At 72.0% G+C, this 53,147-nt stretch carries 46 protein-coding genes, 4 pseudogenes and 1 riboswitch; of the genes and pseudogenes, 28 read left to right on the forward strand and 22 right to left on the reverse strand.

The window, feature by feature from the left end; all coding sequences use genetic code 11:
- Positions 1-123 precede the first annotated feature (123 nt).
- The gene (locus KBZ10_RS26420) at positions 124-792 is read right to left on the reverse strand and encodes a helix-turn-helix transcriptional regulator (RefSeq protein ID WP_210990252.1); all 669 of its coding nucleotides are present in this window, start codon (positions 790-792) and stop codon (positions 124-126) included.
- Between the two features lie 344 nt (positions 793-1,136).
- On the opposite strand from KBZ10_RS26420, the gene KBZ10_RS26425 reads away from it, so the two are divergent.
- A complete protein-coding gene (locus KBZ10_RS26425; RefSeq protein WP_210990253.1) occupies positions 1,137-1,721 on the forward strand; it encodes a GNAT family N-acetyltransferase in 585 nt (194 codons plus the stop codon).
- A 216-nt stretch (positions 1,722-1,937) separates the two neighbouring features.
- On the opposite strand, the gene cpt is transcribed toward KBZ10_RS26425, so the two are convergent.
- Positions 1,938-2,459 carry a chloramphenicol phosphotransferase CPT gene (gene cpt / locus KBZ10_RS26430; RefSeq protein ID WP_210990294.1) on the reverse strand — a complete coding sequence of 174 codons (522 nt, stop codon included), beginning with the start codon at positions 2,457-2,459 and terminating at the stop codon, positions 1,938-1,940.
- A 387-nt stretch (positions 2,460-2,846) separates the two neighbouring features.
- Between cpt and KBZ10_RS26435 the strand changes: the two genes are divergently transcribed.
- Positions 2,847-3,974 carry a PP2C family protein-serine/threonine phosphatase gene (locus tag KBZ10_RS26435; RefSeq protein ID WP_247703029.1) on the forward strand — a complete coding sequence of 376 codons (1,128 nt, stop codon included), beginning with the start codon at positions 2,847-2,849 and terminating at the stop codon, positions 3,972-3,974.
- A 41-nt stretch (positions 3,975-4,015) separates the two neighbouring features.
- Here KBZ10_RS26435 and KBZ10_RS26440 read toward each other — a convergent pair whose 3' ends face one another.
- Together KBZ10_RS26440 and KBZ10_RS26445 are read right to left on the reverse strand one after the other, a co-directional pair.
- Entirely contained in the window at positions 4,016-4,942 is a 927-nt protein-coding gene (locus KBZ10_RS26440; RefSeq protein WP_210990255.1) for a transporter substrate-binding domain-containing protein, read from the reverse strand.
- A gap of 15 nt (positions 4,943-4,957) precedes the next feature.
- Complete coding sequence (locus KBZ10_RS26445) at positions 4,958-5,584, reverse strand: hypothetical protein (RefSeq protein ID WP_210990256.1); 627 nt, start codon at positions 5,582-5,584, stop codon at positions 4,958-4,960.
- 658 nt (positions 5,585-6,242) lie between these two features.
- On the opposite strand from KBZ10_RS26445, the gene KBZ10_RS26450 reads away from it, so the two are divergent.
- The 5 genes from KBZ10_RS26450 (at position 6,243) to KBZ10_RS26470 (ending at position 12,081) form a co-directional block, all read left to right on the forward strand.
- A complete protein-coding gene (locus tag KBZ10_RS26450) occupies positions 6,243-6,884 on the forward strand; it encodes a DUF4956 domain-containing protein (RefSeq protein WP_210990257.1) in 642 nt (213 codons plus the stop codon).
- Positions 6,881-7,714, forward strand: a complete 834-nt coding sequence (locus tag KBZ10_RS26455) for a polyphosphate polymerase domain-containing protein (protein WP_210990258.1) — start codon at positions 6,881-6,883, stop codon at positions 7,712-7,714. The genes KBZ10_RS26450 and KBZ10_RS26455 overlap by 4 nt, the downstream gene beginning before the upstream one ends.
- Positions 7,715-7,959: 245 nt before the next feature.
- Positions 7,960-9,795: a CotH kinase family protein gene (locus KBZ10_RS26460; protein WP_210990259.1), complete on the forward strand. Its 1,836-nt coding sequence runs from the start codon at positions 7,960-7,962 to the stop codon at positions 9,793-9,795.
- A gap of 361 nt (positions 9,796-10,156) precedes the next feature.
- A complete protein-coding gene (locus KBZ10_RS26465; protein ID WP_210990260.1) occupies positions 10,157-11,281 on the forward strand; it encodes a glycoside hydrolase family 43 protein in 1,125 nt (374 codons plus the stop codon).
- 236 nt (positions 11,282-11,517) lie between these two features.
- Positions 11,518-12,081 carry a peptidoglycan-binding protein gene (locus tag KBZ10_RS26470; protein WP_210990261.1) on the forward strand — a complete coding sequence of 188 codons (564 nt, stop codon included), beginning with the start codon at positions 11,518-11,520 and terminating at the stop codon, positions 12,079-12,081.
- Between the two features lie 121 nt (positions 12,082-12,202).
- On the opposite strand, the gene KBZ10_RS26475 is transcribed toward KBZ10_RS26470, so the two are convergent.
- The 7 genes from KBZ10_RS26475 to KBZ10_RS26510 form a co-directional block, all read right to left on the reverse strand.
- Positions 12,203-13,627, reverse strand: coding sequence for a HAMP domain-containing sensor histidine kinase (locus KBZ10_RS26475; RefSeq protein ID WP_210990262.1), 1,425 nt, complete (start codon positions 13,625-13,627; stop codon positions 12,203-12,205).
- Between the two features lie 10 nt (positions 13,628-13,637).
- On the reverse strand, positions 13,638-14,315 hold the full coding sequence (locus KBZ10_RS26480) for a response regulator transcription factor (RefSeq protein WP_210990263.1): 678 nt from the start codon (positions 14,313-14,315) through the stop codon (positions 13,638-13,640).
- 19 nt (positions 14,316-14,334) lie between these two features.
- The gene (locus KBZ10_RS26485) at positions 14,335-14,595 is read right to left on the reverse strand and encodes a hypothetical protein (protein WP_210990264.1); all 261 of its coding nucleotides are present in this window, start codon (positions 14,593-14,595) and stop codon (positions 14,335-14,337) included.
- Positions 14,596-15,177: 582 nt separating this feature from the next.
- Positions 15,178-17,397, reverse strand: coding sequence for an NADP-dependent isocitrate dehydrogenase (locus tag KBZ10_RS26490; protein ID WP_210990265.1), 2,220 nt, complete (start codon positions 17,395-17,397; stop codon positions 15,178-15,180).
- 259 nt (positions 17,398-17,656) lie between these two features.
- On the reverse strand, positions 17,657-17,923 hold the full coding sequence (locus tag KBZ10_RS26495) for a hypothetical protein (RefSeq protein ID WP_307847613.1): 267 nt from the start codon (positions 17,921-17,923) through the stop codon (positions 17,657-17,659).
- Complete coding sequence (locus tag KBZ10_RS26500) at positions 17,920-18,327, reverse strand: DUF6247 family protein (RefSeq protein ID WP_210990266.1); 408 nt, start codon at positions 18,325-18,327, stop codon at positions 17,920-17,922. Before KBZ10_RS26500 ends, KBZ10_RS26495 begins: the two co-directional genes overlap by 4 nt.
- A gap of 594 nt (positions 18,328-18,921) precedes the next feature.
- Complete coding sequence (locus KBZ10_RS26510) at positions 18,922-19,233, reverse strand: Rho termination factor N-terminal domain-containing protein (protein ID WP_210990267.1); 312 nt, start codon at positions 19,231-19,233, stop codon at positions 18,922-18,924.
- A 200-nt stretch (positions 19,234-19,433) separates the two neighbouring features.
- On the opposite strand from KBZ10_RS26510, the gene KBZ10_RS26515 reads away from it, so the two are divergent.
- The 3 genes from KBZ10_RS26515 (at position 19,434) to KBZ10_RS26525 (ending at position 21,582) form a co-directional block, all read left to right on the forward strand.
- Positions 19,434-20,336 (forward strand): helix-turn-helix transcriptional regulator, encoded by a 903-nt coding sequence (locus KBZ10_RS26515; protein ID WP_247703030.1) that lies wholly within the window; start codon positions 19,434-19,436, stop codon positions 20,334-20,336.
- Entirely contained in the window at positions 20,333-20,539 is a 207-nt protein-coding gene (locus KBZ10_RS26520) for a DUF397 domain-containing protein (RefSeq protein WP_210990268.1), read from the forward strand. The genes KBZ10_RS26515 and KBZ10_RS26520 overlap by 4 nt, the downstream gene beginning before the upstream one ends.
- A gap of 284 nt (positions 20,540-20,823) precedes the next feature.
- Positions 20,824-21,582, forward strand: coding sequence for a class I SAM-dependent methyltransferase (locus KBZ10_RS26525; RefSeq protein WP_210990269.1), 759 nt, complete (start codon positions 20,824-20,826; stop codon positions 21,580-21,582).
- A 236-nt stretch (positions 21,583-21,818) separates the two neighbouring features.
- Here KBZ10_RS26525 and KBZ10_RS26530 read toward each other — a convergent pair whose 3' ends face one another.
- Positions 21,819-23,966, reverse strand: coding sequence for a trypsin-like serine protease (locus tag KBZ10_RS26530; RefSeq protein WP_374223423.1), 2,148 nt, complete (start codon positions 23,964-23,966; stop codon positions 21,819-21,821).
- Positions 23,967-23,974: 8 nt separating this feature from the next.
- Here KBZ10_RS26530 and KBZ10_RS30670 point away from each other — a divergent pair, with 8 nt between their 5' ends.
- Positions 23,975-24,034 (forward strand): hypothetical protein, encoded by a 60-nt coding sequence (locus tag KBZ10_RS30670; protein WP_374223424.1) that lies wholly within the window; start codon positions 23,975-23,977, stop codon positions 24,032-24,034.
- Between the two features lie 54 nt (positions 24,035-24,088).
- Here KBZ10_RS30670 and KBZ10_RS26535 read toward each other — a convergent pair whose 3' ends face one another.
- A complete protein-coding gene (locus tag KBZ10_RS26535; protein ID WP_210990271.1) occupies positions 24,089-24,637 on the reverse strand; it encodes a hypothetical protein in 549 nt (182 codons plus the stop codon).
- Positions 24,638-25,119: 482 nt separating this feature from the next.
- Here KBZ10_RS26535 and KBZ10_RS30170 point away from each other — a divergent pair, with 482 nt between their 5' ends.
- Positions 25,120-28,503 (forward strand): ALF repeat-containing protein, encoded by a 3,384-nt coding sequence (locus tag KBZ10_RS30170; protein ID WP_282107891.1) that lies wholly within the window; start codon positions 25,120-25,122, stop codon positions 28,501-28,503.
- A 243-nt stretch (positions 28,504-28,746) separates the two neighbouring features.
- On the forward strand, positions 28,747-29,124 hold the full coding sequence (locus KBZ10_RS26545) for a hypothetical protein (protein WP_210990273.1): 378 nt from the start codon (positions 28,747-28,749) through the stop codon (positions 29,122-29,124).
- A gap of 229 nt (positions 29,125-29,353) precedes the next feature.
- Here KBZ10_RS26545 and KBZ10_RS30395 read toward each other — a convergent pair whose 3' ends face one another.
- Positions 29,354-30,424: a transglycosylase family protein gene (locus KBZ10_RS30395; RefSeq protein ID WP_210990274.1), complete on the reverse strand. Its 1,071-nt coding sequence runs from the start codon at positions 30,422-30,424 to the stop codon at positions 29,354-29,356.
- 6 nt (positions 30,425-30,430) lie between these two features.
- Positions 30,431-30,641, reverse strand: a riboswitch (cyclic di-AMP (ydaO/yuaA leader).
- A 607-nt stretch (positions 30,642-31,248) separates the two neighbouring features.
- On the opposite strand from KBZ10_RS30395, the gene KBZ10_RS26555 reads away from it, so the two are divergent.
- Both KBZ10_RS26555 and KBZ10_RS26560 read left to right on the forward strand, forming a co-directional pair.
- Positions 31,249-32,472 (forward strand): PP2C family protein-serine/threonine phosphatase, encoded by a 1,224-nt coding sequence (locus tag KBZ10_RS26555; RefSeq protein WP_307847615.1) that lies wholly within the window; start codon positions 31,249-31,251, stop codon positions 32,470-32,472.
- A 238-nt stretch (positions 32,473-32,710) separates the two neighbouring features.
- Positions 32,711-33,595 (forward strand): F510_1955 family glycosylhydrolase, encoded by an 885-nt coding sequence (locus tag KBZ10_RS26560; RefSeq protein ID WP_307847616.1) that lies wholly within the window; start codon positions 32,711-32,713, stop codon positions 33,593-33,595.
- A gap of 130 nt (positions 33,596-33,725) precedes the next feature.
- Here the strand turns inward: KBZ10_RS26560 and KBZ10_RS26565 are convergent, their stop codons facing one another.
- A complete protein-coding gene (locus KBZ10_RS26565; protein ID WP_210990276.1) occupies positions 33,726-34,991 on the reverse strand; it encodes a cellulose-binding protein in 1,266 nt (421 codons plus the stop codon).
- Between the two features lie 515 nt (positions 34,992-35,506).
- On the opposite strand from KBZ10_RS26565, the gene KBZ10_RS26570 reads away from it, so the two are divergent.
- The 4 genes and pseudogenes from KBZ10_RS26570 (at position 35,507) to KBZ10_RS26585 (ending at position 39,887) form a co-directional block, all read left to right on the forward strand.
- Complete coding sequence (locus KBZ10_RS26570) at positions 35,507-35,980, forward strand: hypothetical protein (protein ID WP_210990277.1); 474 nt, start codon at positions 35,507-35,509, stop codon at positions 35,978-35,980.
- A 178-nt stretch (positions 35,981-36,158) separates the two neighbouring features.
- Positions 36,159-36,686: a hypothetical protein gene (locus KBZ10_RS26575; RefSeq protein WP_210990278.1), complete on the forward strand. Its 528-nt coding sequence runs from the start codon at positions 36,159-36,161 to the stop codon at positions 36,684-36,686.
- Between the two features lie 861 nt (positions 36,687-37,547).
- Positions 37,548-37,946 carry a hypothetical protein gene (locus KBZ10_RS26580; protein ID WP_210990279.1) on the forward strand — a complete coding sequence of 133 codons (399 nt, stop codon included), beginning with the start codon at positions 37,548-37,550 and terminating at the stop codon, positions 37,944-37,946.
- Positions 37,947-38,380: 434 nt separating this feature from the next.
- Positions 38,381-39,887: pseudogene (locus KBZ10_RS26585) on the forward strand (ISL3 family transposase).
- Positions 39,888-40,045: 158 nt separating this feature from the next.
- Here KBZ10_RS26585 and KBZ10_RS26590 read toward each other — a convergent pair.
- Positions 40,046-40,483 carry a DUF4259 domain-containing protein gene (locus KBZ10_RS26590; RefSeq protein ID WP_210990280.1) on the reverse strand — a complete coding sequence of 146 codons (438 nt, stop codon included), beginning with the start codon at positions 40,481-40,483 and terminating at the stop codon, positions 40,046-40,048.
- 759 nt (positions 40,484-41,242) lie between these two features.
- Here KBZ10_RS26590 and KBZ10_RS26595 point away from each other — a divergent pair.
- From KBZ10_RS26595 to KBZ10_RS26610, 4 genes and pseudogenes are all read left to right on the forward strand, one after another.
- Positions 41,243-41,722, forward strand: coding sequence for a hypothetical protein (locus tag KBZ10_RS26595; protein WP_247703031.1), 480 nt, complete (start codon positions 41,243-41,245; stop codon positions 41,720-41,722).
- Positions 41,719-42,072: a hypothetical protein gene (locus tag KBZ10_RS26600; protein ID WP_210990282.1), complete on the forward strand. Its 354-nt coding sequence runs from the start codon at positions 41,719-41,721 to the stop codon at positions 42,070-42,072. Before KBZ10_RS26595 ends, KBZ10_RS26600 begins: the two co-directional genes overlap by 4 nt.
- A 603-nt stretch (positions 42,073-42,675) precedes the next feature.
- Positions 42,676-43,377, forward strand: coding sequence for an IS3 family transposase (locus tag KBZ10_RS26605; protein ID WP_247703040.1), 702 nt, complete (start codon positions 42,676-42,678; stop codon positions 43,375-43,377).
- A 28-nt stretch (positions 43,378-43,405) separates the two neighbouring features.
- Positions 43,406-43,594: pseudogene (locus KBZ10_RS26610) on the forward strand (site-specific integrase); the annotation flags it as partial.
- A gap of 100 nt (positions 43,595-43,694) precedes the next feature.
- Here KBZ10_RS26610 and KBZ10_RS26615 read toward each other — a convergent pair.
- Together KBZ10_RS26615 and KBZ10_RS26620 are read right to left on the reverse strand one after the other, a co-directional pair.
- A complete protein-coding gene (locus tag KBZ10_RS26615) occupies positions 43,695-44,033 on the reverse strand; it encodes a hypothetical protein (protein WP_210990285.1) in 339 nt (112 codons plus the stop codon).
- A 253-nt stretch (positions 44,034-44,286) separates the two neighbouring features.
- Entirely contained in the window at positions 44,287-45,033 is a 747-nt protein-coding gene (locus KBZ10_RS26620; protein WP_210990286.1) for a hypothetical protein, read from the reverse strand.
- Positions 45,034-45,245: 212 nt separating this feature from the next.
- Here KBZ10_RS26620 and KBZ10_RS29870 point away from each other — a divergent pair.
- Positions 45,246-45,517, forward strand: a pseudogene (locus KBZ10_RS29870) (transposase); the annotation flags it as partial.
- Positions 45,509-46,190 (forward strand): annotated as a pseudogene (locus tag KBZ10_RS26625) (SDR family NAD(P)-dependent oxidoreductase); the annotation flags it as partial. The pseudogenes KBZ10_RS29870 and KBZ10_RS26625, both read left to right, overlap by 9 nt.
- A 234-nt stretch (positions 46,191-46,424) precedes the next feature.
- On the opposite strand, the gene KBZ10_RS26630 reads toward KBZ10_RS26625, so the two are convergent.
- The 3 genes from KBZ10_RS26630 to KBZ10_RS26640 form a co-directional block, all read right to left on the reverse strand.
- The gene (locus tag KBZ10_RS26630) at positions 46,425-47,183 is read right to left on the reverse strand and encodes an SDR family NAD(P)-dependent oxidoreductase (RefSeq protein ID WP_210990287.1); all 759 of its coding nucleotides are present in this window, start codon (positions 47,181-47,183) and stop codon (positions 46,425-46,427) included.
- On the reverse strand, positions 47,183-48,367 hold the full coding sequence (locus KBZ10_RS26635) for an acyl-CoA dehydrogenase family protein (protein ID WP_210990288.1): 1,185 nt from the start codon (positions 48,365-48,367) through the stop codon (positions 47,183-47,185). The genes KBZ10_RS26630 and KBZ10_RS26635 overlap by 1 nt, the downstream gene beginning before the upstream one ends.
- Positions 48,368-48,683: 316 nt before the next feature.
- On the reverse strand, positions 48,684-49,256 hold the full coding sequence (locus KBZ10_RS26640) for a TetR/AcrR family transcriptional regulator (protein ID WP_210990289.1): 573 nt from the start codon (positions 49,254-49,256) through the stop codon (positions 48,684-48,686).
- 453 nt (positions 49,257-49,709) lie between these two features.
- On the opposite strand from KBZ10_RS26640, the gene KBZ10_RS26645 reads away from it, so the two are divergent.
- The 3 genes from KBZ10_RS26645 (at position 49,710) to KBZ10_RS26655 (ending at position 52,328) form a co-directional block, all read left to right on the forward strand.
- Positions 49,710-50,696 carry a hypothetical protein gene (locus KBZ10_RS26645; protein WP_210990290.1) on the forward strand — a complete coding sequence of 329 codons (987 nt, stop codon included), beginning with the start codon at positions 49,710-49,712 and terminating at the stop codon, positions 50,694-50,696.
- A 335-nt stretch (positions 50,697-51,031) separates the two neighbouring features.
- The gene (locus tag KBZ10_RS26650) at positions 51,032-51,559 is read left to right on the forward strand and encodes a sigma-70 family RNA polymerase sigma factor (protein WP_210990291.1); all 528 of its coding nucleotides are present in this window, start codon (positions 51,032-51,034) and stop codon (positions 51,557-51,559) included.
- Complete coding sequence (locus tag KBZ10_RS26655; RefSeq protein WP_210990292.1) at positions 51,531-52,328, forward strand: GerMN domain-containing protein; 798 nt, start codon at positions 51,531-51,533, stop codon at positions 52,326-52,328. Before KBZ10_RS26650 ends, KBZ10_RS26655 begins: the two co-directional genes overlap by 29 nt.
- 206 nt (positions 52,329-52,534) lie before the next feature.
- Here KBZ10_RS26655 and KBZ10_RS26660 read toward each other — a convergent pair whose 3' ends face one another.
- Complete coding sequence (locus tag KBZ10_RS26660) at positions 52,535-53,014, reverse strand: hypothetical protein (protein ID WP_210990293.1); 480 nt, start codon at positions 53,012-53,014, stop codon at positions 52,535-52,537.
- Positions 53,015-53,147: the final 133 nt, after the last annotated feature.

Below are 53,147 nucleotides of genomic sequence, written 5' to 3' on the forward strand. Positions count from 1 at the left end.
GTCGCAGGTCTAGTGCGACAGAAAGGTGGGCTCAGGTGAACAGTGCAGATCCGTGCGCACAGTTGAGGTCAGAGCAGGGCTCAGAAGCCATTCCCCACCCCGCTAAAGCGGGGCGTCCCCTGGCTAGTGTCCTGATGGACCCGCCAGCCTGGAGTGTTCCTCGCACCTCGTCGGCATCACCTGCACAGTCACACTCCTCCTGTGGCCGACTTCAAGGATGTGTTCAAGCTGCCCACGCCAGACCGGGGTGCCTCCGATGGGCCGGAGCACAGCAGCCTCCTCGATGACGAAGCTCATCAGCGGCGTGGGGCGTCGGGAGAAGACCTCCTGTCGAGCCATACGAGCCGCGACGAGCTGGTCAATCTCCGCGTCCCCGAGCAACGGTCGCCCCATGGAGAAGATGCACCGGGCGTATTCCTCTGTCTGCAGCAGACCCGGAACAGCCTGAGTACCGAACACGTGCAACTCGACGGCCGCAGCCTCCTGCTTCGCCACATCTCGGAAGAACGCCGGAAACTGGGCCTTCTCCACCTCCTCCTTCATCTCCTGGAGCACACCGCCCGCGTCCAGAAGCTCATCCGCCTTGTCAATGAAGCGGGGCGGTGGGACGCGCCGGCCCTGTTCGAAGGACGCGATGGTCGACGCCGAGTATCCCGTCGCTGCGCCGAAGTCCGGCCGCTCGATGCCCGCCCGCACCCGGAACCGCTTCAGCTGGCGTCCGAACACGCACAGCGTCCCCGCGCCCTGCTCGCAGACCAACTCCGTACCCTCGTCCGGCTCTTGCTCGCTCATGCCGTTTACCTCCACAGCCGCCAACGCACCCCCGTACGCCCGGACACGCCTCACGGTGCGTACACCTCCCGGCGGGCGCGGACACATTCCGCGTGTAGGCGCCCACCGTGCCGTCACCGTAGAAACGAACTAACCGGTATGTCCTATGAACAGCGGAAATTCCCACCCGCGGGTGACCGCACAGGGCTCTCCCCCTTCAGCTCCGGGGAGGGCTGTGGCAGCAAGCCCGGCATCTCGGTCCCCTCCAGCCGTGGCCCAGCACGCAGTCCTTAACCCATTGGCGGCCCCCGTGACCAGGGCTCTAGCGTGGGGCCGACCGTCATCGCCACCTCCCGGGAGTCCGCGTGTCCACCGTCACCACGTCGATGTTCACCTTCCTCCTCGGGGACGACGCCGCCCTCATCCCCCGTACGCCCGCGATCACCGCCGCGTATCACGAGGTGTTCACGGCGAACTTCGAGCGGATCACCCGCTGGAACCCGAGCCCCGAAGGTCGGCCCACCCCGGAGGACACCCGGCGGAACCTCGCCGAGGCGGGGCGGGCCTGGGTGGACGGAACACGCCTGCCGCTGGCCATCGGGGTGAAGACGGAGGGCGGGTGGCGGCTGGTCGGCGGAGTGGGCCTGGAGATCAACGGCACCGCCGGGACGGGCGAGGCGGGTTACTGGCTCGACGCCTCCGCCGAAGGGCGCGGCCTGGCCACCCGGGCCATGTCGGCCCTGCTGGACGAGGCGTTCGGCCGTCTCGGCCTGCACCGGGTGGAGCTGCGCATCGCCCCCACCAACGAGCCGAGCCGGAAGATGGCCCGGCGCCTGGGCTTCACGGAGGAAGGCATGCTGCGCGAGGCCCTGGCCTTCCCCGACGGGCGGCAGGACGAGCTGGTCTACGGCCTGCTGGCGGAGGAGTGGCGCGGCGCCGCACGCGGCTGACGCGAGGGGTGGCGGCACTCCGTCCCCGCCGTTTCGTCCGCGACGGCCTCGGACGGACGGACGGCCCGTGACGTGCTTCGGGGCAAGGACGGGCAGGCCCACCGGGTACGGCTCCGGCTGAGACCGCACCGAGCACAGTGGCGTTCAGCGGTCCGAGGGACAGAGCGGCCGACGGGACCCGGGGCGGGTCCGGGCGGCGGGGGGCCGGTCCCGCGATCAGGTGACGCGGGCGGCGATGGTCCGGGCACAGGCCAGGGACTCGGTATGCGTCGTGTCCACTTCCACGTCGTAGACGACTCCGTCGTGGACCAGCTCCGCCTGTGCCGCGGCCATCCCCTGGACGCGGTCGCCCCGGGCGACCTCGCGGCCCGAGGCGACCGCGCTCTCGCACCTGACGCCGACCCACAGCACTGCCAGTCCGTCCGTGGCCTTCCGCCACCGCTGCTGGGACGCCGCGCCGCCGAGGAAGACGTCATCGACGATGATCCCGGCGCCCGCTCGGGCCATGGCCGCGATGCCCTCCGTCCAGGCCGCCTCCAGCGCCCGGAAGTCCGCCCCGACGCTCACCCCGCCGTCCGCCGCGAACGTGATCCCCTCGTCCGACGCCTGCGTCTTCGCGGGCACGGCGTCGATGAAGGAGTCGATCCCGAACGCCAGCCACGGGTCCGGCAGTACGGCCTGGAGACACCGTACGATCCCGGACTTCCCCGAGCTGGAACCACCGTTGAGAATGATCATCTGCGTCGTCACCGCGCCACGATAGGGCGCTTGTCCTCACGGCGCCGAACGAATATCGGCGCACCCGCTTCCGCTGTCGCCCCCCGGTACACCCGCGGGGCGGCCGTGGCCGCGTCGGGGACCGGCCGGCTCGCCCGCGTGGGTACTCCATGCGTGCGGCCCGCCGAATTCCCGGCCCGGCTCGCGCGGGCCGCCGGAACCGGCCGGGGCGGGCGCCGTCGTGGCGCCTCGGGCCCTCGGGAAGGGTCCGCTGGCGTGTCGTGGCGGCACGGCGGGATCTGCGGCACGCCTCCGCCGCATGGTAGGTGTCAGTCCTCTCAGGAGGTCTCAGACCCCGCCGGACGATCACCTCAGGGACACGGGATGCGCAAGGGCCGCACGAAAGCGATGGAAGCGACGGAGAGGCGCCGGCGGCTCCGGTGGCTGCCGGCCGCGGTGATCGCGGTCGCGCTCGTGGTCGACGTGGCCACCCCGGGGAGCATCAGTGTGTTCCCCCTGCTCGCGGCCGCGCCGAGCGTGGCCGCCCCGCTGCTCTCCCTGGGCGGGACGATCGCCACCGGCGTGGCGGCGACCCTCGTGGGGAGCGAACTGCTGTATCTGGCGGGGGAGCCGACCCAGGAAAGCCTCGTCGCGGTCATCAGCATGGTCGTTCTCACCGGGACCGCGGCGGTCCTCAACGTGCTGCTGACACGGGACCGGCGGCAGTTGCGGACGAGCCGCGAGGTAGCGGCGGCGGTGCAGCAGGCGGTGCTCGCGGATCCGCCGTCCCGGGTGGGACGGCTGGCCGTGGCCTCCCGGTACGAGGTCGCCCACGAGGAGGCCGCCATCGGCGGCGATCTCTTCGCGGTCAAGGAGACCCCCCACGGCGTCCGGATGCTCATCGCCGATGTGCGCGGCAAGGGGCTTGAGGCGGTCCGTACGGTCAACGCCCTGCTCGGCTCGTTCCACGAGGCCGCGGAACACCGCCCGGATCTGCCGGGTGTCGTCCGGCAGCTGGAGGACCGGATGCGGGACACCATCGGTCAGGCGAGCGGGGAGGAGGGCGAGTCGTTCGCCACGGCCGTCATCGCGGAGGTCTCCCCGGACAGCTCGGCGGTGCGGATCGCCAACCGGGGCCACCCCGCGCCGCTGCTGGTCCATGACGGCGGGGTGAGCCCGCTGGAACCGGCCACGCCGTCCCTGCCCCTGGGCCTGGGGGGCCTCGGCCGCGGCGACGTCCCGGTCGACCGGTTCGACCTGCCCGACAGGGCCACCCTGGTGCTGTTCACCGACGGCATCGACGAGGCCCGTGACGCGAACGGTGTGTTCTTCGATCCCGTTCCGGTGCTGTCACGGCCTTTTCCGCCCGATCCGGACGCGGTGCTCGACGCCCTCCTCTCCGCCGTCTTCCGGCACACCGGGGGCACCCTGCAGGACGACGCCGTGCTCCTCGCCGTCACCCCGGACGGGGACGGCGCCGTCGCCGGGGGCGGACAGCGGCACAACGCGGTGGCGCGCCCACGGCATGGCGGGTAGCCCGGTCCGCGCGTCCTTCCGGCCCGCCCGGCCCGCCGGGCTCAGTCGTCCGAGCACGAGTAGTCGTCGATGTCGTCCGAGGCCGGCTTGTAGTGCTGCTCGAAGTCCGGGTCCTCCTTGGCCAGCCGGGGGAAGTGGCTCCGGAAGGCGTTGCGCCAGTCCTGGTCCGTCCCGAGGAAGCGGCGCAGCGCGTCGGCGATCTTCCGGCAGTCGTGCTCCCGGCCCTCCTGGATGCCCACGCCGTAGCGCTGGGGTGAGCCGAGTTCCAGCTTCTCGACCACCTTGACGTCGTCGTACCGCTCCATGAACCCGTACAGCACCGCGCGGTCCGTCCAGACGGCGTCGAAGTTGCCGCGCCGCAGCTGGTCCACGCACTGGGAGTAGCTGTCGCGCAGGTCGATACGGGCCTTCGGCAGCAGCTGGGCGAGCTTCTTCCCGGAGCCGGGTGTCTCGGGTGCCGAGGTGGAGCCCGAGACGGTGCAGATCACCTTGCCCGCCGTGGTCTCCCGGGAAGTGATGTCCTCGTTGCCGGCGCGGACGAGGAGGCCCTGCCGCGTCTGGAAGTAGGGCCCGGCGAAGTCGACCTGCTCCTCGCGGTCCTCGGTGATGGAGTACGTGGCGATCACCAGGTGGGAGGTGCCGTTCTCGAGCACCTTCTCGCGGCGGTGGGACGGTTCGTCCTTGAGGTCCATGGTGAACCCCAGTTCGTGGCTCAAGTACTCCGCCAGGTCCTTCTCGAAGCCGGCGTAGGCGCGCGTCTCCTGGTCTTGGAAGTTGAAGCCGGGCTGGTCATACTTCACGGCGATGCGCACCGCGCCGTCGAAGAGGGAGTCCTCGGGTTCCTCCTCCGCCGGGGAAGGAGCGGGCTTCGGCCCCGGAGCGGGTTCCTCGCTCCCGCCTCCGCAGGCCGTCGCCAGAAGCAGGACGCCGCCCACCGCCGCAGCGGTGAGCCGGGTGATCGGGCTCATGGGGTCTCCCGCAGTTCAGTCGTTGTCGAGTACGGCCCGCGCCACGCGGAGCGTGAGTTCGCAGCCCGGGTCGGACACGAGTTCCGCCTCCAGGCGGACGGTGCGCTTCTCCCGGTCGAGGGCGATGGTCATCTCCTCACCGATCCGCGCCTCCGGCCGTCCTCCGTCGGCGCCTCCGGTGACCCGCAGGGAGCTCGACGGGACGCAGGGCGATCCAAATCCGAGGTCCTCGGCCTCGAAGGTGAGGCGGAGCCGGTCCCGGGGGGCGGGGGTTTTCAGCCGGATGACGGCCTTCTCGCCGTTCTCCAGGGAGGCCGCGCCCTTGCTGAGCTTCACGGATTCCGTCACGGGGAGGGAGCGCGACTCCTCGATGTACCGCCATGCGAACAGCCCGCTCACGACCACGACGAGCAGCAGGCAGAGGACCATCACCAACTGCCAGGCGGAGTAGGTGTCGTGGACGAGGCCGAAGAGGGCGAAGACGAGGAGCACGATGCTGCACACCGTGGCGAGCGCCGTCTGCGCGGTCGTGACGGTGTCCGGGAAGAGAGCGAAGGGGAGGACGGACAGCACGATCGCCAGCAGAATGATCAACACCACGGCCCAGGGCGCGCGCCGCCCGAGTTCGGCAACCTTCTTCATCCCGACCCCCCGTCGGCGGCACTGCCCCGTCAGTGCCTCTCCATGGTGCCGTACAACGCCTGTCGCGGTCAGCGGTTGCCGCCACTCCCGCACCGGAACCTCCGGCGGGCCTCCGGGGCAGCGGATCAGGCTTCCCGCCAGGCGCTCACGCCCCTGCGGTCACAGCGGCAGCCATCCGCCCCAACTCTTCACACGGTGCGCAATTCCGTTCCGGAAGCTTTCCGGTAATTGAACGGTACGCAGCCTTTCCGGTGAGCGCCCGGACCCCTCTTCTCAGCCAGGGCGGCGCCCTGAGCGAAGCGGCTGAGCTGCGCCGTCCAAGGGATGAGCGAGCGAAAGGAGGCCCCGTTTCCCGCCGGAAACTTTCCGGTAACCGCAGCGCGACCTACAGTTCCGGTCACCCGGGAACGTGATCCCCGCCACAGGTCTGTTCGTCCCACCGACCCACGGCCTGAGCTGCCGCGACGTCTCGCGGACGGGGAGCCGAACGGACCGGGCGCCCACCGGCATCCCAACCATGACCTGCGCGTTCACCGGATCATGATGGGCCGGAAGTGAATGGCGGCCGCGGTCGTACCACATTTACCGTTCTTGTCATCGCCAGGCCGGTGCTGGTTCACCGCGCGTACACCCCCCACATCACCGGAAGGTACCCGCCATGGCCCAACCTGTCCTGTTTCTCTGCGATATCGCCGCAGTGGCCCTCCTGGTGTTCGGCCTCTACTTCCCGCGCCACCGCCGCCGGGACCTGGTGGTGGCCTTCCTCGGTGTCAACGTCGGTGTGCTCGCGGTCGCCAGCTCCCTCGCCAACAGCGGCTCCAGTACCGGGCTCGGCCTGGGCATGGCCCTCTTCGGCGTCCTGTCGATCATCCGGCTCCGCTCCACCGAACTCGACCAGCACGAAGTCGCCTACTACTTCTCCGCCTTGGCCCTCGGCGTCCTCGGCGCCATGGCGACCACCAACCTCTGGCGGTCCGCCGGGCTGATGGCGCTGATCCTGGCCGTGCTCTACGTGGGTGACCACCCACGGCTGTTCCGCAGCTACAGACGTCAGGTGATGGTGCTGGACACGGCGCTGCCCGACCACACCGCGCTGGTGGCGCACCTGGAGAACACCCTCGGGACCCGGGTCCACTCGGCCACCGTGCAGCGGCTCGACCTGGTCAACGACACCACCGTGGTGGACGTCCGCTACCGCGGCGTCCCCGCGGGCCGCGGCGCCAAGGGCGAGACCACGGCCCGGACCGGGCCGGCACCCACCGCCGGCCCGGGCGCGTCCCCGCTGACGGTGCGGCCGTGAAGGCCCCCGCACCGCTCGGTGCCGCGCTCGGCGAGCTGCCGCCCATCGGACTGGACGAACTCCTCGCCTGCGCCATGCTGCAGACCCGCGTCGACCGCAAGTACGTGCTGCCGGCCGACGCGCTGACCACCCTGCTGACCCGGGTGCCCGCCGACACCAGGGTCCTGGAGATCGACGGTGACCGCCGCTTCGCCTACCGGTCGCTGTACTTCGACACTCCGGACCTCCTCAGCTACCGGCTGACCGCGCACCGCCGGCGCCGCCGGTTCAAGGTCCGCACCCGGGTCTACGAGCAGTCGGACGAGTGCTGGCTGGAGGTGAAGACCCGCGGCTCCCGCGACAACACCGTCAAGGCGCGCCTGCCCTACGCCCCGGACGACCACGACACGCTCGTCCCCGGGCGGCGGTTCGTCGACACCACCCTGGCCGGGAACCGCATCGACGGCAGCCACCGGTTCACGTTCGTGCCGACGCTCACCACCCGCTACCACCGGGCCACCCTCTACCTCCCGGGCACCAACAGCCGCGTCACCATCGACACCGGGCTGATGTGGCGGGACGGCGACCGCGAGCTGTGCCTGCCGCACATGGCGATCGTGGAGACCAAGACGGGCTCCACGGCCTCCCCCGTCGACCGGCTGCTGTGGCAGAACAAGTACCGGCCCAGCCGCATCTCCAAGTACGCCACCGGCCTCGCCGCGCTGCGCCCGTACCTGCCCGCCACACCCTGGCGCCGCACGCTGCGCCGGGACTTCCGGGAGGGGGCGTCCGGCGCCGACGACGCGTACCCGCCGGCGAGGGAGCTGTCGGGCGCCGGCGCGGTCGGCTGAGGTCCCGCCCGGGAACGCAGGCCGCCGTCAACTCCGGTGGCGCGGCCGGGGGTTCGGGGGCCGGGTGCCGGGTGCCCTACCCCGTCGCCCGGCGGCGCGTACCAGCACAGCACGTACCAGCACATACCAGCACGTGAAGCACTCACACGTACGCACACACGGATAGAGGAACGCGGGCCCGGCGGCAGCCAACGGCGTCTGCCGCCGGCACACCGTGCCCCTTCGCGAAGATGAGGTGTTGCTCTGTGCGCAGAACACGGATGGGCGCGGTGGGCCTGCTGGCCGCGGTGTCCCTCGTCATGACCGGCATGACCGGTCCCGCCGGCGCGGACGGTGATCCCGCGCCGCCCGACAGATCCTGGGCCCGGGAGGCCCGGAAAGCCGGGCTGGAGGACATCTCCGGCGGTGACGCCGCCAAGGTGCCCGCCCCCACCCGGGCCGACGTCGCCGCCGGCAAGCAGTCGGCGGAGGACCTCACCGGGGACATCACCTTCTCCACCCCCGGCGGCACCTTCCAGAACGAGGTGTCCGTCTCCCTGGGCACCACCATCGCGGGCGCCCAGATCCGCTACACCACCAACGGTCAGCTTCCCACCGCCTCGTCCACGGTGTACTCGGGCCCGCTGCGCCTCACGAGCACCACGCAGCTCCGCGCCCAGGCCTTCGTGAACGGCGCCGCGAGCGGCGAGCCCGGCACGGCCGTGTACGTCGCGCGCAGCGTCGACGCCAGCCACGATCTGCCGCTTCTCGTGCTGGACGCCTACGGCGGCGGCAAGCCGGACCGCGAGTGGGCGGACGTCGCCGCCATGGTCATGGAGCCGCAGGGCGGGTCCACCTCGCTCGGCGCGGCGCCGGCGGTGTCCACGCGGGCCGCCTTCCACCTGCGCGGGCAGTCCTCGGCGACCTTCGAGAAGGCCCCGTACCGGATCGAATTCCGCGACAACGACGACAAGGACGCCGACTACCCGGTGCTCGGCATGCCCGCCGAGTCCGACTGGGTGCTGCGCGGCCCGTTCCCGGACAAGACCCTGGTCCGCGACGCCTTCGCCTACACCCTCGGCCGGGAGATGGGGCTGCAGACGCCCCGCCACCGCTTCGTCGAGGTCTATCTGAACCTGGACGGGCAGCCGATGGGCGCCGACGACTACCAGGGCGTCTACCTGCTCGACGAGAACATCAAGGTGTCACCGGACCGCCTGGACATCGCCAAGCTCAAGAAAGGCGACCTCACCGAGCCGGCCGTCACCGGCGGCTACGTCATGAAGTTCGACGCCTGGGCGGCCGAGGAGCCGAAACTGCCGTGCACCGGGCAGGAGTGCTGGTCGGACCTGGAGGTCACGGAACCGGACGACCTCCAGCCGGAGCAGCAGACGTGGATCACCCAGTACGTCCAGAAACTCCACAACGCGCTGCGCAGCGGCAATCCCTCCGACCCGCAGACCGGATACCCCGCCTACATCGACGTCGACTCCTTCGTGAACCTGATCATCCTCAATGAGATGGGACGGCAGGGCGACTCCTACCTCCGCAGCATGTACATGTACAAGGACCGGGGCGGCAAGCTCACCGCCGGGCCGCTGTGGGACTACGACCTCGGGTTCAACGCCATCCCGAACGGCAGCCCGGTCGACGGCTGGCAGTTCCAGCCGTTCTTCGGCTTCGGCACCACCGACTGGTTCCTGAAGCTGATGCAGGACCCGTCGTTCAACCAGAAGGTGCGGGCCCGGTGGCAGGAACTCCGCCGCGGCGTGCTGTCCGACGCACAGCTCCGCGACCGGGTCACGCAGCTGTCCTCGCCGCTGGCCAACGGGGCCCGGCGCAACTTCCAGAAGTGGCCCAACCTCAACACCAGGACGGTCGGGCCGTTCCAGACCCAGACCACCCGGACCTGGCAGGAGCAGCTGACGCTCATGCAGGACTGGCTGGTGCAGCGGGCCGCCTGGATCGACTCCTCCGGCTGGGAGGTCGGCGAGACGAGCCCGCCGCCGTGGCCGACGGCACCGGGAGCGCGCGAGAAGGCGGCACCGCTGCTGCCGCATCTCCGCGAGGCGGCCGAGCGGCGGGAGGGTTCCTCCGGCTGAGGCACGGGCACCGTCCGCACCCCGGGCACGCGGACCGTCCACCCGGCACACCATCACCATCACAGCGGCACCGGGCCGCCGACGGACGTCGGCGGCCCGGTGCCGTATCCGCGCCCGCTTCCGGGCTCCCGACGGTCGCGGCGATGAACGCCGGCCGGGCGCGCCCGGCGCAACGGGGAGCCGGCCGCCGCTGCCGCCAACGGGGGTCCCCACCGTCCCGGCAGAGCGGTGTTGACCCATCGCCCCGCCCGCGCATACTGGCGGACAGCGCTTGCGCGGCCCCGCCGCCGCTTCGCCGCCCCTGCGCACGGCCATTCCGCACCCCTCCCCCCACACACACTGGTTCGGGAAAGTGGGACGTATGCCCGGGACCCCCCGTTCACCGCGCCGCGGCCTCGGTGCCGCCGTGCTGACCGGCACCCTCACCCTCCTCCTCGCGCTCCTCGCCGCGACCGCCGGGCCCCCGGCCGCCGCCGGCGCCGGCCCACTCCCCGGCGCCCCGCCGGGCGCCGGGGGCACGTCCACCGCCGAGCAGTACGCCGGGTACGTCTTCACGTACTTCACCGGTGAGGGCACCGCCGACGGCGAGCAGGTGCACATGGCGCTGAGCGAGGGCAACGACCCCCTGCGCTGGCGGGAGCTGAACGGCGGCGCCCCGGTGCTCCGTTCCGTACTCGGCGACCGCGGCGTGCGGGACCCGTTCCTCATCCGCGCCCCGCAGGGCGACCGCTTCTATCTGATCGCCACCGACCTGCGGATCCACGGCAACGGCGACTGGGACCGCGCCCAGCGCCACGGCAGCCGCTCCATCATGGTGTGGGAGTCGGCCGACCTGGTGACCTGGTCCCCGCAGCGGTCCGTCCAGGTCTCCCCGGCCACGGCCGGCAACACCTGGGCCCCGGAGGCGTACTGGGACGAGAGCCGCGGCCGGTACGTCGTCTTCTGGGCGTCCAAGCTGTACGCGGCCGACGACCCGCAGCACACCGGCAGCAGCCACCACCGCATGATGTACGCGACCACGACGGACTTCCGGACCTTCAGCGAGGCCCGGGTCTGGCACGACCCGGGCCACTCGGTGATCGACTCCACCGTGATCCGGCACCAGGGCGTCCACCACCGGTTCACCAAGGACGAGCGGAACCAGAGCCCGTCCGCCCCCTGCGGCAAGTTCATCACCCAGGAGCGCTCGGCCGACCTGCTGTCCCCCTCGTGGAGCCCGGTGGCCGACTGCATCGGACGCGAGGGCGCGGCGGGCCCGGGGATCAGCCGCGGCGAGGGCCCGGCGGTGTTCAAGTCGAACACCGAGGAGAAGTGGTACCTGTTCATCGACGAGTTCGGCGGCCGCGGCTACGTACCGTTCGAGACCACCGACCTCGCCTCCGGCCACTGGACGATGTCCCCGTCCCACACCCTGCCCTCCTCGCCCCGCCACGGCACCGTCGTCCCGGTCACCCGGGCCGAGTACGACCGGCTCTCGGCCCGCTAGGAGCGCCGCGTCCCGGCCCCGTCCGTGAGGTCACGGCCGTCGCGGGGACCGGCGCCGCCGCCGCGGGCGCCGCACCGGGAGCGGCCGCAATTTTCAACTCGCGCCGGGGGAAAGCGCTCTGACGCCTACAATCGCCAGCGAGTCCACCGGCCGGCGGCCGGAGCGGAAGACAGGGGGATCGCCGTACCGCGGGCGGCACCGGACCGGCCGCCTCAGCGAAGGAAAGGCTGGCAACGATGCCTGGTGGGCAGCACAAACACGCGGCCCGGCTGCCCCGGCGGTGGCGCGGCCGCCTGCTGCCGGCCGCCGGCGTCGCGGCCCTGGCACTGCTGGCGTTCGCCCTGGTCCGGATGCTGGGTGCCCCGATCGACCCGCCGGATTCCCCGACGATCCAGGCCAAGCCGAGCCCGGTTCCGTCCGCCACCACGACCGTCACCGCCCAGCCGTCCCCGGCGCCCGTGGTCACCACCACCGTGGCGCCGACCGCCCCGCCGCCGCGGATCGTGCCGAGTTCCGCCGCGCCGTTCCCGTCGTCCCCGCCGGAGGCCGGCGGCTCCTCCGGGGCGACCGGCGGCGGGGATCCCGCGCGGACGATGCGCCGCGGGGACGAGGGATCCGACGTGCTGCGCCTGCAGCAGCGCTTGCGCGAGGTCGGGATCCAGACCGCCCCCCTGACCGGGACCTACGACCAGCCGACCGAGGCCGCGGTCCAGAACTACCAGTCCATGCGGCGCATCGAGGCCGACCCGGCGGGGGTGTACGGACCGGTCACCCGCAGCGCCCTGGAGGCCGAGACCTGACGGACCCGGCCGGGGCCGACGGCAGGCGCACGGGCGCGGACCGCCGAGCGCGGACCGCCGAGCGCGGCACGCCGGGCACGGGGCGGGTGCGCCGGGTCCGGTGGCCGGCGGGGTGCCCGGCTCAGGTCTCCGCCGTGCCGCCGCGGCCCGCGGCGCGGCGCGGATCCCCGCCCCCGGTCCGCCGGGGGTTCCGGCCGCCCGGCCACCGGTGGCCGTCACCGCTCGCGTCCACGGCCTCCCCGCCCCCTGCCGGCCCGAAGACCATCGTGACCCGGGCCCCGCCCCAGGGGCTCCGGTCGACCACCAGGCGTCCCCCGGCGGCCTCGGCCGCCTTGGCGGCGATGTCCAGGCCCAGACCGCTCGACCCGCCCTCGCTCGCGCCGCGGGCCGCCGCGAGGGCCGGGCTCTCGATGCCCGGCCCGGCATCCTCCACCACGAGGCGGGGGGCGCCCGACAGCAGGCCCGCGTGCACCGCGCAGCCCGTGCCCGGCGGCGTGTGGCGGAAGACGTTCCCGAGCAGGGCATCGAGCGCCGCGGTCAGGTCGTCCGCCGGGAGGTCCACCGGCAGCGGCCCGCGTCCCAGCCACACCCGGCACTCGCGGCCCTGGGCCTCGGCCAGCGCCGACCAGAACTCCATCCGGCCGCCGACCACCGCGGGGAGATCGCTGGCCGCGCGGCCGGGCAGCCGCTCCCGCGCGGGCCCGCTCCTGGTGGTGCTGATCAGGCTCGTCACCTCGCGGTCCAGAGCCGTGAGCCCGGCCCGGAGGCGGGAGTTGGCGGGGACGGCGAGCAGATCCGCCTCCAGCCGCAGGGCCGTCAGCGGGGTGCGCAGCCGGTGTGAGAGGTCGGCCAGCAACTCCCTTTCGGCCCGCATGAGTTCGTCGATGCGGTCGGCCATGGCGTTGAAGGCCCGGCCCACGCGCCGGACCTCGCGCGGGCCCTCGACCGCGACGCGGACCCGGAAGTCGCCCTCGCCCACCGCCGTGGCGGCGTGCGCCAGGTCGGTGGCGGAGCGGTTGAGCCGGCGCGCCATGCGGTCGGCGCCGGTCACCGAGATCAGGGTCAGCGCGGCCACGGCCCCGGCGAGGACGAGCCAGGCCGTGAGGACCCCCTCGGACCGCTCGTCCTCCCGTACCGCGGACTCGACCACGGCCGTCCCGCCGTCCGGCAGGGAGACCGGCAGGAGCAGGACCTCCTCACCGCCGGGCGGCCGGACCCACAGGGCGCGCCGCCGCTCCGCCGCCCGCTCGGCGTAGGCGGCCGGGGCGGGGCAGCGGCCGACGACGCCGTCGCCGAGGCGGACGCAGGTGGACCGCGCGTCGTCGCCGGAGCTGCGCCAGGCGGCCGCCAGTTCAGCGGGCTGCCGGGTGGCGCCGAGGACGGTGACCAGGGTCGCCGCCCGCCGTTCCGAGGTCTGCTGCGCCCGTTCGGCCGACTGCTGGCGCGCGAAGAACGCCAGGGGCAGGGCGAAGGCGAGGGCGGTGAGCAGGGAGATGCCGAGGGAGAGCCGGGCGTGCCAGCCGCGCAGCGTCATGGCGTCCGCCATCCCCGTGCCGTCACGACGGGGGCGCCTGGAGCCGGAGTCCGACGCCCCGCACGGTGTGCAGATAGCGGGGGGCGGCGGCGGTCTCCCCCAGTTTGCGGCGGAGCCAGAAGAGGTGGACGTCGATGGTGCGTTCGTAGACGTCGCTGCCGCGCCAGACCTCGGTGAGCAGTTCGCGGCGGGTGACGACCGCGCCCGCGCGGCGGGCCATGTAGGCGAGCAGGTCGAATTCGCGCCGGTTGAGTTCGATGGTCTTCTCCTCCAGGGTGACGCTGCGCGCCTGGAGGTCGAGGACGAGGTCGCCGACCTGGAGCCGGGAGGGCGGGGCCTGTCCGGACCTGCGCAGCACGGCGTGCACGCGGGCGGCGAGCTGTTCGCTGGAGAACGGTTTCACCAGGTAGTCGTCGGCGCCGTCGCGCAGCAGCCGGACGATCTCCGCCTCCTCGCTCCGCGCGGTCGCGATGATGACGGGGACGCGGCTGACGGCGCGCAGCATCCGCAGCACCTGGCTGCCGTCCAGATCGGGCAGTCCGAGGTCGAGCACGACGAGGTCGGGGACGGGCGGGGCGATGCGGCGCATCAGCTCGATGGCGGTGCCGACCGCCGTGACGTCGTAGCCCGCGGCGGTGAGGGAGCGGGTGAGCACGTCACGGACGAGGTCGTCGTCCTCGACTACCAGTACCGTGGGCATGCCGGAACGGTAGACGAACTCAGCCCCGGATACCGGAAGTCGGCGGGGAAACGCGGTCATCGGGGCCGTTCCAGGGGGAGATGACGAGTTTCTCCACCAGCAGCGCCGCTCCCCGCCGGTGGCGGAGGGCCGGGGCTCCGGCGGCGCGGTCGAGGGCGGCCCGCCGGGCCAGCCGGGGGTGCGAGGCCTCCACCACATACAGCTGGACACCGGGGATCCGGCCACCGGGTTCGCCGGGTTCGTCGCGCAGGGTGGGGATGCTGACGATCCACTTGGTCATCCCGGGACGCTCCTTCGGCGCGTGCCGCCGCGCATGCCTCCGCGGCGTTCCGGGTGCGGTGGCGGGCAGCCGCCGGTCCCCGCGGCACCCTCGCACATGGGCCTTACCGTCCCTTCGTCGTCACATCCAGCGGTGGAGCAGGAGCCGTGCCGCCCCGGAGGGCCCGGCCCCCGTGGGGGGGCTTGCGAGGGCCGGGCCCGGGCCGGGCGCGTCTCCCGGCCGGGTGCCGTCCGTCCGGGCCGGGAAGCCGGCGCACGGGGGTAGCGCTTCCCGGTCGGACAGTGCGGAGGGTGCGTCCGATGGAGGGTTCCGGTAGCCGCACCCTGAGCGGCGGTAGTCATCATGCCGAGGAAAACGGCATGCCATCGAGCGGATCCGATCAGAAAAACGCAGCAAGAACGTGCAGTAATACGCGCTTAACACAGCCGGGCCGCGTCCGTCACCGGAGCCGCGGACCGCACCGTCCGCCGCACACGCGACCGCCCCGGCCGGGCGGGATGCCGGCCGGGGCGGGGCCTTGCGGGGCGGGGCCTTGCGCGGCGGGGCCGGGGCGGAGGCCGCCCCGGCGCCACGGATGCCGGGTCAGCTCAGAGCGGCCAGCGCCTCGTTGAAGGTCTTCGACGGACGCATGACCGCCGAGGCCTTGGCCGGGTCGGGCTGGTAGTAGCCGCCGATGTCCGCCGGGGAGCCCTGCACCGCGGCGAGCTCGCCGACGATGGTCTCCTCCTGGGCGGCCAGGGACTCGGCGAACGGCGCGAACGCCGCCGCGAGCTCCGCGTTCTCCGTCTGCCGCGCCAGCTCCTGGGCCCAGTACAGGGCCAGGTAGAAGTGGCTGCCGCGGTTGTCGATGCCGCCGATCCTGCGGCTGGGCGACTTGTCCTCGTTGAGGAACGTGGCGGTGGCACGGTCGAGGGTGTCGGCGAGCACCTGGGCGCCCGCGTTGCCCGTGGTCTGCGCCAGGTGCTCGAAGCTCACCGCGAGGGCCAGGAACTCGCCCAGGCTGTCCCAGCGCAGGTAGTCCTCCTTGACGAGCTGCTGGACGTGCTTGGGCGCCGAGCCGCCCGCGCCGGTCTCGAACAGCCCGCCGCCGTTGATGAGCGGCACGACCGAGAGCATCTTGGCGCTGGTGCCCAGCTCCAGGATGGGGAAGAGGTCCGTCAGGTAGTCGCGGAGGACGTTGCCGGTGACGGAGATGGTGTCCTCGCCGCGGCGGATGCGCTCCAGCGAGTACGCGGTCGCGTCCACCGGCGACATGATCTCGATCGTCAGGCCCTCGGTGTCGTGCTCCGGCAGGTACGCGCGGACCTTCTCGATGAGGTTGCGGTCGTGGGCGCGGCTCTCGTCCAGCCAGAAGACGGCCGGGGAGCCGGTGGCGCGGGCGCGGGTGACGGCGAGCTTGACCCAGTCGCGGATCGGCACGTCCTTGGTCTGGCACATGCGGAAGATGTCGCCGGGGGCGACGCTCTGCTCCAGCACGGTCCCGCCCGTGCCGTCCACGGCGCGCACGGTGCCCGCCACCGGGATCTCGAAGGTCTTGTCGTGGCTGCCGTACTCCTCGGCCTTCTGCGCCATCAGGCCGACGTTGGGCACCGAGCCCATGGTCGACGGGTCGAAGGCCCCGTTGGCGCGGCAGTCGTCGATGACGGTCTGGTAGACGCCGGCGTAGCTGCTGTCGGGGATGACGGCGAGCGTGTCGGCCTCCTGGCCGTCCGGGCCCCACATGTGGCCGGAGGTGCGGATCATGGCCGGCATGGAGGCGTCGACGATGACGTCGCTCGGCACGTGCAGGTTCGTGATGCCGCGGTCGGAGTCCACCATGGCCAGCGCGGGGCCCTCGCCCATCTCGGCCTCGAAGGACTCCTTGATCTGCGCGCCCTCGGGCAGCGCGTCGAGGCCCTTGTAGATGGCGCCGAGGCCGTCGTTCGGGCTGAGGCCGGCCGCGGCCAGCGCCGGGCCGTACTGGGCGAAGGTCTTCGGGAAGAAGGCGCGCAGCACGTGGCCGAAGATGATCGGGTCGGAGACCTTCATCATGGTGGCCTTGAGGTGCACGGAGAACAGCACGCCCTCGGCCTTGGCGCGGTTCACCTGGTCCGCGAGGAACGACCGCAGGGCCGCGGCGCGCAGCACGGCCGCGTCCACGACCTCGCCGGCCAGCACGGGTACGGACTCGCGCAGGACGGTGACGGAGCCGTCCTCGCCCACCAGCTCGATGCGGAGCGCGCCGTCCTCGGCGATGACCGCCGACTTCTCGGTCGCGCGGAAGTCGTTCTCGGCCATGGTCGCGACATTGGTCTTGGAGTCGGCCGACCAGGCGCCCATGCGGTGCGGGTGCGCCTTGGCGTAGTTCTTGACGGAGGCGGGGGCGCGGCGGTCCGAGTTGCCCTCGCGCAGGACCGGGTTGACGGCGCTGCCCTTGACCTTGTCGTAGCGGACGCGGATGTCGCGCTCCTCGTCGGTCTTGGGGTCGTCCGGGTACGCCGGCAGCGCGTAGCCCTTCTCCTGCAGCTCGGCGACGGCGGCCTTGAGCTGCGGGATGGAGGCCGAGATGTTCGGCAGCTTGATGATGTTGGCGCCGGGGGTCTTCGCCAGCTCGCCGAGCTCGGCGAGGGCGTCCTCGATCCGCTGGTCCTCCTTGAGGTACTCCGGGAAGACGGCGATGATCCGGCCCGCGAGGGAGATGTCGCGGCTCTCCACGGTGACCCCGGCCTTCGAGGCGTAGGCCTCGACCACCGGCAGGAACGAGTAGGTCGCCAGGGCCGGGGCCTCGTCGGTGTGCGTGTAGATGATGGTCGAGTCAGTCACCTGGTGCTCCGCTCCACGTCACGTCGATAACATTGCTCGACATCAAGATATCTCCTGCCCCCGGGTGCCACGACAGGGCCCTGCCCGGTGCGGCGGCGGGTTCCCCTCCGCCGTTCCGGTACGGCGGAGGTGCGCGCCGGGCGTACGCGCCCCGGGCGCAGGCCGGACGGGCATACGCCGACCACCCCGGGGACGCGGCAACGGAGCCGTCGGTACCGTGACGTCCACGGCCGGTCTCAAAGGTGGGTGAACGGTGGGATCACCCGGGTGATCGCGATGAGCCGCAGGCGGGGAAGGGGCAGCGCGTAGAACCAGCCGTCGGCCAGGAGCGGGATACGCCGGGCCCCTCCCGGTACGCCCCTCCGGGCCCCTCGCCCAGGTCGGTGACATCGATGCCGACCTCGGCCAGCGCGACCATCTCTCCCGCGAGCCGCTCGACCTCGGCCACCACCTGCGGGGGCAGCCCCGCCACGACGTGCTCGGCGTCCGGGTCGTACTCCCAGCGCCAGTCGTCCCGATCGCTCACGCCGCTCCCTGGCGGTGGTTGATACCGGCCTCGGCGCAGGCTTCGTCGAGGATGCGGCCGATCTCGGCCGCGATCTCGCGAGCCCGGCCGATGTCCCCGACCTCAGCCGCGCGGGCCTCCAACGCGCGCAAACGGGCGGCTCGTTCGGGGTGACGCTCCACGGCCACGTAGACCGCCCACTGCCCGACGAAGCGGCGCATGGGTGCGGCGCTGACCTGGTCGCGGGATTGCTGCAACGCCGCCGCACGCTCGGCGTCGAAGGTCGGCAAGGCGTCCGGGGCGGTCACCGCAAGGGCGGCACGCAGTTCCTCCGGAGTGCTCGCGGGCTGGGCGATGCGGGGTTCCTCCGCGTCCGCGTCACCGCGGGCGGCATCGTGCCGCGGGTGTTCGGGCTGCGTGCTCATTGCGGTCTCCAGAGGGAAATCGGCCGGTCCGCTGAATCTCTTACGTTACGTCGCCGCACCGACACCGCGCAGGGTGGAACCGGAGCTTGTCACGGTTCACCCATCCGTATCCGGATCGGGGCCGTTGCCGTGACGGGGCTGGAGCCGCGCCCCGCCTCACTCCGCCGGAGCCGGAGCGGTGCTCGTGCCGTCCGCCCGGCCGCGGCCGTACCGCGCGAGTGCGTGGAAGGCAGCCTTGGGCTCCCACGGAAGGCCTGGGTACGCGGTGCCGGGCGTCGGCCGCGTGCCGCGCGGCCGTCTCCAGCCGGTTGCGGTCGCCTCGGCCGGGCGGCGGCCCGCGGCGAGGCCGCGCCCGATTCGCTGCACCCCCGGGTCGCCTCCGCGGCACCGCTGCGCAACGAGTACTTGACGAGAGGCGTCCCGGCCGTGCCGGACGCCGTCCTCACCGGGACCGTCGACGAGGTCTTCCTGCCACCGGTCCGCGGCCGGGGCCCGGTCGACGACGCGTCGGCACTCCCGTCGTGAGCCCCGCCCGCGCCACGCCGGTGCCCCGGCCGTCGAGCGGATCGGCCGGTACCGTGCCGTAGCTCCGGGTCAGCGGCCGAGCGCCCGGGCGAGTTCCTGCTTGTTCATCGAGGAGCGCCCCTCGACGCCCCGCTTCCTGGCCTCCTCGTAGAGCTCGTCCCGCGTCTTCGAGGCGCCGCCGGAGCTCTTGGAGCCGCCGGCGCTGCGGGATCGGCTGGAGCTGCCGCTGCCCGACTTCGTCTCGCCGGACTGCGCCCGCTTCTTGTTCACCGTCCGGGCCGCCAGCTCCTTGGCCCGTCCGGTCGAGGCACCGCGCTTCTCGGCGCCCTCCTTGATGTGCTCGTACTGCCGCTCACGCTTGGAACCGGGATTCCCGGGCATGTCCTCTCCTCCTTCGGAGCTCTTGTCGCGTCCTGCGCGCGGGTACCCCGGACCGGGGCGGTAACCCCGCCCGGTGGACTCCGGCCGTGCGGCCGCCCGGAGCCGGTACAGGCGGCCGGTGTACCGGCACGTCCGGCCGCTGTCCGGCCCGGCGGCAGTAACCGGACGGGCGCGGACCGGTTGAGCGGTGGGAGAGGGGGATGACCACCATGGCTGAACGCGAATCCCGGCCCGGGGCGGAAGACCCGGGACCGGAACAGCACCCGGATCCGCTGGACGACAGCGACGACGTGACAGACCTCTTCCGCGCGGTCGGCAAGCAGATCAAGCTGCTGCGCGAACGGGCGGGCCTGACGCAGAGAGAACTGGGCGAACGGCTGCGCTACGGCGAGGACCTGATCTCGTCGGTGGAACGCGGCCGACGCGTCCCGCAACCGAAACTCCTGGAGGCGGCGGACCGGGCACTGGACGCGGGCGGCCTGTTGAAGAGCGTGACGGACGACGTCGTCAAGGCCAGGACCCGGGCCCGTGTACGCCATCCGGCCTGGTTCCGTGACTACGCCCGTATCGAGGCGGAGGCGGCGGAGCTCAACTTCTTCAGCACGCTGACGGTGCCAGGACTGCTGCAGACGGAGGACTACGCGCGGCTCACGTTCAGCCTGCGACAGCCCCTGCTGCCCGAAGACGTCATCGAACAGCGCGTGGCCGCGCGGCTGGCACGGCAGGAGCTCCTGACCCGGTGGCCCTCCCCCATGGTCACAGCTGTCCTGGACGAGTCAGTGCTGCTCCGCCGGATCGGAGGACGGGAGGTCCAACTGGCGCAGCTCAGGCATCTTCACCACCTCGGGCAGCTCCGCAGCACGACGATCCAGGTGCTGCCGCTGAACTGCGAGGACTACGCAGGCCACGACGGCCCCTTCATCGTCCTGACGCCCAAGGGCAAGGAACAGGTGGCGTATTTGGAGGTCCAGGGAGTCAGCCGCCTGGTCACAGATCGCGATCAGGTCCGTATCATGACGGCTCGCTATGGAGGCATTCGGGGCCAGGCGCTCACCCCGCGCGAGTCCTTGGCCCTGATCGAGAAGATGCTGAGGGAACGATGAACGCAGCGGCGTCCGCGTCGGATACCACAAGGTTCGTCTGGTTCAAGAGCAGCTACAGCGGTGGCGAGGGCGGAGAGTGCGTCGAGGTGGCGGTCCGGCCCGCCACGGTCCATGTCCGGGACTCGAAGGACGCGCGGGGAGCGCGCCTGTCGTTCGGCAGCACCCCGTGGGCGGCCTTCGTGGATTTCGCCGCCGGGCTCTGACGGCGGCGGCCCGGGTATCTCGGAGGCGCTGCGGACCACCGTCCCCGGCGCCCCTTCTCCGTTCCCGAAGTTCTTCGGAAACCCGCTCCGGCGCGGCGTGGAAACCCGCCTCCAGAGCGCCCGGCCACGGCCGGAACGGCCGGGCGCGTACGGGCGGGTGCGAGACCCTTTCCGCACTCCCCCGGGCCTCCCCAACGCCCGCTCGCGCGGCCGGGGCACACGGCCCGCGCTGGGCATGCACCGCGTTCCGGCCTAGCGTTTGTCCCCTACCACGAGGGGGCCTGATGGACCGGAACATCCGCACGGTCGACGACGTGCTGAAGCTGCTCGACGGCCTGTTCGCGCCCGGAGCCGACCGGTGGACGGCCGGCGGGGCCTCCTTCTGGGACGGCTTCTACTCCGACCGCTCGAAGTCCGTCCCGTTCTTCGCCGCCAAGCCGGACGAGAACCTGGTCTCGTATCTCGACCGGGGCCTGATCGCCCCGGGGCGCGCGCTCGACCTGGGCTGCGGACCGGGCCGCAACGCCCTCTTCCTGGCCTCGGCGGGGTTCGAGGTGGACGCCGTCGACCTCTCCCCCACCGCGATCGCCTGGGCGGAGGAGCGCGCGGCGGAAGCCGGTGCGGACATCCGTTTCCACTGCGGCGACGCCTTCGAACTCACCGCGGCCGAACTGCCCGACGGCTGCTACGACTTGGTGTACGACTCCGGCTGCTTCCACCACCTGCCGCCGCACCGCCGCGTCAGCTACCTCGCCCTCCTCGACCGGGCCCTCGCCCCCGGCGGCCACGTGGCCCTCACCTGCTTCGCCGCCGGCGCGATGGGCTCCGAGCTCCCCGACGCGGCCTTCTACCGGGAAGGCGGGCTGCAGGGCGGGGTCGCCTACACCCCGGAGTCCCTGCGCCGGATCTTCTCCGACTTCACGGAGACCGAACTCCGCCGCATGCGCGACGAACTACCCGATTCCCCGGCCTTCGGCGAACCCTTCCTCTGGACGGCCCTCTTCCACCGCGGAACCGCTGGGCCTTCCAGGGTCCCGGCGTGAGGCTTCCCCCGCGCCTGCTCTCCGCACTGTTCCGGGGCCACCTCGGCGGAGAGACAACCCTGCGCCCCCCTCGCGGCCCTCATGGGGGTGGAGGTGGACCGCCTGCACGACCGCCTCGACCCGGTGGTCCAGGACCTGCCCGCCCAGGGCTTCGAAGCATTGGGGGCGGGGCGACCGGAAGCACTCCGGTCACCCCGCCCCCGTGTCCGTCCCCTGGTCCGGGGAGGAGGGAATCCCTACCGCACCGCGTAGCCGAAGCGGGCGCCGACGGCCGGGAGGCCGCCCTGGCCGGGCTGGTGGGTGGTGACCGCGGCGACCGCGCCGCCGGCCGTCACGTTGGACAGTGGCAGGGCGTGGACGGCGCCGGAGCCCGGGCCGTACGGCATGCCGACGTACAGGTGGCTGCCGGTGAAGTGGAGGCTCTTGCCGAGGTACTGGCCGGCTCCCGGCGTGCCGGGGATGCCGTCGCCGTCGCCGGCCTCCAGCCATCGGTCGTGGGCACCGGGCGTGCCCAGCAGCGAGAAGCTGAGGATCGCGCCCGCCCTGGCCGTGCTGCCGATGGCCTCGTGGGGGATGCCGACGGCGAGCTTCATCGTCTCCGTGGTGCTCACCGCGCGGGGCGCGGTGTTCACGGCGGTCACGGTGGAGCCGAAACGGTCGCCCGCCTCGGAGGTGCCGACCACGTCGTCGGTCGGGGTACCCGATTCGTACCAGCTGAGTCCGCTGTAGGTGCCCGTGGCGGTGATGCGGAAGGTCAGGACGGCGCCCGTTTCGGCCTGGTTGGCGCCGTCGATGGTCAGTCCCTCGCCGGGCGTGCCGACGGCGAGGATCGACTCCTCGGCGGTCGCCGCGCCCGACGGGCGGTACGGGGCCAGGGCCAGGGCTTTGCCGAACTCGTCGCCGGGCTCGGCACCGCCGGCGACCGTGTCCAGGTCCTGGTCGAGGCCGAACCGCGGGGTGGGCCGGCCCTCGGCGTTCAGCGTGTGGTCGAGGACCGCCACGTTGCCGGCGTCCGCGTCGGAGCCGATGGCCTCGCCGGGGGCGCCGACGGCGATGTAGTTGGCGTCGGCCGCGACGGCGCCGCCGAAGCCGTCGTTCGCCTCCACACCGCCGGGCACGCCCGTGCTGTCCTGGTGGAAGGCGATGTTGGTGGTGCCGTGCACGTAGAAGACGCTGCCCGCCTTGGCGGCGCCGTCGAGGCCCTCGCCGGGCGCGCCGATCACCACGAAGGGCTCACCGGCGGCGCTGACGCCGGCGGCGAGGGTCTGGCCGGTGCGGTCGCCCGCCTCGGCGGACGAGGCGGCCATGGAGCCCGTCCCGGTGCCCTGTTCGTAGTGGGTGGCCTTCTTCGCGCCGGTGCCGAGGCCGCCCGGGGCGCCGTGCAGGATGTCGACCATGCCGGTGTCCTTGGCGCCGCCGAGGTCCTCGGAGGGGATGCCGACGACCAGGTCGGTGCAGCCGTCCTGGTCGTAGTCGACGGTGTCGACGGCCTCGCCGAACCAGTCGCCCGCCTCGGAGCCGCCCGGCACCCAGTCGAGGTCCTGGTTGATCTCGGCGGTGCCCTTGCCGCCGCCGTGGACGATACGGACGACGCCGGCACCGGCGTCGCCGCCGACGGCCGCCGCGGGGTCGGCGATGGCGGTGTCCTCCACGCCGTCGCAGTTGAAGTCGGTGATGCGGGGCGCGCCGATCCGGTCGTTCACCCAGGAGGCCAGGTCGTCGACGCGGGCGGCGACGCCCCCGGTGCCGGTCACGGTCTCGTCCACGCCGTAGCAACCGCCCTGGTGGGACTGGCTGCTGAGGGCGGCCAGCCGGTGCGTGCCGTCCGTGACGCGGACCATGGGGCCGCCGGCGTCGCCCCTGCACGCGGCCACGCCGTCCTTGCCGGTGACCGTGGCGGTGGTGGCGGTGGTGGCGTCCACCGAGAACGTGCCGGTGTGCAGGTTCAGCGGCGCCCACTCCGTCGCGCTGCGGCCGTACCCGGCGAACTTCAGCTCCTCGCCGGCGGCGGGCGCGGCGGTGGCCAGGGCGATCGGGGTGACGTTGGTGACCGGGCGGCTCAGCCGGGCCAGCACCACGTCGCGGTCGGTGCGGGGCACGAGCTCGACGACCTCGCGCACCGCCCCCGCGGAGGTGCTCGTCAGGTCGGTGCGGCCGATGGTCGCGGTGGTCTTCCGGGCCGGCTTGCCCGCGGGCACCGTGAGGTCCGCGGCCGGGTTGTCGGCGAAGCAGCTGGCCGCGGTGAGCAGCCACTCGCGGTCGACCAGCACGCCGGAACAGCCCCGGTCGTGGGGGCCGACGGTGACCTGCGCGGTGTAGGCGTGGGTGGTCTCGGACGCGGGTGAGGCCGGGCCGGTGACCGCGCCGGCCGGGCCGGCGGCCAGAGCGGCCGATCCCAGGGTCAGGACGGCGGTCAGTGCGGCACGGCGCACGGGTCTGGTGTGTCTCATGAAGTCAGTCCTTTGAGGCGCTGGCAGACAGGGCTGGCGGAGGGACTCGCCGGGCACTACGCGGAGGTCCTGATCTCCACGAGCATGTGGGGGCGGCCCTCCGGGTCGGCGCTCTCGCCCACCGCCTGCCAGGTGTTCGCCGGAACGTCGACGGAGGACTCCTCGGTGCCGGCGGTCATGTCGAGTTCCGTGTCGTGCGCGCTGGTGCGGACGCCGTAGACGGAGGGGAGTTCCAGGGTCAGCCAGCCGCTGTTGCCGGTGACGGCGAAACAGATCCGGGCGTTGGCCCGGGAGTAGACCTCCAGCAGGCCGGTCCCGCTCGCGCAGTCGGCGAGCGTGATGCGGCCGTCGCCGCGCTTGAGGACGATGCCCTGCTCCGCGAGGATCTTGTCCGCGTTCGGGTAGTCGTAGGTCTCGACCGCGTAGCCCGGGGCCTCGTCGGCGACGGCTTCGGCGGAGGCGGCCCGCTCGCCGGCGGGCGTTCCCGGCTGGCCCCCCGTCAGCACGGCCCACGCCAGGGCACCGGCGGCCACGGAGCCGCCCAGGATGCGTGCCGCGAGGCGTCCGGTTCTTGTTCTCGGCGTGGTGGTGCCACGTTTCTTCATCGCAGTCCTCAGGGTCGTAACCGGCTCGGGAGCCGGAACGGGTTCGGAAATGGGTGTGAATGCTGCGGCGCGTCAAAGGCCCGCATTTTTCCCATGGAATCCACGCGACAGAAAACGTCCATGCTTGCGGAATCACCCCCCGCTCATATCCGCAGCCCTGTGCATACAAGGCCGCCGACGGAAGATCTGTCCACCCGTTGAACCACCGCAAACGGGCTCAAATCCACAACGGTCTCATGACCTGCGTCACAGTGCGGGAAGGTTGTCCGAGAAGCTGTATACGTTCCAAAAAGAAACGGTGTCCGGTGCATAACGTTCCGCTTTTCCCGGTCCGGGGGGCAGGGCGGCAAATCGCTATTGACCCGGCAATGAGCCGGCCGTACCTTCGGATCCGGCAGCCCGAAATCCCGTCGAAACAAAGCGGACTGAGGGTCTGTCATGTTTTTCTCGCAGCGCATTCCGTGCGCGGAAGGAGGCATATCTTGCCCGCATCACTGTGGAGCAGACGCCGGATCCTCACGAGCCTCGCCGGGGTGGCGGCCGTCCCCGCCCTGCCCTCGATCCTCACCCTGACCGCCGCCCCCGCCCACGCCGCCACGGCCGGCACCGTGGACACCGGCCTGCCCGACACCGACCGGGGCAAAGCCGTGTGGGCCTACAAGACGGGCGGACGGGCGACCCGCGAGGCCGCCGCCGCCGCCCTCGCCGGGTCCTCGGCCGCCGTATCGGCCTTCCTCACGGGCGACTTACCCGCGGTGAACGCCGAGGACAACCGCTTCACCGTTCTCTCCTCGCTCTCGCACGCGGGCACATCCACCCGCCAGGCGGCCGAGACGGCGTTGTCCGCGGGGGACGACGCGATCGCGGCCTTCCTGGAGAGCGGCTACGCCCAGCCCCTGGAGACCGACATGCGGGTCGCGGTCTTCACCATCCTCGACAACGGCGGCACCGCCGTGCGGCGGGAGGCCAACAAGGCGCTGGACGCGGGCACGTCGGCGGCACTGCGGACCTTCCTGGAGAGCGGCCAGTACACGGCGCGCGCCGAGGACGAGCAGGTCGAGGTCTTCAGGATCCTCTCCACCGCCTCCCCGCAGGTGAAGGTGTACGCCGAACGCGCCCTGTCCGAAGGCACACCCGAGGCGATCAGCCAGTTCCTCGCCTCCGGCCAGTACATCGCCCGCGCCCGGGACGAAGAGGCCGCCACGATCGACCAGTTGGTCAAGATCGTCGAACGCGAGGGCAAGCGCGCCCAGCTCCGGACGGAACAGGCCGTCGCGGCCTCCGACCAGGCCAAGGAGGCCGCCGCCAAGGCCAAGGAGGCGGCGCTCCGGGCCGCCGAGGAGGCCCAGGCCGCGCAGAACGACGTCCGCAAGTCGGCCGCCGCCGCCAACAAGGCGGCCGGTGCCGCCCGCGGTGCCTCCGCCGCCGCCAGCACGGCGATCTCCGCTTCCCGTGCCGCCCAGGCCGCCTCCGGCCGCGCCGCCCGCGCCGCGCAGGCCGCCGCTGCCGCCGCCGCGGCCGCCGGCGGTGCCGCCTCCCGGGCCTACGGCGCCGCCATCGCCGCCTCCAAGGACGCGTCCAAGGCAGCGGCCGCCCGGCAGGCCGCCCAGGGCGCCCGGGACGCCGCCGCGCGCGCGAAGACCGCCGCCGTCGCCGCCGACCAGGCCGCCATCGCCTCCCAGAACGCCTCCGCCGCAGGCGCCGCCGCCGCCGGTGCCGCGCAGAACGCCGCCGCGGCGGCCAACGCGGCCGCGAGCGCCGCCACCAGCGCCGGGGTGGCCCAGTCCCAGGCGGCCCGGGCCCGGGCCGCCGCCGCCGAGGCCGACGCCGCCGCCGCGCGCGCCACCCGGGCGGCGGGAACCGCCCGCGCCCTCGCGAACCGGGCGGCCGCGGCCGCCCGGGTGGCACGCGACGCCGCCAACAGCGCGGCCGAGCACGCCCTGAAGGCGGCCGACGCCGCCGAGGACGCGGCCGAGAACGCGGGCAAGGCGATCGAATACGCCAAGCGGTCCACCGAGTACGCCAACGCGGCCGTGACCGCGGCCACCACCGCCGCCGACGCCGTCACGGAAGCGAAGGAGGTGGAGCAGGCGGCCCGCGAGGCCGAGACCGCACGCATCGCCCAGGACACCGAACTCGGCATCGTCGAAGCCCGTGCCCGGGCCCAGGCCGAGACCGACGACACCAGGCGGGCCGACCGGCAGCGCACCCAGGCCGACCGGATCGCCACCGAGGTCAAGGACCTCATCGCCGCCGCCGAGTCGGCGCTGGACTCCGGGGACACCGCTGCGGCGGTCGCCGACGGCCGCAAGGCCGCCGTCAAGCTCCTCGACTCGACCGGCAGCTGGACCCGGGAGGCCGCCGAGTACGCCCTCTCCGGCACCGACGAGGACATCGTCAACTGGATCAGCGCGGACCGGCTCCTCGCCCAGGGCCAGGACGACCGGGAGAGCGTCCTCAGCCTCGCCCGGCTCGGCACGCCCGCCGTCGCCGAGGCCGCCTCCCGCGCCCTGGCCGACACCGCCCCCGGCGCGGTCCGCGACTTCCTCGACAGCGGCGCCATCGAGGCCGCCGCCGAGGACAACCGCGTCGCGGTCTTCGCGCTCCTGAACTCGAACCCCGGCGCGGCCGTCAAGGCGGGGGCCGAGGCCGCGCTGGAGGACGGCAGCGCCCGCGCCCTGCACCGCTTCCTCACCGTCGGCTTGGCGGACGCCACCAAGGAGGACGACAACGTAGAGCTCTTCCGCCTGCTCGACTCGGGCGGCCCCTACATGAAGTCGGCGGCGCAGATCGTGCTGGAGGGCTCCGCCCGGATGCGGCGCGCCTTCGTCGTCCGCGACAAGTTCAAGGTCGCCCGCCTCGACCAGGACCACGCCACCCACATCGCCGCCGTCCGCGCCGCCATCGCGCACGCGGCGAAGGTCGCCGCGAAGGCCCAGGAGGACGCCGCACTGGCCTCCAAGGCCGCCGCCGAAGCCCGGGAGGCCGCCGACAAGGCGTCCGAGTGGGCAGCGGCGGCACAGGACTACGCCAACAAGGCCGCGGCCTCGGCGAAGGAGGCCAAGGCCAACGCGGACGAGGCCGACCGCTCCGCCGCGGCCGCCGCCGAGTCCGCCAAGTCGGCGCAGTCGGCGGCGGCCACGGCGCGCAGCGCCGCCCGCTCCGCCAACTACTCGATGACCCAGGCCGTGGCATCCGCCAAGCAGGCGGTCTCGTCCGCCGCCTCGGCCCAGTCCTCCGCCTCCGCGGCCCGGGCCTCCGCCCTCCAGGCCGGCAAGGACGCGCAGGCAGCCGCTGCCGCCGCCAGCCAGGCGCGCGCCATCGCCGTCGAGAAGCGGCGCGCCGAAGCCGCCGAAGCCGCCCGCAGGGCGGCCGAAACGGCCAGGCAGAACGAGCAGGACGGCACCAACCCCTCCGACAAGCCCGAGCACGACGACAACACCGGCGACACCAAGTTCTGGGGCATGTGGCCGGAGGACGCGGGCGACGTCAAGGACTGGGCGGCGGCCACCGGGCACTGGAGCACGGTCCTCGGCGGGGTCTCGCTCGGTCTCACCGTCCTCGCCCCGTTCACCGGGCCGTTCGCCCCCATCGTCGGGGGCGTTGGCCTGGGAGTCGGGCTCGCGTCCTGGGGCATGCAGGGGGTGAGCGCCCTCCTGTCCCTGGGCTACGAGGGCGGCTGGAGATCCCCCGAATTCCAGCAGGCGCTCGGCGTGTTCGTGATCGCCGGCATCTTCCAGGGCAAGGGGGCGATCTTCCGCAACTTCAGGATCGGCGGGGAGACCGTGGCGCAGCAGGTCGGTGCCAAGATCTCCGGCGCCGTCAGTGACACGGTCACCACGGTGGTCGGCCTGCTCACCTGGTGAACCCCGGGCGGGTGGGGTGGTGCGCGTCCACGCAATAGGGTGTACGCGCATCGCCCCGCCGCCAACTCGGGGGAATCCGTGCCGTCTTGCCGTCGGGAGCCCCGGAAGGGCAGTTCCCGCGTCCGGGCCGGCCCGCGGCGCACCCGGCGGGTGGGCGGGGCCGTGGTCCGCTTCCCGAGCCCCTCGGACGGCATCGAGGCCATCGCCGTCACCCCGTAAGCCCGCACCGGACGGAGACCTGCTGTGCTGACCTCTCACTTCTCCCGCGCCGACTGGTGGATCGCCGCCTTCGTGGCGGGCACCGCGGCCGCGGTGGCCTTCCAGTCCCTGATCCTCGAGAGGAGGAACAAGTGGAAGGTGATCGTGCTCCCCGCCGGCGCGGCGCTCGCCATCGGCCTCGACTCGGCCGTGCGGGAGTACGAGGGGAACACCCCGCTGGAGCTGTACACGCTGGCCATGCTCAGCCTCGCCCTGACGAGGGTCGTCTTCGCACGCTACATAGGGCGCCAGATCGAACTGGCCCGCTCCGGACAGCCCGTCCAGGAGCCGACGGGCAAGCAGATCGCCGTCTTCGTCCTCACCTTGATGGCCATCATCCTGGCCATCGCCGTCACCCTCTGAGCCACCCGGCCGGAGCCCCCGGTGCCGCTCCCCCGTGCCGCGCCGGCTCCCGGGCGCACCGGTGACGGCGCGCGGCCGGCCGGCCGGTGCCCGCGTTCTCCTGGACGCGTTCACGGCCCGGCCGAGGTGGCCCGGAGGGTGACACGCGCGAGGGCCGGAAGGGGGTACGCCCCTCCGGCCCTCGCGGCCACTGCGCCGCCGTCCGTTCCGGCCGGCCGCGACGGTCCGGTCAGTAGGGGCCGTTGACGTTGTCGATCGACCCGTAGCGGTCGGCCGCGTAGTTGCAGGCCGCGACGATGTTGGCGACCGGGTCGTACTGGCTGTTCGCCGTGCCCGGCACGTGGTACTCGTCGAAGGTCGGCTTGATGACCTGCAGCAGACCAATGGACGGGGTGCCCTTCTGGGCGTTGATGTCCCAGTTGTTGACGGCGTTCGGGTTGCCGTCCGACTCCCGCATGATGTTGCGGTGGATCCCCTCGTAGGTGCCGGGGATGCCGTGCTGCTTCATGATGTCCAGGGCCTCGCGGATCCAGCCGTCCAGGTTGTTCGGGTAGGACTTCCCGGAGGCGGAGGCGGAGGCGGAGGCGGCCGGGGCGGGGGGCGCGGGCTTCGCCTGCTGCGCCGCCGTGCCGCCGTGCCCCGCCCCGGTCAGCGGGGCGTCGAGGGAGAGCTCCTGGCCGGGGAAGATCAGGTGCGGGTTGTCGCCCACGGTCTCGCGGTTGGCCGCGTAGACGGCCTGCCAGCCGCCGTCGACGTCGTGGACGGTGGCGATCCGGTGCAGCGTGTCGCCGCTGACGACGGTGTAGGACTCCGGACGGGCCTGCTTCCGCTCGGCCTTCGGCTGCGCGGCCTTCGGCTTGGCCGGGGAGGCCGCCTTCTGCTGCGCGGCCGTGTCGATGTCCGGCGCCCCGGAGTCCCGGGTCAGTCCGGCCCTGGGACCGCAGGTGGGCCAGGCGCCCGGGCCCTGGGCGGCGAGCAGCTTTTCGCCGGCGGCGATCTGCTGGTCCTTGGTGGCGAGGTCGGCGCGCGGCGCGTACTCGGTGCCCCCGACCGACTGCCAGCTCGACTGGGAGAACTGCAGTCCGCCGTAGTAGCCGTTGCCGGTGTTGGCGGACCAGTCGCCGCTGCTCTCGCAGGCGGCGACCTCGTCCCAGACGGCGACGGGAGCGGCGTTCGCGCTGCCCGCCGTCAGCAGGGGTGCGGCGATGCCCGCACCACCGGCCGTGAGAACGACGGAAACGCGCGAGGCGTGACGGGAAATCATAGAAGTGCGCGGGCGGCGATGGCGGCCACGAGACATAGGTGTGCGTCCTCTCCTGCGCCTGCGAGGTTAGCTGTCGGATTCGGGCTGGAGTTGCCCGGCCCATTCCCCTGCGCCAGGACGCGTTCGGAATGGGCTTCACCCCTAGCCGGACCGCGCGAAAGCACGGCACGGCAGTATGTGGTTTCCCCGCTCCTGCCGCGTTGAGCTGCTGTTTCTCCACCGGCCGGGCGGCAGGACTCGGCGTGTTACCGGCGGTGGAACCCCCGTCATGGGGCGGAGGCGAGGACACATAAACACAGCGATTTGGTAAAGACAAGACGAGCGGAAACGATCTCATTCCGAACCGCAGCCGATCCCGCCATTACGGACACCGTGCGCACCCGGCTCTTACCGGAGGGTAAATGACCTGCACAGCGCCGGGTACTCAATTCTCGGCACACCAAGGAGAATCCGGGATTCCCGCGGTAAAGGATCTCTTCGGGCCGGGCGGGCACCCGGCGGGGAATGTGATACAGGACACGCCCCAACGGCGGGTCCGCCACAAACAGTCCCGAGCGTAATGAAGTGGACTTTCCAGGTAAGACACCCAATTAGAACTTTGCGCCACGCATGCCGTGCCCAGTCCACGGACCGCCGGTCGCCGGTATCGCCGGTCGCCGGTTCCCGGCGGGCACACCGTCTCCGCGGGCGGCTCGGCCCGTCCCTGCGGCGCCCGGCGGCGTGCCGCCCCGAAAGCACCGGGTGACATCCGGAGCGGTGGGTAGACGGAACTACCTCCGCGGTCAAGGGGCGGAACCGGCCGATGTCGTCCGGACCGCCGGGCCCCGCGGAGTTTCCGTGAGCGGAAGGAGGCGGACGCCGTGACCGACGCGGTGCGGGTGGGAAAGGTGCTCACCGGCCTGATGCAGGCCGGCCACACCACGGCGCTGGAGCAGCTGCCGGGCGTCGTGGCCGGGCACGCGGACACCGTGGGCCTGCACGATGTGGCGCTGTTCGCGGTGGACCTCCAGGAGAGGGTGATGCGGCAGTTGACCGGCCGGGGACCGGACGCGGGCGAGGGCGGAGAGGAGCTGGCCGTCGACGGCACGCTGCCGGGCCACGCGTACCAGAACGTGACCATCGTCACCGAGTCCGCCCCGGCGGCGGCAGGGGGCCGGCGCCGGTGGTGGGCCCCGGTCACCGATGGGGTGGAACGCCTGGGCATGCTGCGCGCGGACACGGCCGCCGAGGACGAGGAGACCCGCGACGCGGTCCGCGACCTGGCGTCACTGGTGGCGCTGCTGCTGCTCAGCAAGCGGTCCTTCAGCGACTCGTACGCCCGCCTGGTGCGCAGCAGACCGATGAACGTGGCCGCGGAGATGCAGTGGAACCTCACGCCGCCCCCTGCCTTCGCAGGCCACGGCGCCACCGTCAGCGCCGCCCTGGAACCGGCCTACGAGGTCGGGGGCGACGCCTACGACTACGCCCTCACCGGCACCAATCTGTACCTGGGCGTCTTCGACGCCATGGGCCACGACACCACCGCCGGGATCACCGCCAATGTGGCGGTGTCCGCCTGCCGCAACGCCCGCCGCCAGGGCGCCTCCCTGGCGGACGCCAGCCGGATGGTGGAGAAGACGCTGAACGAGCAGTTCGGCACCAGCCGGTACATCACCGGGATCCTGGCCGACATCGATCTGGTCACCGGCCGGCTGACCTGGGTCAACCGCGGCCATCACCTGCCGGTGGTCATCCGCTCGGGCAACGGACCCCGCCAGCTGGCCTGCCCGCCGGCGGGTCCGATGGGCGCCTCCCTGGGCCTGCCCGTGACCGTGTGCGAGGAGCAACTGGAGCCCGGCGACCGCCTGCTGCTCTACACGGACGGCATGACCGAGGCCCGCGGGGCCGACGGCAAGCAGTTCGGCATGAGCCGCTTCGTGGACTTCGTCCTGCATCACCACGGTGACGGGCGGCTCCCCCTGCACGAAACGCTGCGGCGCCTGATGCACGCGGTGCTCGACCACCACGACGGCAAGCTCGACGACGACGCCACCGTCCTGCTCGCCGAGTGGGCCGGCGGCCGCCAGGAGGACCTGGTCCCCTGAAGCGGCCACCGGGCCGGCCCCCGCCCCCACCGGCCCGGCACGATCGGTGGACGGCGTACGTTGGAACCGGTGGCGGACGGCATCCTGGCCCGGTTCGCCAACGGCCGCACCGACAGGCGGCACAGACCGAACCGACAGGCGGCGCACGCCGGCCGGCACGCGCCACGCGCCGCTCCGACCCGAGGATCTCCGTATGCCCGCCCGTTCCCGTTCCCGTTCCCGTCTCCGTTCCCGTTCCGTGGCCGCGACCTCCGCCGCCGCTGTCGTCCTGCTGGCCGTCACCCTGAGCGGCTGCTCCAACGGCTCGGACGGACACGGGGATTCGTCCTCCGACGGACACTCCCGCACAGAGGCTCCGGGCGCCGACGCGATCAGCCACATCCACGGGCTCGGCGTCAACCCGGGCGACGGCAAACTCTACGTCGCCACGCACCACGGTGTCCTCGCGGTGGACGACGACGGTTCGTCCCGGCGCGTGGGCGACACCGCCGACTACATGGGCTTCACCGTCGCCGGGAAGGACACCTTCCTCGGCAGCGGGCACCCGCCCGAGGGGAGCGGCGACCACGCCAACCGCGGCCTGATCAGGAGCACCGACGCCGGGAAGACCTGGACCTCCCTCTCCCTCGCGGGCAAGGCCGACTTCCACTCCCTCGAAGAGGTCGACGGCACCATCTACGGCTACGACAGCACGGCCGGTCTGCTGCGCGTCAGCGAGGACGGCGAGAAATGGGACGAGCGCGCCCAACTGGCGGCCCTGGACATCGCCGTGGACCCCGCTGACCCCGGCACCGTCCTCGCCACCACCGAGAGCGGCGTGGCACGGAGCACCGACGGCGGCAAGACCTTCGGCACCGGGAGCGAGCCGGTGCTGACGCACCTCTCCTGGGCACGGGGAGCGAAGGGAGAGGCGCTCTACGGCATCGCCCCCGGCGGGGAGGTGCACCGCAGCACCGACGGCGGAAAGAGCTGGACGGAGACCGGGACCGTGCCCGGCGGGCAGCCGCAGGCGCTGACGGCCGTCGACGCCGACCGTGTGCTGGCCGCCACCGGGGACGGGGTCCACGAGTCGCGCGACGGCGGCAAGACCTTCACCCGGCGCCTGGCGATGTCCGGGGACTGACGGCGTCCGGGCACTGTCGCGGAGAAAGCCGGAGCCCGGCGCGGCTCGCGCGCCGGGCTCCGCGACTCACTCCGGGAACAGGCCGGTCCGGGGCCGGTCCGCCGGCCCCTTCCCCACGGCCCGGCCGGGATCAGTCGGTCAGGGTCGGGGTCTGCCAGTTCCTCCACTGGGAGAGGTTGCCGGACTTCTTGCCCGAGATCCTGATCGTGCCGGTGCTGCTGCCCGTCCCCAGCATGTACGTCTGGATGTGCTGCTGCAGCGGGCCGCGCCACTCGGACCGGCTGGCGCAGTGGTTGCCGTCCTGGATGTCGGACCAGTACGTGATGTTGCCGCCGGCACCGAGCGCCTTGTAGACCTCCGCTCCGCCGAGGGCCGCCACGCTCCCGGAGGTCGCGGCCAGCCAGTCGATGTGCGGGTTCTCCATGATGAAGAGTCCGCGCGGGGCGACCATGCCCACGATCTCGTGGGTGTCCACCGGCAGCCCGGACGGATTGCCGGTGTACGAACCGAACGCGTCACCGAGCCACGGCTGCTCCCCGTAGCCACTGCTCAGCGGCTGCGCGCCGTTCTCCCGCGGAATGCTGCGGAAGGCGGGGGCACCGCCGGTGCCCGACTCGATCGGCATGGTGAGAGCGATGCGCTGGTCGAACGCACCGGCCACGAAGGCGCCCTTGCCGTACCGGGAGCAGCCGGTGACGCCGGTGCCCTCGGCCTTGAGGACGCTGCCGTCCGACTGCTCGATGACGTCGATGATCCGGCTGACGCCCCATGCCCAGGCCATCAGCAGTCCGGTGCTGCTGCTGGAGCCGTAGACGCTGTAGAAGGCGCCCTGCTTGTTGTTCCGCGGGGTTCCCTCCCGGCCGACCGCGAACGGGTCGAAGCTGATGACGGCGGCGCCGGCGGCCTTGATCGTGGCGGTGTCCGCCCCGAAGCCGCCGTAGACGATGACGGCCGGGAAGGGGCCGGAGCCGCTGGGCAGCTCGACGCGGGCGGAGAAGCTCGAACTCCGGCCGCTGTCCGAGACATTGACGGTGATGTTGCTGCGGGAGACCGTGCCCGTGACGCTCTGGGGCTTGGCGGGCTTCGTGCCGTAGACCGTCTTCTCCGCCAGCTTCTTGATCTCGGCACGGCGGCACCGCCAGTCGGACTTGGCGGTGACGCGCGAGCCGTCCAGCCTCGTGAACGGGTCGGGAAGCAGGGAGTTGGCGGGTGTGGAGCCGGGGTCGGGCACGTTGCAGTCGGCACCGTCGAATTCGACGTCGGCCGCGAACCGCGGGGTGGCTCCGGGGCTGCCGGCGGCCACCGCCTGTGGGCCGAGGGTGGCGACGCCCAGGCTCGCGACGGTCACGAAGACCGCGGCGGCCCAGGTCCGCGGCCGGTATCGATGGAAGCGCATGTGGGGGAACCTCCATAAGGAAGGCGCGCAGCCGAGGGAACGGCTCCCTGGCCGACGACATGGAGCCGCGAAGTTGACACCGCGCGCCAGATGGTGGGAAACGTTCGGGCCGTCAGGCGGCTGCAGCTGCCCCCAGACTCCAGCCACGGCCCAGAACACTCGCACGGTATAAGGGCGTTGACCGCCCCCACAAGCCCGCGCCGGACAGGCCTGTCAGGCGCCGCGCCGTGCGCCCGCGCCCGCGCTCCGAGGACGGTGCCCGGAGGGAAGCAGGGCAGGAGAGCTCCCCGCGGAGGTGAGCGGCAAAGGTCGCCGGGCGGTTCGCAGCGGACCGGGCGGCCATGCCGCTCCGTACGCGCTCCTGTACGCCCGGGAGCCGCCGGCCCCGGTGTTCCACCCAGAGCGAGCCATGTCCGGTTTCTCACCTTTGGCCACGATTGTGACGGAGCTGTTTCGCGAGGGAAGTGAGGGTAACCCGGTGCCGGCAGCGACTTCCGAGGAGAGGGGTGGCAGTTGTGCGAGGTGTCCCTGGCAGGCAGTTCTTTCCGGGCCGCCGGTCGGCCCGGTCGGCAGCGGCCCTGCTCCTCGCGGCGGCCGCGCTCGCCGGATGCGGCGGCGACGACACGGCGGAAGGGGAGTCGGGTCTGAACGTCGGCGAGGTCCAGGAGGCGTTCGAACGCGGTGACCCGGAGTCGGTGACCGGGGAGAGAGGAACGTTCAACGCCCGCGTCGAGAACGTGATCTCACCGTGGGCGTTCACCATCGGCGGTGGCGAGTTCGGCGATGCGGATCCGCTGCTGGTCATCGAGGAGGCTATGCCCCCGGTGGACCAGGACGATCGGGTGCGGGTCGAGGGCACTATACACCAGTTCGACTTGTCGCGGGTCCAGAAGGATCTCGGGGTGGATCTCGCGGAGCCGCTCTATCAGGACTTCTCCGGCGAGCCGTATGTGAAGGCCGACAAGATCGCCGAAGACGTCGGCGAGTAGCGGAGCTCCCGCCGCCAGCGAGACGGCCCGCCCGGCGGCAAGCCGGAGAGTTGCGGAGAGAGGAATCCGCCGCGCTCCGGAGTAAGGACCGCACGCCCCTGAGCCCCTTTCGCCGCCCGGATGGAGGCGACCCCGTGGGGTGCGCGAGGCCCGAGAGATTCCCGGCGAGAGGACGAGCATGCGACTCACAGCAGGACACCGCCGCGCGCGGAAGGCCACCCCCCTGTTCCTCGCTCTGGCCCTGGCCGCCGTGCCTCTGGCCGGATGCGGTGAGGAGGGCGGGAACGCCAGGCCCGAGGCCTCCGTGCGCGTCGAGGAGTCCCCTGGGGACGGCGACGGGTACGAGTTCGTCTACGGGGACCTGGCGGAGGGCGAGTTCTGGAACGACGTGGACACCTGGGCGGGCAGGCGGGTGACCATCACCTCCACGGTCCACGACGTCATCGACAGCCACTTCTTCACGATCGCCGGCACCCGGGGCGACGCCCCGAAGGATCTGCCGGTCGTCTCCGCGGCGGCCGTCAGGGAGGGCAGGATCGAGGATGGGGACACCGTGCGGGTCACCGGCACAGTGCGGAAGGCGTTCGACGTCGCGGAGGCGGAGAGGGAACTCGGCCTGGACTGGGAGGACGAGCTCCTCACCGACTGGCAGGACGAGAACTACATCGTCGCATCACGGGTCGACACCTCGGCCAGTCTGGACTGACCGACCCCTGCCGCCGCGCGGGCGAAGAAGCGTGAGCTGCCCACGGTGCCCTTCGGGCCCGAGTCCGCGACGGCCACGAGAGCCGCCGACGGCGCAAGCCCGGCGGGCGGGTCAGCGGTGCGGCGGCGCACGAGCACTGGAGGCACAGGACCTCGCGGTTCAGGTGAGGCCGGCCGACAGGAGCGCCGGAGTCGTGCGCGGGGCAGCCTCCACGTCGGCCCGTGCGGCCGCGGGGGTGGTGCCCGGCCCCGGCCGCAGATTGCCGTGGGGCAGTCCGGCCAGTTCGGCGAGGGCGACGGATCCCGTCCGGAGGCTCCTCCCGCCACCGCTTCAGGAGATCCTGGAAGCCGACGGCGCCGTGCGGGTGGGCGATCGGGTCGTCCGGCCGGGCGCACCTTTCAGCGTTGCAGTAGCCGGGGGCGCACTGGGCGTGGAACCACGCGTGTCGGAGCGGTTCACTGCCAAGCTGGTGGGGTGCGGGAGACGGTCGGGGAACTGGTCAGGCGGCTGCGCCTGGCGCGTGGTTGGAGTCAGCGGCGGCTCGCCGAGGCTCGATCCGAGGCTGCTCCTGGGCGCGTTCCGCCAACGCGCAATGACGTGTCCCGTTGAGGGAGATCGGGACGCGGTCTCCGCGGGAGTGGCTGCCCTTCCTCGCGCGGGTGCTTCAGGTGCCGCGCGAGATGCTGGAGAGGGCGAAGGCCGTTCATCTGGTCGAGTCAACACTGGCCGGACAGCGGACGCGGTGGGATTGGCTCGCGCCGCACTCAAGGATGCGGGTCCGGACGCCCCGGCGAAGGCTCGCGCGCTGTACCTGGACCGTGTCGCCTGGGCACATACCGTGCCGGGCAGGACCGCCTGGCAATGACCGCCCTCGGGGAAGCGGCCGAGGCTCTGTCCGAGGACGCGGCCGGCACCGAATCTCCGTCGTACCTGTACTGGATGGACGCCGGGGAGTTGCAGGTCATGGAGGCCCGCGTCTACACCGAGCTACGGCGCCCGCTGCGGGCCGTGCCGCTGCTGACGGACGTGCTCGGACGCTACGACGCCAGCCACGCCCGGGAGCTGGCGCTGTACCTTTCCTGGCTGGCGGTGGCCTACGCCGACGCCAACGAGCCCGAGGCCGCAGCGGGAACAGCGGGTCGGATGCTTGCCCTGGGGCAGAGCGGCAGCGAACGCACGGCGGAACGCACGAGGATCGTGCTCGATCGCCTGCGGGCCCATCGCGCCGTGCCCGAGGTCGCCGAACTGCTGGAGTCCTGAGCCCCCCGGAGTCGGGCGTCTGTCAGCCGGAGTCAGCCTCCGGCAGATTCCAGACCTCACCCGCGCCCCGCGACCACTCACCACGACGAAGCCGCACCCGCACTCGGCCCCGCTGCCCCTCAGAGAGAGGGCCGGGGTCTGGGGCAGAGCCCCAGAAGGCTTCGCTGTCCGGGCTGTTGCGCGCCCGGATCGGCGGGGCTGCCGCCAGCGGGGCGGAGACAGGAGCGGGCGGCGGCCCCGCAAGGCCGGAGCGCGCGCGGCCCGCGACAGCGGGCCGCCTTGATCAAGTAAAGAAACTCTGAACAGCTCACCCAGGGTCTGTCAATCATTCGGGTCTTCCAAGATTTTCGTAGGCGGTGATCGGGTCAACTGGCCTGTGGCGTCGGCTGGTTGACGGCGTCATCCTGGTGGTGTGTGCGATACGAATGGAAGACCTGTTACCGCAGCTGGCCGCGGTGCGGGTCGATCGTGTGGAGGCCAGCAGTGATCTGCTGCGGATCACGGCCCGGACCTGGGACGATGCCGCAGCTGTCTGCCCGGGGTGCGGGACGGAGTCGGACTGGGTGCACTCCCGGTACGTGCGGCATGTCGCGGACGAGGCGGTGGGTGGCCGGGCCGTCGTCATCGACCTGTCGGTGCGCCGCCTGTACTGCGAGAACTCCGGTTGTCCCAAAACCACCTTCGCCGAGCAGGTCACCGGGTTGACGGTGCGTTACCAGCGGCGCACCCCGGCCCTGCAGCACGTGGTGAACGCGGTGGCGGTGGCGCTGGCGGGATCGGCCGGGGCCCGACTGCTGGCCGTGCTGCACTGCGCGCTGTCCTGGGCAACGGTCCTGAACTGTCTGATGCGCATCCCCGTGCCGTCGGCGGCCATCCCGCGCGTGCTGGGCATCGACGAGTTCGCCCTGCGCCGGGGCCACCGTTACGCCACGATCATCATCGACGCCGCCACGGGCGCGCGTGTCGACGTGCTCGCGGACCGCGCGAAGGAGCCGGTCGCCGCCTGGCTGCGCACGAATGCGGGATTCGAGGTGGTGTGCCGGGACGGGGCCGGCAGCTTCGCCCAGGCCATCACCGACGCGGCACCCCACGTCGTGCAGGTCGCGGACCGCTGGCACCTGTGGCATCTGCTCGGCGAGGCGGCACACAGGGAAGTCCTGGCGCACAGCGCCTGCTGGGCGCCCCTGGGACCACCGATCCGCGAGGGCAGACGCGCGCAGAGCACCCGCGAGCGCTGGCAGCAGGTCCACGATCTGCGAGATCAGGGCGTGGGCCTGCTCGAATGTGCCCGACGCCTGAACCTCGCGCTCAACACCGTCAAACGCTACGCCCGCCACACCGAGCCCGACCGGCTCATCCGGACCCCGCAGTACCGCCCCACTCTGGTCGATCCCTACCGCGAGCACCTGCGCAAACGCCGGGCCGCAGACCCTGCCGTCCCCGTCACCCACCTGCTCGCCGAGATCCGCGAACTCGGCTACACCGGCAGCGCGAATCTCCTGGTCCGCTACATCACCCAGGGCCGCGTCGAAGCCGACCACGCCACCCTCTCCCCGCGGCGCACCGCCCGCCTCCTGCTCACCGATCCCGCCCACCTCAAGGAGGAACAGGCCGCGCTACGCGACGAACCGTCCGCCGCCTGCCCGGAGATGACCGCCCTGGCCACCCAGATCAGCGACTTCGCCGCACTCCTCACCCCCGCAGCGCAATCCCGGGCGGCTGAACGCCTGGATCGCCCGGACCCGCGCGGCCGACCTGCCTTTCCTGCACTCTTTCGCCACCGGCCTGGCACGCGACCGGGCCGCCGTCGACGGCGCCCTCACCCTGCCCTGGCACAACGGACGCACCGAGGGCGTCAACCATAAGATCAAACTGCTCAAGCGCCAGACCTACGGCCGGGCCGGCTTCCCGCTCCTCCGCCAGCGCATCCTGCTCAGCTGATGCTCCGCCAAACCCGGCGATCACCGCCTACGAAAATCTTGGAAGACCCGAACGATTTACAGTCCCTTGCCGTCAGACAGCTGGAGGGCCCGGCCGAAATGAGATTTCGGCCGGGCCCTCCAGTCTTATTTGAGTCTGACTTCGATATTAGCTACCAGCTATCGAGGTTCACCTTCGCCGATGGGGCGCAGTACAGACCGCAAGCGGTCAATCGCGGCCTGAGCCTCAGACCTCTCCTCGGCATCCACCCAGCTTCGCCAGAACCAGCCGTCCGTAGGCAATGCCGCTTCCAGCGCTTGAATGGCAGATGATGCGAGGGCGGGCGTGATTGGTTTCGCTAGCCATTCCGTAACGCTCGGATATTCCTCGTTCCAGGCCAGAGATCGCCCAGCAGGAACATTTGCCGCAACTACCGCAGCAGCAGCCATCACATCCTCTGGCAGCATCGAAGAAGACGAACTCCCGCCCCCCTCAATTGCGGAACGAAACGTCTTCTCCACGACCGCGAGCCGCTGCGGAGCCGACTGTTCTTCCAGGTCATCGAGGAAGTCCTCGGCCGTGTCGCTGTCGAACGGACCCGAACCCCAGGTTCCCATCACTCACTCCAGTTAGAGGATTACGGCAGGTATCCACCGATCGGAACTTCGATCTCTGGGTCTCTTCGGTTAAGGAGAGTTCCACCTCTCGCCTTAACGCCCTGCATCATGGTCTGTTCCATGCGGCGGATGGCCGTCTCGCTTGTCCCGGCAGGCAGAGTGAAGTAGGTGACATTAACTACGTCATCCGATGTGTATCCGGCCTTGCGGACCGCATGTTCGGATCGCATCGACTTATTCACTCGTTCTCTAATGCTCGACGTTGAGCTTCCTACATACTTCGTTCCGTCTTTGAGGTGAATGGTGTAGATGCCCGGCCCGGTCGGCACATCAAACTTCGTACCCGGCCCACAATTCGAGTTGTGAACGAGGACCGGAGTCTCGCCCGCCAGCACATAGTACGTGTGCTGCGCGACCTCTCTCTACCTGCGTTTTCGCAGGTCAAGTGATATTCGGCGGTCCGCTGACGTCCGGCTTCGGCCGGGGTTGTTCGTGGTTGTTGCTGTCACTACTGCCGTCAAGGATCTCGACCCCTCAGGCAGGTTGGAGCCCCGCAGCGGCTCGGCCGTCCGCCGGTTCGGCAGTGCGGGCCAGGGCGGGGCGGGAAGGGTTCGCCGCTCGGAGGGGCAGGCTTCGCTCCCCGTCGGAGGCGACGCGCCGACAGCCCGTTTCTGGTCACCTGTAGAGCAGTGCCCGGACCGCTACCCGCTACCCGCTACCCGCTACCCGAGCCAGGACATCCGAGCTACTGTGGATGTCATGACGACGGCCTACGAGGACGTACCCTTCAGCGAGCTGCTCCACCACCCCGCTGCCACCGCCCGGCGCCTGGATGCGGTCCGCGCACTACGCCTGCGCCGACGCGACGCGGGCGACCTGGCGCTCATTCGCGCCGACCAGCTGGCGCAGGACTCCACCGTGGTCGACTTCACCGCCCGCCTGCTCGCCGGGCTGGTCCGCACCGAGAACACCGCCGCACTGCGACAGGCCCTGCCTGATGCCCTGCCCTGGTCGGTCTTCCTCCCGGAGGACGACGTCGAGGCGATGCTCGGCGAACTCGTGGACACTGCCCGCGGGGCTGCTGCCCTGGAGAACTTGGCTCCCATCGCGCTGCTGCTGGCCCAGTGGCGGCACAGTGCCGAGATCTACGCCGATCCGGCCCTGCACGACTTCCTCACCAGAGAGCCCGACGGCGACCTCGGCCCTGTCCCCGTACCCGAAGGCGAGACCGCCGAGTGAGCCCCAAGCGCGGTGACCGCGCGGCCCCACCCCCGATCGGCGACGAATTCGACCTGCGCTTCGCCAACACCGAAGCGGCCAACGGCTGGGACCACCTCTCCCGCCACGCCGCAGGCAACCTCCGCCGCGCCTTCGACAAGATCCGATCCGCCCCGCGGGCCGCCGACGACCCCGAGCGCCACCACCGCCTCAAGGGCAAGCTCGGCGCTACGGTCTGGAAGGGACAGACGCTGGAGCGCTGGCAGTACGAGGTCACCGGCGGCGGCCGCATCTGGTACCTGGTCGACGACGCCAACCGCACCGCCTGGATCACCTACGCAGGCACCGGACACCCCAAAGCCACCGACTGATCGCCCTTCACCTCCTGTCCACCTGCCGCAGCCACGATCCGCGCGGGTGTTGGCGCGGCCTTGGGCCGGTGGCCTGCCCGATCCAGGGCCCCGCCCCGGGCAAGTGGGCGGTCCGGAGGCTTTCAGCGGCTCGGCGCTCGACTTCCGGGGCGGCCCTCGGTCGGCATGCGGCGGGGCTGGTGCGTCGGTCAGTCCGGCAGCGCGGGGGTCGTGACGGAAGGCGGTCCGGCTGACGGCGAGTGGCCGGGAGCTTCACGCTCCCCTGCCAGAGGCAACGTCGGCCACCGCCCTCGGTGAGCCTGGCGATGTACGCGAAGGGTCGGCCCCCTGGTCGGCCCTGTGCCTGCGATCCGGCCGTAGGACGGTCGTGGGCGACAACTTGCTGTGCGACACGCAAGGGCTCCAGCGCCCACAACTTGCGCCCGGCAGAGCCAGGTTGAGCCCCGCTCACGCCCAAGACCGGCAGCCCGCCGACACTCGGCACGAGCGTCGGCTGCTCATCCGACGGCGGGGCTTGTCGGCGACGGCGGCCCGCACCAGCGGGCGGGAACCGCCTTGAACCTCGTACAGAAAATCTGAACGCACACGCCGGGCGGCCCCGGGCTGAACCGCCAGGGGCATGCGGTGGCCCGCTGCACGGTCGAGCGCCTGATGCGCGAGCTCGGCATCGCCGGCGCGGTGCGCGGCAGACGCGTTATCACCACGATCCCTGGCGGACAGGTCCAGCGGGCCCCCAACCTGGTCGACCGCGACTTCGTCGCCGTCGCTCCAAACCGGTGCTGGGTGGCGGACTTCACCCATGTGAAGACGTGGTCCGCGACCGTCTATGTCGCGTTCGTCGTGGACACCTTCTCCCGCCGGATCGTCGGCTGGTCCGCGGCCACCGTGAAGGAGACCGTCTTCGTGCTGGACGCCCTGGAGATGGCCGTCTGGCAACGCGACCGCGACAAACAGCCAGTCCAGCCGGGCGAGTTGATCCATCACTCGGACGCCGGGTCGCACTACACATCGTTCAAGCTTGCCGAGCACTTGGACGCCGCCGGCATCGCGGCGAGCATCGGATCCGTCGGTGACGCGTACGACAACGCCCTCATGGAGTCCACGATCGGCCTGTTCAAAACCGAGTTGATCAAGCCCCAGCGCCCCTGGAAGACGCTCTCCCAGGTCGAGCTGGCCACCGCTGAGTGGGTCGACTGGTACAACCACCGAAGACTCCACGGTGAAATAGGCCACATCCCGCCCGTCGAATACGAAGCCAACCACTACACCGAACTCACGAAACCCCAGGTCATCACCGCAATCTGAGACCTCTACCGAACCCGGAGCGGTTCACCTGGAACAGGGCGTCGACCTCGTCGTGATCAAGGAACTCCTCGGCCACGCCCACATCGGCGTCACCGCCGGCGTCTACGCGCACGTCCGACTCCGCCTCCAACGCCAAGCCATCGACACCCTCGGCAACACCCTCGGCTCAGCGGACGACGGCCCCGAAAACCCACCTGCCGCAGCCGTCGTCCGCTGACGTTGCCGTCAGCGTTGCCGTCAAAGACCAGGATGCCCCTTTCTCCACCAATCGGGAAAGGGGCATCCTGCCTCACTATTCGACAGCGCCTACGAGCGAGCTAGCTTTCGTCCAGGAACTGCAAGACTCCTTCAGGTCCGCCTGAATCGATAATCCCCTTGAAGGAATCCAGCATCGCAGCCAGACCCCCCTCCGGAATGATCACGAGATCGGGACACTGAAAATATGCCCCGCCGGAGCATTCTCCAGTCTCCTTCCATCGATCCATCACTTGCGCGATCGCGCGCAGCGTCATGAACGTGGCGCTCCACCGTGTCCCATCCGGGAGGGTGAGTTCCGCGTCTACATTCTCAACGGTTTCCTTGTCGTCCTCTGCACCCAACATGAAGAGCGCACTGAACTGCTGGTTCTCTACGCGGTAGAGAGGATCACTGGCCATAGAGCTGATTCAGCCTCGCAATCACCTTGGACTCGTTCGCTTTATCGGACTTCCCGACGACCTGGATCCCTCCGTCAACGTTCCGGAAGAACAGGCGACCGCCGTTCCTTCCTCGCGCGTAGGTGACATCCGTTCCGGCCAACGCCTTACTTCCGAGGCCCGGATTCATATTTCCGCGCGACAGCTGCTGAAACAGGCTGTCCAGATCGGCCTGAACCTTCTGATTCTTCCCTGCCTGCTGTGCGGGGGCCTGTCAAACGAGCGGTGTAACCGGGCCCTCCGTCGTGGCCGCGCTCTGCAGCGCGGCTCCTAAGGGGGTGGTCTGCTGCTCACCGGCGGCTCCGGCGGAGTCCCACATCTGGGCGGGCGGTGCCCTGAAGACCGTTTTGCCGTCCGCGTCGACGGCGGCCAGGTTCCCCGCGGATCCTTCCCGGACCGTCAGCTCGCTGGTCTTGAGGGTGTAGTCGATGCGTTCCAGTTCCGGGTTGGCGGCCGCCTCGGGGGTCTTGACCAGCAGAAGGTGCCTGAAACCCTCGGTGGAGGCGGTCACCTGCAGATCGACATCGGGCAGGACCTCGCGGTACAGGGCGCTGGTGCCGTCCAGTTCCGGTTCCGGCAGGTCCCCGGGCCAGCCCAGTTCCAGCGACCGCCCCCGGTTGGTGATCTCGGCCAGAGGGTCGTTGGAGCCGCCGCCGGAGAAGACCATCTCCGCGGCCGATGCCTTCGGCCCCACGGTGCCGTCCGCCCGGGCCTCCAGCGTCGGGTCCGGTGCCTGCCATCCGCCGTCCGGCTTGGCCACCCGCACCGGCACCGAGGACTCCTCCAGGGTGAAGGTGAACCCGTCGGGGTTGGCGAACACCGTCGTGCGCTCGGACCGCTCGCCGGTGACCTCCACCCGCTGGCCGCTCTGCTGGGCCTCCGCCAGGGCCTGCTGGCCTTCCGACAGCGCCGGGGATCCCTCCGTCACCGTGGTGGCCTCGGCCAGCGAGATCGGCCCCATGGATAACAGCGCTACCGCGAGCGTGACCCCAGCGGCCTCGGGTATCCGTCTTCGAGACCGTCGTACCGTGAGCACGGCACGACGGTCTCGCTTCATCCCCACCACAGATCCACCCCGGCTCTACAAGATCTTCACAGACCAGGAGACCTTACACCGATGCATTCATGAGCATGTCAGATGAATACGCTTCGCGATCAAGATCCCGGGCTGGCCACCTGGCCCGGTTCGTCGGGACCTGGTCGACCAGACGCTCGACCTCACGTCGATCCTGGCCGACTACACGGAAAGTCGCGGCCACCCGTCCTGCGACCCACGGCTGACGGTGCGCCTGCTGATCTACGGCTACACCACCGGCATCCGTTCCTCCCGGGCGATCCAGCGCCACTGCGTCGACGACGCCGCCTTCCGGTTCCCGGCCGCCGACCAGGCCCCCGACTTCCGCTCGATCGCCCGCTTCCGACGCCGCCACCTCGACGCGCTCGCCCTCGCCGCGCAGGGCGGCCGTGTCGTGGTGGCAGACCTCAACGCCGAAGGCGCCAGCGGGGTCGTCGAGGAGGCAGGCGGCACGGCGGTGGCCGTCAGGGTGACCTGAGCGACCAGGCCGTCGTGGACCGGGTGACGGCGACGGCGGTCGAGCGGTTCGGCGGAGTGGACATCCTGGTGAACAACGCCGGGATCCTGGACAGCATGTCGGCGGTGGCCGACGTGACCGACGCCGAGTGGGAACGGGTCGTCCGGGTCAACCTCACCGCGCTCTTCCTCCTCCCCCGCGCCGTCCTGCCGCACATGCTGGCCGCGGGCCGCGGCGCCATGGTGAACACCGCCTCCGAGGCCTCCCTGCGCGGCAGCGCGGCGGGCGCCGCGTAACACGGCCTCCAGGCACGGTGTGGTGGGTTGACGACGTCGCTGGCGGTGATGAACGGCCAGACGGCATCCGCGCCAACGCCCTCTGCCCCGGCGGCACCGCGACCGGGATCACCGTGAACGCCGACCAGGCCGCGCACGGACCGGCCTCGCTCGGCCCGCACTTCGTCAACCTCGGACGGCTGGCGCAGCCTGAGGAGCAGGCCGCAGTGATCCTGTTCCTGGCTTCGGAGGCCGCGAGCAACGTCAACGGCGCGATCCTGCCCGTCGACGACGGCTGGTCCGCGGACTGATACCCCTGGCCGGGGCGCACTCGGCACACGACCACGCGTCGTCCGGGGGGGTTCCCGGTGCAAGGCGGCGATCCGGACATCCCCGGTCCCCGGGCCGGTTCGACGAGGGCCCGGTCACGCGAGGACACGACGGACCCGGCGGACACGGAATGGCGCCGCCGCACCCGTGACGCCATGGGTGCGGCGGCGCCTCGTCGTGGTCGGGCCGGGGGCGGTGCGCCCCGGCCGGTACGGCTAGCGCGGGGCCATGCGCAGGGCGCCGTCCATGCGGATCGTCTCGCCGTTGAGGTAGTCGTGGTCGATGATCGCGAGGGCGAGCTTGGCGTACTCCTCGGGGGCGGCGAGGCGCTGCGGGAACGGCACGCCGGCGGCGAGCCCGGCCCGGAACTCCTCGGACACGGTGGCCAGCATGGGCGTCTCGACGATGCCCGGCGCGATGGTGCAGACCCGGATGCCGTACTGGGCGAGGTCGCGGGCGGCCGGCAGGGTCAGCCCGACGATGCCGCCCTTGGAGGAGGCGTAGGCGGCCTGGCCGACCTGGCCCTCGTAGGCGGCGATGGAGGCGGTGTTGACGACGACGCCGCGCTGGCCGTTCTCGTCGGCCCCGGTCTGCGCGATGGCCTCGGCGGCGAGCGCGAGGACGTTGAAGGAGCCGATCAGGTTGACCTGGACGATCTTGGCGTAGAGGCCGAGGTCGTGCACCCCCTTCTTGCCCAGGATGCGCATGGACGGGCCGATGCCGGCGCAGTTGACGACGGTGCGCAGCGGGACGCCGGAGGAGGCCGCCTCGGTGACGGCGGCCCGGACCTCGTCGCCGTCGGTGACATCGGTCGGCACATAGCTGATGCCGGCCGCCTCCGGAGCCTTCTCGATGCTCGCGGGGAGGTCGAGGGCGAAGACCTTCGCTCCCTGCTTCACCAGGGCGGCGGCGGTCGCCGCGCCCAGGCCGGAGGCCCCGCCGGTGACGATGGCGGCGGTGTTCTCGATACGCATTACTGCTGCTCCTTGTTCCGCACGGTGATGATGCCGCGGCTGTCCTTCTTCAGCGCGCGGCTGATCACCATGCGCTGGATCTGGTTGGTGCCCTCGAAGATCTGCATCACCTTGGCCTCCCGCATGTAGCGCTCCACGGGGAAGTCACGGGTGTAGCCGTAGCCGCCGAGGACCTGGACGGCGTCGGTGGTGACCTTCATGGCGTTGTCCGTCGCGACCATCTTCGCGACCGACGCCTCGCGGCTGAACGGCAGCCCCAGGTCCTTCAGCCGGGCGGCGGCCAGGGTGACGGCGCGGGCGGCGTCGACGGCGGCGGCCATGTCGGCCAGGACGAAGGCGAGCCCCTGGTGCTCGATGATCGGCTTGCCGAAGGTCTCCCGCTCCTGGGCGTAGCGCAGGGCGTGGTCGAGGGCGCCCTGGGCGAGGCCGGTGGCGACGGCCGCGATGCCGAGCCGCCCGGAGTCGAGGCCGGCGAGGGCGATCTGCAGGCCCTGGCCCTCGGCGCCGATGCGGCGGTGCCGGGGGATGCGGACGTTGTCGAAGCGCATGGTGGCGGTGGCCGAGCCGGTCAGGCCCATCTTGCGCTCGGGCGGGTCGGCGGAGAGCCCGGGGGTGTCGGCCGGGACGAGGAAGCAGGAGATGCCGTGCGACCTGTCCTCGGAGGTGCGGGCCATGACCGTGTAGAAGTCGGCGTAGCCGCCGTGGGTGGTCCACGCCTTGCTGCCGTTCAGCACGTAGTGGTCGCCGTCACGGACGGCGCGGGTGCGCATCGCCGCGGGGTCCGAACCGGCGTGCGGCTCGGAGAGGCAGTACGCGCCGAGGGTCTCGCCGCCGAGCATCCCGGGGAGCCACTCCTCCTTCTGCTCGTCCGTGCCGAACGCGGTGAGGGCGAAGCAGGAGAGGGCGTGCACGGAGACGCCGACGCCGATGCTGGACCAGACCGCCCCGATCTCCTCCAGCATCTGCAGGTAGACCTCGTAGGGCTGCCCGCCGCCGCCGAAGTCCTCCGGGTAGGGGAGACCGAGGAGGCCGGCGCGGCCAAGGGTGCGGAAGACGTCGCGGGGGAACTTCTCGTTGGCCTCCCACTCGGCGGCGCGGGGGGCGAGTTCCTTCTCGGCGAGTTCACGGGTCAGACCGATGAGGTCGGCGGCTTCCCTTGTGGGGAGCGTTCGCGTTGCGGGCATGGTTGCCGTCCCTTGAGTGATACTGGAGCCGATACGAGAGTATCGCTACGGGTACGGTCCTGGCCAGCGGGGAGTCCCCGGGCGGACGCCCTGAGGGCCTGCTTCCACCATCCGGTTCCCGGCCGGCTGCGCAGGGGCCCGCTTCCGGTGGCCGCGTTCGGCGGGGCCGCTTCCGGCCGTCCCGCTTCCGCCGGGCCCGCTTCCAGGAGCCCGCGCCGGTGGGGCCCCGCCCTCTCCCCGGGCCGGCCGGGGGCGCGCAGCCGCGCCGGCGCCCGGTCCGGGGCGCGGGGCAGGCCGGGCGGCAGTCCCGGTCCGGTCAGGACGAGACGGCGTGCACGATCAGTGAGGCCAGTTCGGCGTACGCGTCCGCGTCGCTCAGCCCCGTGTTCGCGGTGACCCCGCCCCGCTGGATCTCCTGCATCGTGGCCGCGACGACCTCGCCCACGAAGGCGGCGTGGACGTCACGGAAAGCGCCCGCCGCCACCCCCTCCGTGATCAGCTGCCGCACCCGGGCGGACGCGTGGCGGGTGTTGGCCTCGTAGACCTCGCGGGCGGGCGCGAACTCCGCCATGTCGTCGAGGAAACGGCGGGAAAGCGGCCGGAGCTGCTCCGAGACGGCGTTCAGATAGACCACCACGCGCTCCGCCGGGGCGGAGGTGTCGGCGACCTGCTTCTCCACGGCCTCGGTCGCCGCCCGGAAGTAGTACTTCACCGCCTCGCGGACCAGCTCCTGCTTGCTGCCCGCGAGTTGGTACAGCGTCGTCTTGGAGCAGCGGAGCCGCTCGGCCAGGTCGTCGAGGGTGAAGGAGGCGAAGCCCTCGGCCGCGACCAGCGCGACCAGCCGCCGGAGCAGATCGCTCTGGCGCGCGGTACGGCGGGCGGACGGCATGGCGTCAGGGTATCCGGTGGCTCCGGGCCGCTCGCCGGGCCGGCTGCCGGAGGCGCCGGTGCCGTCACACCCACCGCACCCGCCGCCACCGCACCCGTCACACCCACCGCACTCACCGCACTCACTGCACCCGTCACACCCACCGCACCCGGCCGCCGTCGTCCCGGGGTGCGTACCGGTGCGGTGCCGGCGCCGGAGCGGGGCGGCGGCCCGCCCCAGCGCGCGCCCCCGACCCCGCTCCCGCGCGGGTCCGCCCCGCGGAGTGTCCTCGTCCGCGGTGAAACCCCACAGCCGCCTGCGGAGTGTCCTTCCCGAACCGAGGCGCGAGACCCCGTAACCCACCGCCGGCACCGGCGCGCCCGGCCCGCGGAGCCGTACCGCCCGCCGGCGGACCGGCCCGCGCCGGGAGACGCGTCACGCGCGCCGGGAGAGACAGCACCAAGGAGCCGCACCATGAACCACCGCCGTCCGCACCAGCGCCTCCGGGCCCTGATCGCCGCCCTGGTCGCGGCCACCGCCCTGGGAGCCGCCGGGACGACAGCCCTGGCCGGCCCGGCCGACACCACCGATCCGGCCGGCACCACCGTGCCCCGGGAGGCGGCCGCCGCGAAGCCCAAGGTGTGGGTGGTCAGCGATCTGAGCAGACCCGGCGGAGGCACGGACCGGGACGACATCGTCGCCCTCGCCGCCATGACCTCCTACCGGGAGCAGCTCCGCGTCCGGAGAGTGGTCGTCGGCTCCACCACCGTCGGCATCGACTGCGACGCCGCCCTGGACTACGCGAAGGAGGCCTCGGCGGGGAAGTTCGGCCGCCGCGTGGTCAAGGCCTCCACCTGCGCGGACCCGGAGGGATTCACCACCTGCGACGACCGCAACCCGTGGGTGGACAACCCGCCGGCGACCGTCCGCGCCCTCGTCCGCGCCATCCGGGCCGGCGGCCTGACCGTCCTCAACTGGGGGCCGATGACCGAGACGGCCGGCGCCGTGTGCTGGCTGGAGAAGAACGCCCCCGCCGACCTGTCCGAGGTCACCGTCGTCTCGCACTGGACCGACACCAGCCCCGGCTACGACCACTCGTACAACTGCAACAAGGACGCCTCGGCCTGCGCCTACCTCCACCGGGCGGCGGCCCGCCCGGACCACCGGATCCGGCTCGTCGAACTCGGCGCCGCCGGGCAGAAGTTCGTCGACCGGGCCAATGACGAGTGCGGCGCCGACACCTCGGTCCCGGACACCGGGCTCGGCAGGTACCTCAACACCACCAAGGACACCGGCACCCCGGACCTGTCCGACGGCGCGACCTTCCTGGTGCCGCTCCTCGGCGGCCTCGGCGGGTACGAGACCGACGGCACGGACAACCGCAACTTCACCAGGGCGTACCGGTCGCTCTGCGACGCCGCACCGGGGATCTTCGACCATCTCCGCGCCCATCTGACCTGACCGGCCCGAGTGCCGTCGCCGGACCCCGCGGCCCCGGACCGCGGGGTCCGGCACGTGCATGGGAGCACGGCCGCGGCGGCCGCCGAAAGGGCCGCCGGCGGGGGTTCGTTAAGCGCGCGTTGTCTGCCCCTGAGCCGTTCCTTCATCCGCCCCGAACACCTGGCTCCGCCGCCCGGCCCGCCGCCACGCTCGGCTCCGGTGGCTTCCGCCGCGGCGGGCGCCCTGGTGTGCCCGGCGCCGCGCCGCTCACCGGCGGCGCGAGCCGGACCTTCCTCAACGGCCCGGACTCGGCCCGCCACGCGGCGCCGGCCACCGGAGCCGACCCAGGAGTTGCGATGGCCGACACAACGGAGTTCGAGATCTTCTACGCCACGACATACCGCCGCGTGGTCGCCCAGGTCTACCTCATGACCGGGGACGCCCACGACGCCGAGGAGTGCAGCCAGGAGGCCTTCTCCCGGGCCATGGTCCGCTGGGAGCGGATCAGCGGGTACGAGGCGCCCTACGCCTGGGTGCGGCGCGTCGCCTTCAACCTGGCCTGTTCCCGGATGCGGCAGGCCCGGCGCGCGATGACGGCCCTGGTCCGGATGGGCCCGCCGCCCAGTCACCCGCCGGCCGACGTGAACACTGTCCTGGTGGTGGAGGCGGTCCGCACCCTGCCGGTGAAATACCGTCAGGTTCTCGTCCTCCACCATCTGCTCGACCTGCCGGTCCGGGAGGTGGCGGAGGAACTCGGCGTCCCCGAGGCCACGGTGAAGACCCGGCTGGCCCGCGGACGGCGGCGGCTGTCCGACATCCTGGAGGACCGGGACGCGTGCTGGGAGGAGGTGGGCCATGGACGGCAGGAGGCCGCACGGGCCTGATCCGCTGCGACGGCTGCACGACGCCGCCGACGCGATGCACCGCCACGCCACCCCGCCGGCCGTGGCGGCGCTGCGCGCCCGGGTGCGCCGGCGCAGGGTGCGCCGCACCTGGCTGACCGTGGCCACGACGCTGGTCGCGGGCGTCGCCGGGTGGCAACTGCTCCAGCCGGGCGCGGACTCCGGACCGGCGGTGTCCGGCACCGTCGCCGCCCCTCCCGCCCCGGCCCCGCCGCCGGACACCGGCCGGCCCTCCGCTGCTCCGCGCCCGTCCTCCCCGGCCCCGTCCGCCCCGGACCGGCGGAGCCCGGAGGCGGAACAGCCGCCGGCGGGCCCCGGCCCCGCCCCGTCCACCGCCCCCGCCCGGCGCACGGTGACCGTGTACGTGCTCCGCCCCCGGCCCGGCGAGCGCTGTCCCGGGACCGTCGCCGTGCGACGCACGGTGGACGCCGCCTCGCCCGCCCTCGGCGCGCTGCGGGCGCTGCTGGACGGGACGACCCCCGCGGAGGAGCGCCGCGGGCTGTCGTCCGCCTTCGACGGGGACGCCTGGCGCCTGACCCGCCTGCGGCTGGAGGGCACGACCGCGCACGTCGACTTCCGGTCGATGACCGGGGTGCTCCCCGCGCGGGACAGCTGCGAGGTGACGAAGATCATGACCCCGATCCGGCGCACGCTCCAGGGGTTCCCCTGGATCGACGACGTCAGGGTGAGCCTGCGCGGCAGCGAGCGGGCCTTCCGCCGGGACGTCCTCCACATCGACGAAGGGAAGTGAAACCCCGCCGGCCGCCGTGGAGTGTCGTCCGGGAGGGGCGGCCGGCACGCCGGCCGCCCCGTACCGATCCCGGAACGCGAGGAAGGCCCCCCATGGCACGACACAACCGCACCTCACACCGCCGGCTGAAGGCGGGCGGAGCCGCCGTCGCCGCGGCCTGCATCGCCGCCGCCGGCACCGCCGCCCTGGCCGGTACGCCGGGTGAACTACCCGAAGGACAGGGCGGGCGACCCGCTGATGTCGAAACCACCGATGCGGGCGGCGTTGGCCTCCGTGATGACCGTGCCGCCGATGCGCAGGCCCCTCACCTCCAGCTCCAGCGGGGCCCGGGACCGGTGCACGAGGTTGCGGGGCAGGCTCTTCTCCCCGTTGCCCCGCAGACGGCCGATCTCCGCGGTGGTGAACAGCCGGTCCACGGTGGTGTCGATCAGCCGGATGCCGCGGAAGGCCTGGTCGGCCCGCTCGTTGGAGAGCGCCACGATCCGGGTGACGGGCCCCATGACGCGGGTCCCCCGGATCGTGACGTCGCTGATCGTCCCGGAGCCGCCGTTCTCCCGGTAGTTCAGCACACCCCAGTTGGCGTTGGTGCCCGTCCACTCCGCGTGCAGGACCGTGTTGCCGCTCGCCGTGACACCGGAGACGGTCTTGCCGTACCAGCCGAGCTGGAAGACCGCGCCGTTGTCCATCAGGACCTAGCCAGGGGACGCCCCGCTTTAGCGGGGTGGGGAATGGCTTCTGAGCCCTGCTCTGACCTCAACTGTGCGCACGGATCTGCACTGTTCACCTGAGCCCACCTTTCTGTCGCACTAGACCTGCGAC

Origin of the sequence: Streptomyces sp. F63 (assembly GCF_018070345.1) — a bacterium.
Lineage (GTDB): Bacteria > Actinomycetota > Actinomycetes > Streptomycetales > Streptomycetaceae > Streptomyces.

Bases quoted from the DNA above. Each gene is read 5' to 3' on its own strand.
- KBZ10_RS26420 (WP_210990252.1), bottom strand. From the start codon at position 792: ATGAGCGAGCAAGAGCCGGACGAGGGTACGGAGTTGGTCTGCGAGCAG.
- cpt (WP_210990294.1), bottom strand. From the start codon at position 2,459: ATGATCATTCTCAACGGTGGTTCCAGCTCGGGGAAGTCCGGGATCGTA.
- KBZ10_RS26435 (WP_247703029.1), top strand. From the start codon at position 2,847: ATGGAAGCGACGGAGAGGCGCCGGCGGCTCCGGTGGCTGCCGGCCGCG.
- KBZ10_RS26440 (WP_210990255.1), bottom strand. From the start codon at position 4,942: ATGAGCCCGATCACCCGGCTCACCGCTGCGGCGGTGGGCGGCGTCCTG.
- KBZ10_RS26445 (WP_210990256.1), bottom strand. From the start codon at position 5,584: ATGAAGAAGGTTGCCGAACTCGGGCGGCGCGCGCCCTGGGCCGTGGTG.
- KBZ10_RS26450 (WP_210990257.1), top strand. From the start codon at position 6,243: ATGGCCCAACCTGTCCTGTTTCTCTGCGATATCGCCGCAGTGGCCCTC.
- KBZ10_RS26465 (WP_210990260.1), top strand. From the start codon at position 10,157: ATGCCCGGGACCCCCCGTTCACCGCGCCGCGGCCTCGGTGCCGCCGTG.
- KBZ10_RS26470 (WP_210990261.1), top strand. From the start codon at position 11,518: ATGCCTGGTGGGCAGCACAAACACGCGGCCCGGCTGCCCCGGCGGTGG.
- KBZ10_RS26475 (WP_210990262.1), bottom strand. From the start codon at position 13,627: ATGGCGGACGCCATGACGCTGCGCGGCTGGCACGCCCGGCTCTCCCTC.
- KBZ10_RS26480 (WP_210990263.1), bottom strand. From the start codon at position 14,315: ATGCCCACGGTACTGGTAGTCGAGGACGACGACCTCGTCCGTGACGTG.
- KBZ10_RS26485 (WP_210990264.1), bottom strand. From the start codon at position 14,595: ATGACCAAGTGGATCGTCAGCATCCCCACCCTGCGCGACGAACCCGGC.
- KBZ10_RS26500 (WP_210990266.1), bottom strand. From the start codon at position 18,327: ATGAGCACGCAGCCCGAACACCCGCGGCACGATGCCGCCCGCGGTGAC.
- KBZ10_RS26510 (WP_210990267.1), bottom strand. From the start codon at position 19,233: ATGCCCGGGAATCCCGGTTCCAAGCGTGAGCGGCAGTACGAGCACATC.
- KBZ10_RS26515 (WP_247703030.1), top strand. From the start codon at position 19,434: ATGACCACCATGGCTGAACGCGAATCCCGGCCCGGGGCGGAAGACCCG.
- KBZ10_RS26520 (WP_210990268.1), top strand. From the start codon at position 20,333: ATGAACGCAGCGGCGTCCGCGTCGGATACCACAAGGTTCGTCTGGTTC.
- KBZ10_RS26525 (WP_210990269.1), top strand. From the start codon at position 20,824: ATGGACCGGAACATCCGCACGGTCGACGACGTGCTGAAGCTGCTCGAC.
- KBZ10_RS26535 (WP_210990271.1), bottom strand. From the start codon at position 24,637: ATGAAGAAACGTGGCACCACCACGCCGAGAACAAGAACCGGACGCCTC.
- KBZ10_RS30395 (WP_210990274.1), bottom strand. From the start codon at position 30,424: ATGTCTCGTGGCCGCCATCGCCGCCCGCGCACTTCTATGATTTCCCGT.
- KBZ10_RS26565 (WP_210990276.1), bottom strand. From the start codon at position 34,991: ATGCGCTTCCATCGATACCGGCCGCGGACCTGGGCCGCCGCGGTCTTC.
- KBZ10_RS26575 (WP_210990278.1), top strand. From the start codon at position 36,159: ATGCGACTCACAGCAGGACACCGCCGCGCGCGGAAGGCCACCCCCCTG.
- KBZ10_RS26580 (WP_210990279.1), top strand. From the start codon at position 37,548: ATGACCGCCCTCGGGGAAGCGGCCGAGGCTCTGTCCGAGGACGCGGCC.
- KBZ10_RS26590 (WP_210990280.1), bottom strand. From the start codon at position 40,483: ATGGGAACCTGGGGTTCGGGTCCGTTCGACAGCGACACGGCCGAGGAC.
- KBZ10_RS26595 (WP_247703031.1), top strand. From the start codon at position 41,243: ATGACGACGGCCTACGAGGACGTACCCTTCAGCGAGCTGCTCCACCAC.
- KBZ10_RS26615 (WP_210990285.1), bottom strand. From the start codon at position 44,033: ATGGCCAGTGATCCTCTCTACCGCGTAGAGAACCAGCAGTTCAGTGCG.
- KBZ10_RS26620 (WP_210990286.1), bottom strand. From the start codon at position 45,033: ATGGGGCCGATCTCGCTGGCCGAGGCCACCACGGTGACGGAGGGATCC.
- KBZ10_RS26630 (WP_210990287.1), bottom strand. From the start codon at position 47,183: ATGCGTATCGAGAACACCGCCGCCATCGTCACCGGCGGGGCCTCCGGC.
- KBZ10_RS26635 (WP_210990288.1), bottom strand. From the start codon at position 48,367: ATGCCCGCAACGCGAACGCTCCCCACAAGGGAAGCCGCCGACCTCATC.
- KBZ10_RS26640 (WP_210990289.1), bottom strand. From the start codon at position 49,256: ATGCCGTCCGCCCGCCGTACCGCGCGCCAGAGCGATCTGCTCCGGCGG.
- KBZ10_RS26645 (WP_210990290.1), top strand. From the start codon at position 49,710: ATGAACCACCGCCGTCCGCACCAGCGCCTCCGGGCCCTGATCGCCGCC.
- KBZ10_RS26650 (WP_210990291.1), top strand. From the start codon at position 51,032: ATGGCCGACACAACGGAGTTCGAGATCTTCTACGCCACGACATACCGC.
- KBZ10_RS26655 (WP_210990292.1), top strand. From the start codon at position 51,531: ATGGACGGCAGGAGGCCGCACGGGCCTGATCCGCTGCGACGGCTGCAC.
- KBZ10_RS26660 (WP_210990293.1), bottom strand. From the start codon at position 53,014: ATGGACAACGGCGCGGTCTTCCAGCTCGGCTGGTACGGCAAGACCGTC.